The sequence below is a fragment of the Bacillus sp. 275 genome, from assembly GCF_001999205.1.
GTDB lineage: Bacteria > Bacillota > Bacilli > Bacillales > Bacillaceae > Bacillus > Bacillus velezensis.
This window is the reverse complement of sequence record NZ_CP019626.1, coordinates 3,506,374-3,560,891: the sequence shown is the minus strand read 5'-3', so window position 1 is coordinate 3,560,891 and position 54,518 is coordinate 3,506,374. Positions and strand designations below refer to the sequence as shown.

Genomic DNA, 54,518 nt, shown 5'->3' with positions numbered 1-54,518 from the left:
CCTGAATAGCGCCCGTGCGCAGGTTACGCAATTTAGAACGGACAAATGCCGCTCCTTTTCCCGGCTTTACGTGCTGGAAGTCAACGACGCGCCAAATGCCGCCGTCTACTTCAATCGTTAGTCCTGTACGAAAATCGTTAACTGAAATCATGTTTGATGTCCTCCTATATTCCGATCACAAAATAATTAATTCTTTAGGGGAATGCGTAATTGTCCGGTTGCCGTCCTCAGTGATGATGATATCATCTTCGATTCTTGCGCCCCCAACTTCCGGTATGTATATGCCCGGCTCAACCGTTACCGCCATGCCCGGCTCAAGAACGGCCGATGACCTGAAAGACAGCCCCGGTGATTCATGGACTTCCATTCCGAACCCGTGTCCTGTCGAATGGCCGAAATACTGTCCGTAGCCTTTTGCGGTGATGTGATCCCTCGTCAGGGCGTCCGCTTCTTTTCCCGTCATGCCGGGTTTAATATGCAGGACACCAAGCGCTTGGGCATCGTATACTACCTGATAAATCTCTTTCAGTTTATCACTTGGCTCTCCGACCGCGACGGTGCGTGTGATATCAGAACAATAGCCTTTATAATAAGCGCCGAAATCGAGCGTGACCAAGTCTCCCTTTTCAATCAATTTGCCGCTAGCCACTCCGTGGGGAAGGCTGGATCTGACTCCCGAGGCGACGATCATATCAAAGGAAGAGCCGTCTGCTCCTTGACGTCTCATATAAAATTCAAGCTCGTTTGCAACTGAAATCTCTGAGATGCCCGGTTTGATAAACGTCAGAATATGTTCAAACGCATCATCCGCAATCTTCGCAGCTTCCTCTAATATCTTAATCTCTTCACTTGACTTAATCAAGCGCAACTTTTCAACGGAATCCGCGACGGGAACCATCTCCGCTTCCTGCAGCACCGCTTGGTAGGATGCATATGTTCCGTACGTCATGCTGTTTTGCTCGAAGCCGAGTTTTTTAATGCCGTACTCAAGAATTGTATCCGCAGCCGTTTGGATTAAGCTTCCGCCGTGCTCGATAATGTCAAAACCCTTCACTTGCGTCTTCGCCTGCTCGGTGTAACGGAAATCCGTGATAAATGCCGCACGTTCTTTCGATATGACCGCAAGGCCTGACGAACCCGTAAATCCCGTCATATACTGCAGATTGGCGGAGCTTGTCACCAACATTCCGTCTATATCCAGCTGACCGAAAAGATTTCGCAATTTCTCAAGTTTCATTCCCTTTCTCCTCCTCGCCGATTCTTGACTGCCGCCTGACAACGCGGGAGCATCCCCGCCCGGTTTTCAGCATAAAAAATGTTCACTTCTCGTGAACATTTTACCATACCGGACAGGGATTATACACTTATTCACTTGTTGCCGAGCGCCCTTGCAAGCTTGTCTGACGTAAGTTCATTGTAGTTGAAGGAAATTGAGTAGCCGACAAACAAACCGTACAGAATGTAAAGGCAAAGCGTCGTCACGATTGTATCTGATTTCAATTCAGTGACGGATTTCACATCTTCGAAAATCGGATTGAATAAGAAAAAAACCGCACACCATAAAATGACGCCGTACACCATCCCCGGCCACATGGTTTTAAAACGCTTCAGGCAGACGAAATAAATAAACGCCCCGGCAATTGAAATGAATCCGATGACAACGATGCTGACCATCGTGCCGAGCCATTGTTTTTTCCATTCTCCGATCATAAACGGCTGAAGAATCATGTTGGGGCTGATCTCTGAAAAATGAAAGACATACCCGAGATAGCCGATCAAACTCCAAAATACACCGCCGGCAAATCCGATACCGCAAATTCTGCCGGTAAATGAAACAGGCTGCTGATCATCATCCTGCTTCTTTTTTTCTTCCTGTTCTGAATGTTTTTCGCTTGTCATCATGGCACCTCCAGTCATAGACTGCCCCAAAATTGAAAAGTCATAAAAAACTGCGCCATATTTTCATTCAATGAGTAAAATCTAAAGAAACGGGGTATACTGCATGTAGAAAAAGCATTGATTTTCCGGCTGTCTAACTAGAGGTTTACCGCGGTTTCCTGTACAATAGAGTGAAAGGAAATGGTTAGTAAATCCTAAAAAAACAGGCAGGTTGATAAACAATGTCCAAACAAAAAACGCCCCCTGCTTACGGCGGGCAGGCCGTCGTTGAAGGGGTCATGTTCGGCGGCAGAAAAAATTATGTTACCGCCATCCGCAGGAATGACGGAAGCATTGATTTTTTCAAGCTTCCGAGAGTGCCGAACGCCAAGCTTTCGGCTTTAAAAAAGATTCCTTTTTTGCGGGGAATCGTCGCCATCATTGAGGCGAGCGCCAACGGCACAAAGCATTTAAACTTTTCCAGCGAACGTTACGGGCTTGATCCTCAAGATGACGCCAAGCTGGAGCAGGAAGATAAGAAAGGTTCGGGCTTATCGATGTTTTTCAGCCTGGCGGTGATCGGCGTTCTGTCGTTTTTGTTCAGCAAATTCGTTTTTACGCTCGTCCCGGTCTTCTTAGCGGAGCTTGTAAGGCCCGTATTTTCCTCAGACGCCGCGCAGATCGGAATCGAAAGTCTGTTTAAGCTTATTCTGCTTCTCGGCTACATTTATTTTTTATCAATGACGCCGTTAATTAAAAGAGTGTTTCAATATCATGGAGCCGAACATAAGGTCATAAACTGTTATGAACAGAATTTGCCAATTACAACAGAAAATGTTCAGAAGCAGTCACGGCTTCATTACCGTTGCGGTTCAAGCTTTATTTTATTTACGATCATTGTCGGCATGTTCATCTATTTACTCGTTCCGACAGATCCGCTTTGGGTGCGGATTTTAGACAGGATTGCGCTTATACCGGTCGTTCTCGGCATCTCCTTTGAAGTGCTCCAGCTGACGAACAGAGTGCGGAATATCCCCGTTTTGAAAGTGCTCGGTTATCCCGGCCTGTGGCTTCAGCTTTTAACGACAAAGGAACCGGCGGATGACCAGGTCGAGGTTGCCATAGAAAGCTTTAACGAGCTTCTCAGACTGGAAGACATTTCAGAACAGAGCGAAAAACCGTCTCACAACGTAATCTGAACCGTTACCGTTATTATTTTGGAGGTGGGCAGTTATGAATCATCGTGTACAACCTTTTTTTGCTGTATTGATAGCGCTTGGCGCATTCGGTTTCATTTATGCAGCGGTAACCAACCCCGGGCAGATGATTTCAAGAGCGATCACCGTTATTATCGCAGGCATCATTATTTATTTTATCGTGAGGACGGTCCTGAACCGCCGCACCGGCCGTGACGGAACCGCTTTCAGAAAAGCGGCCAGACAATCGCGGCTCCGAATGAAGGAGCAAAAAGCGAAGCACCGCGCCGGACACAGAGGCCGGGTCAGCCATTTGCGGAGCGTGCCGAGCAGCAGCAGACCGAAGCCGATGATTCTTAAGAAAAAAAGCCAGACCCAGCTTACCGTCATAGAAGGCAAAAAGAATAAAAAGAAAAACAGAGCGCTTTTTTAATAGCTCCATTGCTTCAAAAATTGCTCTGTTCTGCTTTTTCCTAGCTCAATGAGAGCTAGTTTTTTTTGCGGTGTGAGATGAAACTCCGTCGCCATCACATGTTCCACCGGAATAAAAATAATATTTTGTTCGTACTTTGTCGCGATATGCCTGGCATCATGAGCGTCTTTCATCGTTTCAAACAAAGCCCCGAACAGCTCAAAAGCGTTGCGGATTGATTTTTTCGGGCGCTCTTTTTCGTTTGGCGAGAGCGAAATTCCGATGACCGGCCGTTTGCGTTCTTTTGAATACAGCCAAATCGGGAAATTGCTTAACACGCCGCCGTCAACGACCGTTGAGGTGCCTTTTTCTGTCTTCAGTTTTATCGGTTCAAAAAAATAAGGAATGCTGCAGCTCATTCTGACGGCTCTGGCAACCGGGAACATCTCCGGATTTAATCCGTAGCGGGGAAGATCGTCAGGAAGCACGATCATCGTTCCGTTCGTCAGATCTGAAGCGATGAGACGGAGCGAGCCTTTTTTCAAATCGCCGAACGCGATGATGCCCTTCGCTTTTAATTTATCCGCAATCCATTTTTCCAGCATATCGCCTCTGTATAGTCCGAGGCGCCAATATATCGACACCCACCGCAGGATTTTCAGCGGGAGGAATGAGTATCTCTGATCAAGCAATTGCCTTCCGTCCACCTCATCTATGATGGAATGAACCTCTCTGCTCGTATAGCCCGCAGCGATAAATGCGGCAATAATTGCGCCGGCGCTTGTTCCGGCGAGCCTTTCAAAGCGAAAGCCCTTTTCTTCCAGCGCTTCATAAGCGCCGGCAAGCGCCACCCCTTTTATCCCCCCGCCCGAAAATACGCCGTCAATCTGCATAGCGCGCCCTCTCCCTTCCATCTCAAGGTGTATTATTATTTTAAGAAACGGCTGGGCGAAATAGACCAAAGAATGAAGACATTAAAAAAAGGGCGCCCCATTTCGGGCTGCCCTTTATTCACCGGGATTTTCGGTTTTTTTCTGTACGGATTTCAATTCTTTTTTCCGGCTTTCGTCATCTTCAAAATACTGAACGAGGTCGCCGATGCGGTCAATGCTGTTCCAGCTCAGATGATGTTCGATTCCTTCAACATCATTGTAAATCTTCTCTTCATCAACACCAATGATTCTTAAAAACTGCTCAAGCAATTCGTGTCTGTATACGAGCCGTTTGCCGATCTTTTTGCCTTTTGACGTCAATACGAGCCCGCGATATTTTTCATAAATCAAATACTCGTCTTTATCTAGTTTTTGAACCATTTTCGTTACAGAGGAGGGGTGGACTGCCAAAGCTTCCGCGATATCAGAAACCCGTGCATATCCTTTTTCTTCTATCAGCATATAAATCTGTTCAATATAATCTTCCATACTTGGTGTTGTCATAAGTAACCCTCCCAAAAAGCACCTTAACTTTATAAACCATTACAAGTTTACACTAACGGTCATGAAAAAACAAGGATGCTTCCGGTCTGTCAAGCCTTATCAGCGCTTATAATTCCATTCATCGGACGCGTATTTCGTCTCAGCCAGCTCATTGACAAATGCAAGCTCTTCAGACGTGAGTGTGTAGGGCTCAAGATGTATGTTCAGCCCTTCCTCAAAACCGGCTTTAAAAGCGATTCTGGCCTCATCCATCGTTACCCGTTTCGGCGCTAAGGCGTTGATGGCTACCGCTTTGTTTTTGAAATTCCGCTGCATGCGCTCACGGACTCTGTCGCTCGGATATAAAAACAGATCAAACAGTTTATCCTCATCAATGTCAAGCAGGATGGAACCGTGCTGAAGAATGACGCCTTTTTGGCGTGTCTGTGCGCTTCCGGCAACTTTCCGCCCTTCGACGACCAGTTCATACCACGAAGGCGCATCAAAGCAGACGGACGAGCGCGGATTTTTCAAGCTTTCTTTTTCTTTCTCCGTTCGCGGAATCGCAAAGCAGGCATCAAGTCCAAGGTTTCTGAATCCCTGCAGAATACCTTCTGAAATCACCCGGTACGCCTCTGTCACCGTGGCCGGCATTTCCGGGTGATCCTCTGAAACGATTACGCTGTATGTCAATTCTTTATCATGCAGAACACCCCGTCCGCCTGTCGGTCTTCTGACAAACCCGAGGCCGTGTTTATGTACTGCGTCAAAGTTAATTTCCTTCTTAATATTTTGAAAATACCCGACAGACAAAGTTGCCGGATTCCAGCCGTAAAAACGGATCACCGGTGGAATTTTTTTTTGGCTGTGCCAATATAAAAGCGCTTCATCCAGCGCCATGTTAAATGCCGGGCTTTCGTTCCCTGAGTCAATAAACCGCCATGTTTCTTTTTCCATACACTGAACCCTTCTTTATCGTTTTAATAAAATCAGTTTAACAAACTGCCTTGAAAATGAAAAATATTTCGTTTCATTAAGGATGACAATCGCTTCATGCTTTACTATAATAGTATTTGTCCCAAAACGTCCGGTAAGCCTTGTTTTCAGGAAGCAGGGTTTTGATTTTATAAGTTAAAGGAGTAGAATCGCATTGTCTAATATGATTGCTTTAATTATTGTTGCGGCGTTTATCGTTTATATGATCGTGTCGTATTTTTACCAGCAGCGTTTAATGAAAACACTTACGGAAGAGGAATTCCGCGCGGGCTACAGAAAAGCGCAGCTGATTGACGTCCGTGAACCGAATGAATTTGAAGGCGGCCATATTCTCGGCGCGCGCAACATTCCGCTGTCACAGCTGAAACAGCGCAAAAGTGAAATCCGTCCTGATAAACCCGTTTATCTGTACTGCCAAAACAATGTCCGCAGCGGACGCGCGGCACAGACGCTCCGCAAACACGGCTGTAAAGATATTTACAACCTGAAAGGCGGATTTAAAAAATGGGGCGGAAAAATTAAAGCAAAAAACTAATCATAAAAAAGAGCTTCCGTATAAAACGGACAGCTCTTTTTTTTACACCGTGTCAGCGGATGCCGTCAAGTGTACGTTCGTATTTTAAAACGGGCTTTCTTGCCGCCTTGGTTTCATCCATTCTTTTGACAACTGTTGTATGCGGCGCCTCCTGAACGATTTCAGGCGATTCCTCCGCTTCCCGCGCAATTTGAATCATGGCATCTATAAACGCATCAAGCGTTTCCTTCGATTCCGTTTCCGTCGGTTCGATCATGATGCTTTCTTCAACATTGAGAGGAAAATACACAGTCGGCGGATGATAGCCGAAATCCAAAAGCCGTTTGGCAATATCAAGCGTTCGTACGCCGAGCTTTTTCTGCCTTCTTCCCGATAACACAAATTCATGCTTGCAATGACGGTCATACGGGAGATCATAATAAGGCGCGAGTCTTCTCATCATATAATTTGCATTTAAAACCGCGTTTTCGGTCACAGCTTTTAAGCCGTCAGGCCCCATGGACCGGATATACGTGTAGGCTCTGACATTAATGCCGAAGTTGCCGTAATAAGGTTTTACGCGCCCGATCGACTGCGGCCGGTCATAGTCAAAAGTCAAACGGCCCTCTTTTTTCGTGAGAACGGGTTTCGGCAGATACGGAATGAATTCTTTTTTCACTCCGACCGGACCTGAGCCCGGTCCTCCCCCGCCGTGCGGCCCGGTAAATGTTTTATGCAGATTAAGGTGAACGACGTCAAATCCCATATCTCCCGGTCTTGCTTTACTTAAAACGGCATTTAAATTCGCTCCGTCATAATAAAGCTTTCCGCCGGCCTGATGGACGATTTCAGCCATTTCCGTAATGTTTTCCTCAAATAATCCAAGGGTGTTCGGATTCGTCAGCATCAGCGCCGCTGTTTCTTCGTTTACCGCTCTTTTCAAATCTTCAATGTCAACCAGCCCATGCTCATTTGACTTGACGGTAATCGTTTCAAAACCGGCGACCGTGGCGGATGCCGGATTCGTACCGTGGGCTGAATCAGGGACAATCACCTTCGTCCGTCCGAAGTCTCCCCGTGCTTCGTGATAGGCGCGGATCATCATCAGGCCGGTCCATTCGCCGTGAGCGCCCGCCGCAGGCTGCAGCGTCACCTCATCCATGCCCGTAATCTCCTCCAAGTGTCCGCTTAAATCGTATAAAAGCTCAAGCGCCCCCTGAACCGTGTCCTCGTCCTGAAGCGGATGAATAGCGGAAAAACCTGCGATCCGGGCAATTTTTTCATTTAATTTCGGATTGTATTTCATCGTACAGGAGCCGAGCGGATAAAAGCCTGAATCAACTCCGTGGTTCCTCTTAGAAAGAGCGGTATAATGCCGCATAATATCGAGCTCTGATACTTCCGGCAGCTTTGCGTCTTCATCGCGGATATAGTCACCGGGAAGAAGGCTTTCAAGCTCTGTTTCCGGCACATCAAGCTCCGGAAGGCTGTAACCGATACGCCCTTCGCGGGACATTTCAAAAATAAGCGCCTGATCTTGATTATTCATGTTGATCCCCCAATCCCGCAATAAGCGAATCGATCTCTTCTTTTGTTCTCAGCTCTGTGACGGCAATGAGCATATGCTGATTCAGTTCCGGATACGCAAGGCCTAAGTCATATCCGCCGATGATGCCGTCTTGCAGGAGCCGCCGGTTTGCTTCCTTGACGGGAAGATTCAGCCTGACGGCAAATTCATTAAATATCGGGCCGTCAAATGCTACGTGCAAGCCGGCTTTTTCCGCTTGGCGTCTCGCGTAATCAGCTTTCAATATATTTTGGCGGGCCATGTCTTTGACGCCGTTTTTTCCGAGCGCCGTCATCGCGACTGAAGCTGCTAAAGCATTCAGCGCCTGATTTGAACAAATGTTAGACGTGGCTTTGTCTCTTCTGATATGCTGCTCACGCGCCTGAAGGGTGAGAACAAAACCTCTTCGCCCGTTTTCATCTTCCGTTTGGCCGACAAGCCGGCCCGGCACCTTTCTCATCAGTTTTTTCGTTACTGCAAAATAGCCGCAGTGCGGGCCGCCGAACGCCGCAGGTATGCCGAAAGGCTGCGCGTCCCCGACAACGATATCAGCTCCGTATGCCCCGGGCGGTGTCAAAATACCGAGCGCGAGCGGGTTTGAAGAAACAATCAGCTGGCTGTTTCCTTTATGTGCGAGCGGCTCAATGTCCTTTAACGGCTCGATTTGTCCGAAGAAGTTCGGATACTGGACGATGACGGCTGCCGTTTCATCACAAACGGCATGTTCCAATGCTTCAAGATCTGTGACGCCGTTTTTCGCGGGCACCTCTACAACCTCAATATATTGGCCCTTTGCGTATGTTTTCAAAACATCCCGCGATTCCGGATGTACGGCTGCGGAAATGACGATTTTTTTCTTTTTCGTATGTCCCGATGCAAGCATCGCCGCTTCCGCCAGCGCCGTTCCCCCGTCGTACATAGAGGAGTTTGCGATATCCATTCCCGTTAATTCACAGATCATCGTTTGAAATTCAAAAATCGCCTGCAGCTCTCCTTGTGAGATTTCAGGCTGATAAGGCGTATATGCCGTGTAAAACTCTGATCGGGATATCACATGATCGACGATAACCGGCTGGTAGTGATCGTACACTCCTGCACCCAGAAAAGATGCATATGTAACAGCGTCTTTATTTTTCGCCGCAAGCTTTGTCAGCTCTCTCGTCAGCTCAGTTTCTGACTTTGCTTTTTTAATTTGGTAGTCTTTTTGAAACCTCACATCTTCCGGAATATCGGCAAACAGTTCATCAATTGTTTCTGCGCCGATGGCTTTCAGCATTTCTTTTTTATCCTGTTCTGTCGCGGGCAAATATCGATGCTTCATATGACTCTCCTTTTTTCAGCTCTGTTTTGGACGTTTATAAAACGGTGTGCGGACAATCTTCGCTTTTACCGTTTTTTTACGGATTTCCACTTCTACTTCCGTTCCGACTTCACTGAATTCCGTTTTGATTAAGGCAAGGCCGATATTTTTCTTTAAAGTCGGAGATTGCGTGCCTGTCGTGACTTCACCGATCGGAACACCGTCTTTTTTCACGGCGTACCCGTGTCTCGGAATCCCTTTTTCAATCATCTCAAGTCCGACCAGCTTTCGCGGGGCTCCTTTTTCTTTCTGTTCGCGCAATACAGACTTCCCGAAAAAATCGGAATCTTTCTTGTGTTTCACGGCAAATCCGATTCCGGCTTCAATCGGTGTAATATCTTTCGTCAATTCCTGACCGTATAAAGCAAGCTTCGCTTCAAATCTCAGCGTATCACGGGCGCCGAGGCCGCACGGAACGAGGCCTTCATGCTCTCCCGCTGCAAGTATCTCCTTAAATAGATGAACCGCATCTTCATTGCGGCAATATAACTCAAATCCGTCTTCACCGGTATAGCCTGTTCTTGAAAGCAGGACTTGTCGTCCGGCAACGTCCGTCTCGTCAATAAATGTAAACGGCTTTAAGGAGGACAAATCACATTCAGTCAGCTTCGTAAGAACCGACTGAGCATTCGGCCCCTGAACGGCAAGCAGTGAAATCCCGTCAGACTGATTCGTCAGCGTGACATCGCCTTCCGCATGTTCCGTCAGCCAAGCGATGTCTTTTTCAATATTAGACGCGTTAATCACGAGCAGATAGCAGCTCTCGCTTTTCTGATAGATCAGCAAGTCATCGACCGTACCGCCGTCAGGATAACACATGGCGGTATAAAGCGCGTTTCCCGGCTTTAAATCGGCAACGTCATTTGTCATCATTTTTTGCAGAAAAGACAGGGCGTCTTTACCGGATACTTCGACTTCCCCCATATGAGACACATCAAACAGGCCCGCTTTTGTGCGGACGGCTTCATGCTCCTCTTTAATAGAAGAAAATTGAACCGGCAGCTCCCATCCTCCAAAATCAATCGTTTTTCCGCCGTATTCTTTATACACGTCATAAAGCGGTGTTCGTTTCAGCATCATCTTCCCCCTTCAGTCATTGGCGCATTGTAAAAACATATAAAAAAGGACAGAGAAACACCTCATGAAAATGAAGGTTTCTCTGTCCCGGCACCTGAAAGTTTACTTTATGAACATATCATAAAGACGTCCCCTTTGGTGGCCTGCTTCTTCTAAGTGCAGACACTCTCCAGAGTTGCGTCGAGCAAGAGTTCTTTTGCCTGAGAGATTCACTCCGCAGTTTGCTCCTTCGGCGCCCGGACGCCCATCTTTCGTCCGAGTCTCTCCCCTTGCTGTCATTCGCTCATATTTACCAATTTTATGGACATACTAAAGCAATATCTTTTAGTGAAATCATTACTTATATCCTACCACCCTCATTTACGTCCGGCAACAAAAATTATGATAAATCAGTTTTTTAAAAGAAAGGCGGTTTTGTTACATATGACAGCAGAGATCATATTTGATGCAAACTGGCCGGGAGAGTTTTCTGAGCGGCTGAAAACGGACGGTCCCTGGTCAAATTGGGAGATGTACAAACTGTCGGCTGAAGTCCAGCAGACCCTTGCCATTCCTGAATTTGAAGGGTTGAGGGCTCCTTTATACCTGCCCGATTTCACTCCGCTTCCACATCAGCTTGAGGTCGCGCAGAAAGTCGTTGAAAAAATGAACGGCAAGGCGATTTTGGCTGATGAAGTGGGGCTCGGAAAAACGGTGGAAGCGGGCCTGATTTTAAAAGAATATATGATTCGCGGGCTGGCCAAAAAAATCCTGATTCTTGTGCCGGCATCACTCGTTTCCCAGTGGGTGAAAGAGCTTCAGGAGAAGTTTTTAATACCCGCTGTTGAACAGAAGAAAAGCTATGTGTGGGAACAGTGCGATATCGTCGTTTCTTCTATTGATACGGCCAAACGCTCGCCACACAAAGACATTGTGCTTTCTATTCCGTATGATCTCGTCATTATTGACGAGGCGCACAAGCTCAAAAACAGCAAAACGAAAAATTATGAATTTGCGAGAAGTCTTGTGAAGAAATACTGCCTGCTTCTGACGGCGACGCCGATTCAAAACCGGATCGAAGAAATCTTCAATTTAGTGTCACTGTTAAAGCCCGGCCATTTAGGAAACGAAAGCGGATTTCAAGAAACCTTCAATCAGAAGGACGGGATTGACGCTCATGAGCATTTGAAAGAGCTCGTCAATAAAGTGATGATCCGCAACACGCGGAGCGACACCGGCCTTACATGGACGAAGCGCCACGTGGAAACAGTGCCGATCACCTTTTCACCGACGGAACAGGCGCTTTACGATGACATCGCCGCACTGAAAAACGGCACGGAAAAGCCCGCCAGCGCATTTTCCATTATGACGCTGCAAAGAGAATGCTGTTCAAGCAGGGAAGCCGTGTATATGACGCTCAAAAAAATGCTTGACCAAAAAGACAAACAAGCGCCCGCATTCGATGATCAGACGATAACTAATTTAATGGACCGCATCAATCAAGTCACGCAAAACTCAAAAGCGATTCAAGTTGTTGACTTGATCCAAAAAATTAATGATAAAGTCATTATTTTTACTGAATACAGGGCGACACAGATTTACCTGCAATGGTTCCTTCAGCAGAACGGCATAAGCTCCGTTCCGTTCAGAGGCGGATTTAAACGCGGAAAAAAAGACTGGATGAAGGATCTCTTCCGCGGCAAAGTGCAGGTGCTGATCGCTACAGAAGCCGGAGGCGAAGGGATCAACCTGCAATTCTGCAACCATATTATCAATTATGACCTCCCGTGGAACCCGATGCGGCTTGAACAAAGAATCGGAAGGATTCACAGACTCGGTCAGGAAAGAGATGTCCATATCTACAATATGGCGACAAAACATACGGTGGAAGAGCATATCTTAAAACTTCTGTATGACAAAATTCATTTATTTGAAAATGTCGTCGGAGAATTAGATGACATCTTAACAAAAATCAAAGTGAGCAATTTTGAAGACCATTTGCATGATATTTTATGCCATTCGCTGACAGAGGAAGAAATGAGAATCAAAATGGACAATCTCACCTCTTTTCTGTCGTACGGTACGGAAAAGCCCGCCAGAAAAAAAGGATCTTAATCTAAAAGGAGGAAGCGCGACATGAGACAGCAGGAGGTTCACGAATTTTTACTGCGCTTTTTTGAAGCGAACCACTGTCCGATTACAGAACACGGGCCGGGTTTTATGACGGTTCAGTTGACGGTCGAGATGGACAAACAAATTATGAACCGCCCGTTTTATTGGCATTGGCGTGAAAAAACGGGCGGCGAACCGAACCCGATGAAGATCACGTTCATCACTGATAAAGAAACGGCTCCGGAGGATATGGACGGCGAATTTATTTACTTTGGAGCCCCGCGCCTCTTTCAAATCTTTCAAGCAGTTAAACAAAATGGGAGATTTACAAGAATATATGAGAAAATTGTATCAGCCGGAGCCAGAGTGCCGCTTCAGCCCTGGCTTGGATTAAATGTAGTGATTTCATACCAATCCGACATGAAAAAAGACAGACTTTTGTCTTTAGGCCTGCATCTTGTTTCTGGAACAATTATAGAGGGGTTTCAGCAGAAACTTGCACCGCTTCCGCTGACCTCGCAAATATCAGACTATTGCTTTACCATATCGCCGATGATTAAGCCGGAAAGCGGAATTAAAAGAATGGAGCATTACTTAAAAGACGCTGCCGCCAAAGAGCCGTCAGACTGGGCTGACAGCGCGATCGCCAGATGGAAAAAGGATCTCAGGCTGCTCGATCAGTTTTATGAGCAGACAGAGGAAAAACCTGAGGAATACCATTTGGAAAAACAAGCGCTGAAAGCCTTATATCAGCCGAACATTCACATTCAGATTGAAAACGGCGGTTTATTTTTCCTGCAAAGTAATTTTTCTGGATAAGGGTTATCCATTCGACACCTTTCCCGTTTTTTCTGGAAATTCTATATTATAATAAAAGTATATAGAAAAAATTTCTGGCGTTTCGCATGCGATGAATCACTTCCAGACATGTAAAGATAAGGTCATGGGCGGATTGGCTGAAATACATAAACAAGTATTTTAGGAGGAGAAAATGCATGAAAAATGCAAAAATGGAATTTTCGCAATTAGATAAGGAATGGGTTGAGCTGATATTAGAAGCCCAAAAAGCAAATATCAGCCTAGAAGAAATACGCAAATACCTGCTTTCGCATAAAAAGTCTTCTCAACATATCCAGGCAGCCAGAAGTCATACCGTAAATCCTTTCTGAATGTGCTATAATATCACAAGGAAGGTGATGACATTGATTGGCCAGCGTATTAAACAATACCGAAAAGAAAAAGGCTACTCACTATCAGAACTAGCTGAAAAAGCTGGGGTAGCGAAGTCTTATTTAAGCTCAATAGAACGAAATTTACAGACGAACCCCTCCATTCAATTTCTCGAAAAAGTCTCCGCTGTTCTGGACGTCTCGGTTCATACTTTACTTGATGAAAAACATGAAACCGAATACGATGGTCAATTAGATAGTGAATGGGAGAAATTAGTTCGCGATGCGATGACATCCGGGGTATCAAAAAAACAATTTCGTGAATTTTTAGATTATCAAAAATGGAGAAAAGCGCAAAAAGAGGAGTAGTGCCGCCATATGTGCACAACTCCTCTTTTAACTGTCCGACTTTCGGATTAGTTTTTATCCTCACTGTGAGCCTTTTCATTTTCCTTGACGTAACCGTCTTTATCCGTATGATCTTTCGTAATGGTCAAGCCGTTCCATTGCGTTGCTTCAAAAGAGAATTGAAGAGAAATCGCATTGCCTTGGAACTTGTTTTGCACACTTAATCCGTCCGCAGTTTTTGCGGTGTCATTTTTAAATTGGATTTCCATTCTCACTTGGTCATAATCAGCAGGCGTTTTCGGAACTCCGTCGTACTCAGGAGCTGTTTTGCCGTTAATGGTTGCTACATTGACTTTTCCGCTCTCACTAAGGAATTTCGGATCAATGTGCTTGCTGATCGCTTCGGCAGCTGCTTTATCCTGTTTTGTTGACATTAAGTATAAGTCTTTCAGGCTGGCCGCCTTCAAAATGATATTTTTAGGATAGCCGTTGCCCCCTTCTTTACCGACTGTCAGAACCGTAATTTCAAACTGACTGAGGAAATCCTCCGCAGATTCATTTCCTTTCTTTGCTCCTTTAAAGTCAGTAAAATTCAAAGCCATCAGCACTTCTTTAATAGCAAGTGAACCATTGTTTCTGAATTCAAAATCTTTCGTCAATTTATCGCCTGGTTTTAAGTTTGACAAATTGACATTGGCTGATTGTTCTTTAGCCGATAAATCAAGTGTTCCTGACGCAAATGTAGCGTCTGTCGACTTCACATCATTAAATGCGGCCCATGTGCCTCCTCCTACTAATGCTAAACCGAGTGCGGCTGAGGCAACGCCCAAGCTTAATTTCTTTTTCATACCCATGTTTGTACTCTCCCCTTACTTTTTATTTTTGTTATCAAATCCTGTCGCCAGGTTGCAACCGTATTCATGTGGAGATGGTTCCCTTTTTCGCATGTTCTTCCAGCGCTTTCGTTTTCCGCTCAATATCGCGGAGGGCGCTGACAATGACTGTTATTGAGTAAATCAAAAGCATGACGCCGGGAACGATTAACAGAATCGCCGTTCCGATCGGCTGGCTGGCCAAATGTATGACATATCCGGCATACGGAAGCTGATATCCTGTATACTGGGCCGCCACTTTTTCAGCTTGAACGGGTGCGGCATCCGGGGCGGCATTATGGTCCCCTTTTGTCTCAAACAGCAGGTTCCCGTCCTTTTTTGTGATCCCGATTATTCTGTGTGTGACGGCTGTTCCGTCATCTTGGGTAAAGGTGATCACATCCCCTTTTTCTAAGTCATTCACGTCAGAAATTTTCTTTACCGCTATGAGCGAACCCGTCTTAAATTCCGGGTCCATTGAACCCGACAGCACGGATTTCAGCGTATAGCCGAAGATGGCCGGCTCACCCCCGGAAGCCCGGGTCGAAATCACCGTTAACGTCAGCACAATAATCAAGCTGAAGATGACGGCATACAAAATATTACTGATCAGTTTCAGCGTTTTTTTCATGTTCTTCCCCGCTTTCTTTTACCGGCTCAGCCGGCTCTTTCTCTGTTTTCTTTAGATCGGAAACTGTCGCCTGTTCCCGGCATTTGACGAGTTTCATCGGTTTTGACCACTCAAATTTTTCTTCGTCCGCCGGATACCCTTCAGGCTTGTAAACCTTGAATGCGTATATGCCCGGCTTCAAAGACCGCTTTGACTCAATTTTATAAATCGTTTTGCTTTTTTTATCAGTAATAAGCCCTTTATCCACAACATTGCCGTTTCGTAAAGGCTGCTGCTGAGAAGCGATTTTATGGAGCTCCCATTTCCAGTCAGAAACAGTCCGCTCTTTTCCCTTATTCTCCAGCTCGGCATAGAGCTGAAGCGGCGCACACACGGTGCCTGACGTATCAGTTTGATTTGTTATATGTAAATCACTTTGATCCCAGCGTTCGTCATAACGGCAATCGTCATCCGTATATTGAAAATCTCCGCACGTTTGAACCTGGAGACTGAAGCTTTTCACATCATTGAAGGAGGAACTTGTATCACCTGTGAACTGAGCACATATCGTCACGGACAGGCAAAAAATGAACGAAAGCCGTAACAATAGCATCATCCGCCATCTCACCTTGCCCTTTTTTTCCATTCGCAACAATCGGAACATGCCTTACCCCCTGTAAAACTGTTAATAAATATGACAACCGTTCTCTTTAAAGAACTTTATGAACAAAGTATAATCAAGGATTATCGTCTTGAAAAATGTCAAAATCGGTCAAATTGTTCGTTTTTGAGAATGGTATCTTTTAAAAACAGCGTTTTGCTTCAAATTACACACCTTTTTGGAATTTTTTCTAATAAAACGTGAGAAAATAACGAGGTGCCTAGAACAAAATGGAAAGTATATACAGCGAAAGGACGAAGAATGATGATCAAACAAAGTCTGATTTGCCTTTCTCTTCTTGTTTTCGGGGTTTCAGGAACAGCTCAGGCGGAAACGGTGCCTTATTATGCTGTTCACCATAAATCAAAATGGGAAAAGTTAGCAGAAAAGGAAGCTAAAAAAAGATATCCACTCGCCCAAACGTTATTTATTCAAAAGGTGTGGGATCGGAAAAGAACGGACGAAGCAGTCAAGCAATACCACTTGACATTGCGGGATGGCGCAAAAGAATTTGGCGTGTTTGTTACGATTTCTTTTAATCCCTACAGCCAAAAGGTAAATAAAATTGCCGTCATTGAAGAATACCAATAAGGCCCTCCTGTATCAGGAGGACCTTTCGTGTGATTCACTTTATTTTTTCCGCTGCATCCACAGCTTAAAACTATACGGCAATATTCCGAACCAGTGCTGAGAAGCCGGCACTTTCTTTTCTTTCCGCACTTCTTTTCGCTCTCTCCGTTCCTGTTTCGGCGTATCGAAATATTTAACGAATTGCTCAGTCATATATTTTACATAATCATTTGTTTTCACGGCTCTCACCTCATAGTGCTGTCTTTACTATGAAGTGTTGTCCCGCCGCCTCTTTTTTATACTTCCGTCCATTGAATCAGCTGTTTCTTCTTCTGATCGAACAAAAGGTGAGCCTCCCGTCTCGTACCTGTCGTGGTTTCCGCCTGAATTGTAACCTGAACCGTTTCCCGGCGATCACTCCCCGTGATGTGAAAAGAAACGGTGCCATACGGAAAACGCTGTGTACCAGTTTGGACCTTTTGTCCCTGTGTCATATGGCGGCTTGACAGCAGCGCGCCGTTTTGGAGCAGGTTCTCTCCGATCCAGTACTCCCCTGCCTCTTTTGCAAATGTTTTTCGGGTGATGAAATCAGATGAAGTATAGCTGATGACAAGTAAAACTGCGGCAGAAACAAACAGAACCGCGGGATATATAAAACCGTCAGATTTGTACATTTAATCACCTTTAAAAGAGCTGTAAACCGGAATGACCGCCTGATTCTTTTTACCTGCAACGCTTGAGATCTCTAATAAGAGCAGGCCGTTTTTCACATCAGCCGTTAATGATGCCGCGTTTTGCAGGATCGGCACGTGGCCTTTTCCGTTTACTCTTTTCCTTATCATCTTATGATAAATTTCAAAACGCACTTCTTCGCCTCCGGTTTTCCGGCATGCTAACGCCCGTCCGCCGTCCGCCGGCTTCACAGCCTCAGCCTGTTTACATTCGTTCATGATCTGCTGAACGGCAATTTGATGCTCCCGGCTGTCTAATCCGCCGTTATCGGTCCGGTTTGATAAAAACAGATGTAAAATCGGGCCCAAGGTGCCTGATAGGAAAAGACAGACTGCCAAGGAGAACAAAACATTAAGAAGCGTAAAGCCAGTCTGTTTTGAGAATGCTGAGGCACATTTCTTTTTCGCTGCGGTCAGCCGTACACACTTTGTAATACTCACCATCCTCCTTCCACTTCACACCGGGAGACGGCGGCTTTTTTCCGGTCATCATATAAGTGCTGATATGTTTCTGAAGAAGCCGGTACGCTTCCTGGCGATCTTCTATTTTCAGACCATCTGTCAGCATGCCCGTCCAGACCGGAATGATAGACGTCATAAGGAACAGCCAAATGGCCATTGCTGATAGTGTTTCAATAGTAGAGAACCCCTTATTTCCGTTTAGCATGGACATTTCCGCTCCCTAAGTAAACTGTGATCTCATAGGTGAACCCGGCGCTCTTCAATTGGATCTTTCCTCCCGAATTCGGATGGCCTTTTTCGTTAAATTCAAGGCTCTCCGGTAAAGTCACAAGTGTAATGTGAAGCGAATCAAAGGAACGCTCGACAATCCTTCCGCCTGACTGCAGTTTGTATTTATGCTCTTTTGGAAGAAAAGTGATTTTTGTTCTTTTATGTTCTGCGATAGCCGTTTCCTGAGCAAGCTGAATATCTTTTTGGAGCTGTTCTGTTTTTTGCCGCACGGCAAGGTGGGTGCAGGCCGGCGGAACCGTCGTGAACAAAACCGTCAGCAGGACGGACGCCAGACTTAACACAATCAGGCTTTCAAGAAGGGTAAACCCATTTTCTGTCCGCCTGTTATTGTTCAACTGTAACTTCTCCGCCACTAATTAAGATCTGTTTACCATTCGGGCAGACTGTATTCTTTTTGATATACCCCTCTGATTGTAAATCGTTCATATCCGGCATTTTACCTTCATGGTCGATTTCGTACGCCGTCACTTGGGCTTTCACCATATTCTGCAGTCCTTCACAGCCTTTATGCTGAATGCTTTGATTATGTTTTGTAACGTTAGGAATGGTGATTAAAAGCAGAATGGAAACGATAAATAAAACAATCAGCATTTCAATTAAAGTAAATCCATCTTGATTTTTCAGACGAAGCACTCCCTTACATTTGGTTCATCATCTGGTACATCGGCATCAGCATTGACATGTAGACAATTAAAATCATACCGGCCACAACACCGTAAATGACAGGCTGGAGAATGCCGGTATACTTCGCCGCGTTTTGTTCAAGACGCTCCATCATAAACTGGCTGTACGTATAAAGTTCGCGGTGAAGCAGGCCGTTTGCCTGTCCGTGGCTGACTGCAGCCGCAAGGTCTTTTTCATAACACGGATGCCCAGAAAGAGCGGATTCTATGGTTTCTCCGGCTTTCAGACGTGTAATGAGCATCTCTGCTTCTTCTCGATAAAAAGGCAGAAAAGATTGTTCTTTAAAAGCTGTTAAGCTGTCATAGATAGAAAGGCCGGATTTCAGAAGACTGCTGAGCTGTAAAGAGAAAAAGTAGCTGTTAAAAAGAACGGCCGCTTTTCCTAAGAGGGGTATTTTCACAACAATCAGCATTTTATCTTGCGGGGACTTTTTCTTACATAAGAACCAAACGTACAAAAACAAGCAGAAAGCGGCGGAAAGCGCCAGTGCGCAGGCTTCATGAAAATGCCGAAAAAACGCAAAGATGAAAGCAGTCGTACCGGACGTATTCATATTCATTGATTGATAAATCCCAGAAAACTGCGGAATAATTAAACTTTGCAGGATATAAAACATGACACAGACGGAAAAAATTAAAAACATCGGATACCGGAGCATTTTTTTGATTTGATTCGTCTGCATGAGCTTTCTCTGTAATAATTCGCCGCTTTGTTTCATCGCCCCCGGCAATTCCCCGTGTTTCTCCGCGAAATAGCAGATAGAGACGGCTTCTTTATGAAAAGACAGTGCCTCAAGCACTTGGTAAAACGCATCACCTTCTCTCAGCCGGCGGATTCCTTCCTTCAGCTCTGCAAGCTGACGTTTATGCAGCTGGAGTTGCAGCAGTCTGAGCCCTTCAATCAGGCTGTATCCTTTTTCCGTCATTTCACCGAGCCTTTTCAAAAAAGCCGCTTGATCCTTCAACGGCCATGTTCGTTTAATCCGCTTCATGATACACCCACCGATCGTAATTGTCGGTCGTGACATAGCCGAGCGCGATTCCTTTTCTGATCAGCCTGCGGAGCGTCTGATATTGAAAATTGGCGTGCTCTCCCTTTGCTTCCTGAAAGCATTGGGTGAGGTTTTTCCCGTAGAGCAGTTCATAAATGCCCGCACGGCGTGTCTGCCTGTACATCCGGCAGTACACGGAACAGTTTTCCTCTTTGCAGAACGGACATGTTAAATCAACCAGACGCTGAGCGGCAATAGCAATGACGGTTTGTTCAATTTCTGTCATGTTCACGCCGAACTCCAGCAGCCTGTATATGGCGCCCTTAGCATCTCTTGTATGCAGGCTTGAAAGAACGAGGTGTCCCGTCATGGCCGCGCGGACTGCGATTTCAGCCGTCTCGGCATCTCTGATTTCCCCTAAAATGATCATATCGGGATCATGTCTTAAAATCGCTTTTAAACCGGCGGAATATGTGACTCCGGCTTTTTCATTCACCTGAACTTGCAGCACATCCTCATCTCTTGTTTCTACGGGGTCTTCAAGCGTGACAATCCGCCGGTTGAAATGCCTTTTTGCATAGTTGACAAGCGAGTAAAGAGTGGTCGTTTTTCCAGATCCGGTGGGGCCGGTAAACAGAAGCAGGCCGTGCGAATGCTTCAGAAAGGACAATAGTGCGGCGCCCGCCCCCCGAAATAAGGACAGTTTATCCAGAGGGGGAATCTGCCGCTTAGGCAAAAGCCTGATGACAAGACTTTCATCATTCATTGTCGGCAAGGTTGACATTCTCAAATGAACGGTTTCCGTCGGAAGCGGCAGAGACAATGACCCGTTTTGCGGCTTACGTCTTTCTCCTATATCCATGGCCGATAAAAACTTAAAATGAGAAATAAGCCTTACGCATTCCTCTTTTTTTAAGACTCTTTTTTTCACAAGAGCATGGCCGATGCGAAAATGAATGAAAGCATCCTTTTCTCTCGGCACAATGTGTATATCTGAAGCCCTTGCCGTATAGGCCTCGTTTATGATGTTCCTGCTATATGTTTCAATATTTTTCACAAGACTTCCCTCCTTCCGCACGTATTGTAAATCAGATACACAAAAGCCGGCAAAGGAGAGATTATGCGTTTTACAGTGTGTAAAACGTAAAAAAATAAAAAATAAGCCACCTGACATTGATTTACCGAATGAAATCCGGAACCATTCGGCCATTTTCAGCCATCAAAAAAAGCAGGCGTATGCCTGCTCTTCTTAGCGTTTCTTTTCTTTCCGCAAATATTTTTTTTGATGCTCCCTCAAAATGTCCCCTGTCCAGCCTTTCTGCCGCAGATAAATATAAATCAGCAGGGTTGATACAATAATGAGCACGATGGAACAAATATACGCATATTTCCAATGAAGCTCCGGCATGTTATCAAAGTTCATCCCCCAGAGAGCTCCAAGCGCCGTCATCGGTGTAAAGAGAGTTGTAAAGATCGTCAAGGCTTTCACAATTTCATTTCCTCTTTGGGAGGTAATGACTTCCTCGGCGTGCAGCAGATTGCTCAGTTCCTGATCAAACTCATTGATATATGTAATTCCTCTTTCCATCTTTTGGTGAGCTCTGAGGTAATCTTTCTGCCTGTCATTTTTCGGGAGAAAAGCTTCTTTTAAAGCCATTTCCACTTTTTGAGCCCCCAGTGTAAGGCCTTTCCAAATGAACAGCTCATGGCGCAGTTTATGCACATTTTCCAAGATTCCTTTGCTGTTGTCATCATGAATCTGCCATTTCAGCGTCCGCTGCTTGACTTCAAATTCATCCAGTCCGATCAGATAGGAATTCATCAGCTCTCCCAGCAGAACAAAAAAGCCTTCAATCGGATTTTCACAGGTTTGAATCTGCTGTGTGGCATGCTTTTCTTTTACACCGCGCAGCAGCGAAAAATCAAAATTAATTGTAAAAAAGAAGTCTCTCGTAATATAAAAGTGAAATACGGTATGGTTTTTTTCATCATCTAATCCTTGATGATAGATTAAAGAACCGAAAACCGCTTCATTATTCTGATCATTTGTATCTGAGCGCAGAAAGTTTATATGATTTTCATGTTCAAACCACTTTTCGCATTGCGGCCAGTGATTGTGATGGATCATTTTTTTCGCTTCTGTTTTTTCATGCGGACCGAGCTGGTACCACAGCCAGTCCGCTCCCGAATGTACCTTCATCTCTTGTCATCCTCCAGTATCGCTTTCTTGTTTTATTACCGTAAATGAAGCAGGCTAAACCAGGTTCGATGTTTGAGCAGCTTTCTACAGTGGTATTATTCCGAAAAAAGGGAGGTGCAAGCCTTCCTTCGCGGAAGGCGTTACATTGTATATCATCAAACTATCTGCCATCGTACTATTTATTTTATTAACGGCGTGTTTTGTCGCCATAGAGTTTTCAATCGTTAAAGCAAGGCGCTCCCGCATTAATCAGCTCATTGAGGAAGATGTAAAAGGAGCAAAAGCAGCCAAGCATGTCATTACACACCTCGATGAATATTTATCGGCATGCCAATTGGGCATCACCGTCACCGCTTTGGGAATCGGCTGGCTGGGTGAACCGACAGTCAAAGCGATGCTTCAGCCGTTATTTTTAAAGACCGGAGTTCACGAAGCGGTTGCCCAAGTCCTGTCATTGATCATCGCTTTTCTGCTGGTTACATATGTGAATGTCGTTATCGGCGAACTCGCCCCGAAAAGTTTTGCTATCCAAAAAGCCGAGCGGATTACACTTTTGTCTGCCAGACCGATGATTTTGTTTTATAAGTTAATGTTTCCGTTCATCTGGCTGCTCAATCATTCCGCCCGCCTGATTACAGCCATGTTCGGCTTGAAGCCTGCTTCCGAACATGAAATGGCTTATACGGAAGAGGAATTGCGGGTGCTCCTTGCCGAAAGCTATCGAAGCGGCATGATTAAAAAAAGCGAGCTGCATTACGTAAATAACATTTTTACATTTGATAAGCGCACTGCCAAAGAAATTATGGTGCCCCGGAATGAAATGGTGAGTCTGCCGTTAGACAGCGGATCGGGACATATGCTCCGGGACATTATCAAAACAAATAAATATACCCGGTATCCCGTAGTAAAAGGAGATAAAGATCATGTAGTCGGCATCATCAATATAAAAGAAGTTTTATTCAGATTCCTGTCAGAAGGAGCGGCGTTTACAAAACACGAACTCAGCCCTTACATCCAGCCGGCGATCCATGTGATTGAGACGATTCCGATTTATCAATTATTCGTTAAAATGCAGCGGGAACACGCCCATATGGCCATTCTCATTGATGAGTACGGCGGAACCGCGGGATTAGTAACGGCGGAAGACATCATTGAAGAGATCGTCGGCGAAATCCGCGACGAATTTGATACGGATGAAACACCTTCCGTTCAAAAGCTTGGGAAGAACCGCTATCTCCTGAACGCCAAATTGCTGATCAGCGACGTCAATGATGTACTCGGAACAGAGATTACGGCTGATCAAGTCGATACACTCGGGGGCTGGTTTCTTACTCAGCATATTGACGCGAAGCCCGGGAGCACCATTGATTTTGAAGGCTACACATTTACGGTAAAAGAAATCGACAGCCATCATATCATTACGATTGAAGCTGAAAAAGCTGAATAGCTGAGGGAGACATCCCTCCCGGCCATTCAGCTTTTTATCATCTTAATGATTCTTTTACGATAAATCCGTTTTTTGCCAGCGCTTTCGCCAGACTCTGCTCCGTTTTCACCTGAGAAAAATCGATGCCGAGCTTCACGACGGTCTGCGCGATTTCCGGCCTGATGCCTGAGATTGTCGTTTCTATGCCAAGAAGTTTTGTGCTGTCAATCACTTTAAAAATCTGATAAGCGACCATCGTATCCACAATCGGCACACCTGATATATCTAAAAATAAATAAGAAAGACGGAGTGAAGAACATTGGTCAAGCACCGATTCCAAAATCATTTTTGCCCGGTAGGTGTCAATTTCGCCGACGAGCGGCAAAATTCCAATACCGTCGGCAATCGGCATAATCGGCGCGCTTAGTTCGTTAATCATTTCTTTTTGGGCGTTTAATTGTGTAACCGTCACTTTATAATATTCCTCTGTAAATACTTCAATCATATGGTCAATTGCTTTGTTCAGCTTCTCTCCCCAATGGAATACCGCATTCGCCCCAGGCTTCTCAGACATTGTTTCACAGCACGTCTGTATGCGGTTCCAGACCAATCTCCGGAATTCTTTAAAGCTCGTGACGCTTTCATAGACCGGTACTTCATGGACGGCCCGGTCCCTTGCGAACTGAAGCGCCCATTTCGTCAGCTCCTCTTCCCCGCCGTCTTTTTCCGATAAAATGCCGGCAACGATTTCAATTAACAGACGGTGCTGCATTTCCGCTTTCTGATCATCTGTAGGCCGCCCCGATTTTGGTATGAGCAGCCACTGGCGTGTGATTTCACCTGATTCTTCAATTAAGGTTCGAGATAATGCTTCACTCAAATGTTTCACGGGTCTCCTCCATTCAAATTCCTTTGTATGTATAAATCGGCGCCGGACGCACATACTGTAATTACATCCGATGGGCTATAGCCAAGCGGTAAGGCAATGGACTTTGACTCCGTGATCGTTGGTTCGAATCCAGCTAGCCCAGTCCCGCAACCGCAAAAAACGAAGATTAGCTGATAAATTTTGATCAGCGGATCTTCGTTTTTCTCTTATGATACAGATTGATGTACCGTTTTTTTCTTCGTCAGCTTCATCAGTTCTCCCGGATTGTATCCGATAACGAGCTTATTGCGATCGATCAGAATCGGACGCCGCAGCAGTTTCGGCTTCTCAGTCAAAAGCTTCAGCACTTCATTTACAGTCATTTCTTCAATGTTCAGGTTGAGATTTTTAAATGTTTGACTTCTCGTCGCCAATATTTCATCAATTCCTTCAGTCGTTAATGATAAGATCTGCTTCAATTCATCAATTGTCGGTGTCTCCCTGAATAGATGGCGCTCTTGAAAGTCAACATTGTGGGCTTTTAACCAATGTTTCGTTTTTCGGCATGATGTGCAGCTCGGGTATGAATAAAAAATAAGTTCTTTCATTTTTAAAAATTCCTCCCTCGGATAATCCGTCTCTTTGTTAACATAAGTACCCTGAACTTTTTTTCATTAAACATATTTCAAAAAGATTTTTCGGATCTTTTTCAGAGAGCGGCATAAGATATAAAACACAGGGAAAGACATAAATTCCACAATAAATATAATCATGAAAATGTTTACATTTTGAGTGCCGATCTATTATAATAAACTTCAGATAGACTCTCGGGAGGGGATAAGGAATGAATCGCATGTTCCGGGTGTTAGGATTTTGGACGGGGATATTTGCAGTCATGTTTTTTTTAGGGGGCATGAAAGACGCTTCACTTTTGTTTTTTGGACAGACGATCTTTTTCGTATTTCTTTCTTATTTGAATCTGACTGAGCGGATGTATATTTATATTTTCGGAGCTTACTTAACCGTATTTTTCGCCGGATTTACATATTACTCTATTTTTATTATGACACCGGGCGGCGGAACCCACTGACAGAAAAAGACAGACCGATTATGGTCTGTCTTTTTTCATTTACAGTGAAAAACCATTGATAAACGGGTTTCGCTCCTGCTCTGTCTGAATATCCGTTTCCGGCCCGTGCCCGCTTAACACAAGTGTATGTCCGGGAAGCGTGAGCAGTTTTTGATGAATGGAATCAAGCAATACGTCCTGACTTCCGCCGTGTAAATCAGTTCGGCCGATGCCTCCCTGAAAGAGCACATCACCTGAAATCACCAGATCCGCGTCCTTCACATAATAAGAAACGCTTCCCGGTGAATGTCCCGGCGTAAACAATGTCTCCAAATGGAAAGGCCCGATGTCCAATATGCCGTCGCCTTCAATCAGCCGTTCGGCGGGCCGTGCCGTTACGGCGATGCCCCGCAATATGCCTGATCCGTTTAAGGAAGAGTCCTCCAGCCACTTTTCTTCATTTTTGTGAAGATATACGGGAACATCCCATCTGTCTCTTACTTCGTCAAGCGCGCCGATATGGTCAAAATGGGCGTGCGTCAGTAAGATGGCCAGCGGCTTCAGATTGTTTTCTTTTATGTAATTGTTGATTTTGTCCGCTTCTCCGCCCGGATCAAAAATAAGACAGGACTGATCCTCACTGACAAGAAAATACGCGTTTGCCTGAATCGGACCGGCCGGCATTCGTCTCCATTTCACTTTCATCACCTCTTTATGTATATGCCCTTATTATGAAGGTTTTCTGCGGAAGATTCAATGAATGCGGCCGGGAAAACGCTATCGACAAACAAAATGAAAACGGTTAAAATGAAATGGAAAGATTTTCAGGTTCCAATGACAAAGGAGGAGCATGATGTTACTTGTTGTAATCTTCGGCCTTGTCGCATTATTAGCTGTATTAGGAGTCCTGCGGGCTGTCAGACAGAGAAATATCCTGGGATTTTTGTTAGCCGCCGCCACGCTGGGCGTGTTTGGCTGGTTTACCGTAATGACCGTTGTAACCAGCGGCTATCCGACTGCACATTAAAAGCCTGTATCCAATGGATACAGGCTTATTTTTTATTGCTGCAAATGTTTGCTGACACTTTTGATTTTGCTCTCCAGTGTCGTTTCTTTATCACGTCTGTCATCAATGCGGATATTTGTCGCCACTCTGTGCAGCCCTTTTTGGAACGGGGCTTCGTGAATGTCCTGAATGACTGCGAATAAGTCGCTCAGCTCACCTTCAATCAAAGTGTTCATCGGCGTGAGCTGAAATTTGATTTTGCCGGCAGCTTTGTAACCCTCCAAAATGTTTTGCACATCCGCTACGTACTCACTGACGCTCGGTGTTTTTGTTCCGATCGGAATGATTGTCACATCTGCAATTGCCATTTGGTTCAAACTCCTTTTTCATTTGTTATGATTGGTTCTGTCATGCCTGTTTTCAGTGAAATCAGACGGTCATACGTAAAGCCGTATAAAGCGTATTCCCCGTTCGGAGAGATCTGAATCGGCTCCATTTCCGTGTTTTTGAGCACCGTCCGCTCCCGTTCGTCTCCTAAGTCAAAGCTGATCAGATTGTAAGAGCGGCCTTCAGGCTTGAATATGTAAAACCGCTTGTGTGTCTGATCGTAATCATACTCCATCGGCGCAAAGCTCTCATACTTTTCTTGGAGAGGAAAGCGGTGCGTCACGGATGCCGGCTTTTGGAAAAGGAACTCGCCGTCTCCGTCCGATTGATCCGTTTGTCTGACGGCAATCGTCATGCCTGGGCGGGAATCGGCCCAGATGACGTGATGAAGCACTCTTTTTTCTTTTTTCGTCTGCAAGTCATAAGAATATAAAGGACCCTCTTCCTCCGTTTTTCCTTGCTTGATATATTGGAATTCATCAGTGGAGGTCCAATGGACAAAAGGGGCCTGAACGGGACTCTTTTTTAAAATGCCGTTGTTCATATCGGCCGTATAGGCTGTGAAGTCCCATGTTTCAGTAAAAACGGTAATCATCATTTGATACGGGTCATACGGATTCCAAGCCGTCTCCAGCTCATAAGAGTTAAAGGCTTTGTGATAAAGTCTTTTCCCCTGCTTGTTCATAAGCACAAGCTCAGTCTGACCGCTGCTTGTCACCTGTACGAGAATCAGCTGTTTTTTCCGGCTGATCTTTACATTGACAATATTGCCCTTTGTTTCATATAGCCGTTCGGATTTTCCGCTGAAAAGATCATATTTCATCAGCTGATGATGTGCTGTATACAGAATCGTTCTGTTATCCAGCCATCCTTCCGTTTTCTCCGCTTCCTTTTTACTGAGCGGAACGATTTTCTGTTCTGCCGATTTTGCCGAAACGCCTGTGTCTTGCTGCTGATGAGATGGTTCACAGGCCGCTAAACACAGAACGAATGCGGACAGCAGAACACAAACCAAGTATCTCACCAGCCTTCCCTCCATTCTTTTCTATTGTCCCATATTTGTTTATGTAAACAAATGAGAAATTTCACAGATGTCTCAAAAAACAAGCGACCTCCACAAAATACCTTCCGTCGCTTGATAAATATCAGCAAACTGATGAAAAGGCAAAGGGTTTTTTCCCTTTCCGAGCTCAATGGTATAGCCCTCTTTTCCATACTGCTGTATAAACCAATCCCTAAAACCGGCATGGCTGTCAATGGTTTTAACGCCTTGATAGCGGTTTCCGCTTATCGCTTCAAACTCCCGAATCATCCGGGATGATTGCTCCGGTTCACATCCTTCGTATCCCCAATAAATCTCTTCTCCCTGCGTATGAAGCGCGATCAGCCTGTCAGGCGGCTGCTCCGTTATCAGCCGGTGCATCGCCTGCGCCTCCGGTTCAGTGAGCGGCGCCGTCCCCGGAAAATCACGATATGAAGGGGCCTTCGGTTTGCGCCTCTGTTCAATATCCCAATTGGATGGGAAATGTTTATTTAAATCCACACCGTTTATATTCGCCTTCCATTCGCGGAAATCCGGGCGGTGCTCATTTAATTGATTAAGAAATTCATTTTTTTCTGATAAATCTTCACATCCGTAAAGTACGAGATCAACACCGTCGGGATTTACGAGCGGAACGAATGACAATGATGTCAGGCTGAATATATCAAGCGCAGAGTGCCCGAAAACGGTTTTATTTTCGCATAATGCCGCGCAATATTCTTTACACCATTTAAGCGCGACCGAGGTGGTGATCCATTCATTGGCATGAAATGAGGCGTTTACATGGACTTTTCTTTCAGCCGTATCCGCACCTATTTTCAGCTCATAAAGCGGCTTTCCCAATACGGAACTGCCGATTTTACGGCACGTGACAAACGGAAAGACATCCGTTATTTTCTCAATTTCTTCATAAACCGATTGGGACCCGTACACCTTTTCTTCCTTCACCCATTGATCAGCGGAAAGAATCCTTTCACAGTGCCGGATGTATCGCGAAAGCCCGCTCAGCGTCTCAAGCGGCGGACCCTCTGACTGCCCGCTCACGGCAAAGCCGGGACACAATAAATCATCATTTTCCGCCGTTTTATCAGCGGCTTTCAACAGTTTTTCATCAATTGAAAGCACCTTTGCAATATCTTTCATATGCTGTTTCAATTCAGGTTTGACACGAATTCCCGCCATGTTCATCCCCCTTTTTTAAAAACTATATGACAGGGGAGATAAAAAAAGAAAGCCGCCCGCGATATGGGCAGGCAGACTTTCTTCAGCAGTTTTGATGTTTGAGCCATTCATTTTTGGCAATCCACGCCCCGCCGATGACTCCGGCGTCATTTCCAAGTGCCGCAATCGAAATATCCGCCGCTTCCGCAGAACGCGGGAATGCGGTGATTTTGAAAGTCTCTTCCACTTTTGACCGCAGGATTTCACCCGCTTTAGACACGCCTCCGCCGAGCACGATTTTCGTCGGATTCATGGCGCTTGCCAGATTTCCGAGCACGAGGCCTAAATGTTTTGCGACATAATCGACGACTTCAAGCGCTGTCTTATCCTGCTGTTTAGCCGCTTCGAACACGTCACGTGCCGTCAGATCATCCACTTGTAAGAGCGAAGAGTCGGAAACCGCCGCAAGCTTTTCTTTCGCGATGCGGACGATGCCGGTTGCGGACGCAATCGTTTCGATGCAGCCGGATTTTCCGCAGTTGCACGGAGCTCCTCCTTCCGGAATACTGCAAATATGACCGATTTCTCCGCCGGCCCCGTTTTTACCGTGAACGATTTCTCCGTTGACGATGATGCCTCCGCCGACTCCGGTTCCGAGCGTCACTAAAATGACATCTTTGGCCCCGTCACCTGCACCCTTCCACATTTCTCCGAGCGCCGCGATATTGGCATCGTTTTCAATGACGGCCGAAATACCCGTTTCCGCCTCGAGATGGTCTTTCAGCGGATAGTTTTTCCACCCCATATTTGTCGTCTCATAGACCACTCCCGTCGCCATTTCCACGGGTCCGGGCGCTCCCATTCCGATCCATTTTACGATCCGTTTCGGCTTGTTCAGTTCTTCCAGCTTCTGATCAAGCGCTTTGGCGATCGTGACCGTAATTGTGTTTCCTGATTTATCGGTCGGAACTTCCCATTTATGCTGAATTTCACCGTACATGTTGATGAAGGCCAGCTTGATGGTTGTCCCGCCAAGATCAATCCCCGCAAACCATGTATCTTCCATAATAATCTCCTTTTCTTATTAAAATCCTGCTTTGTTATCTGCCTTTGATCCGCTCCGATTCTCTCTGAAGAACTCCGGCGGCTTTTTGCCATACTTCTCTTTCAATCACGTTTGACAAGTACATTTCCTTTAATTCATCTTTCATAAAGTCAATTTCGGCTTGTCTGTCACCGAAATAAACGATATGTCCGAATGACTTAAACAGCTGCTGCACGTCATAAAATGAATTCATCTGCTTCACCATTTCTATTCTTCTTAGTATAAGCGTATTTCATCACTGATCCGGGCGTCAAGCAAAAAACGATTGGAGAAAATATCCTTGTATTATTTTCATAAATTGTATATTCACAATTGTAAAAAAACACTCATTTAAGCGTTTTTCTGTTACAATACTTTCGTGCCCAAAAGCACAAAAGGATTAAAGTTTGATGGGGTGTTGTTTTGAAACAAGAAAAAAGGCTGACGTTCATCTCAGCCATCAGTTTATTTGTCTTGATGTTAGCAGTCATTATGTCCTGCCTGTTTTTCTTTCATACAGAGCCGCATATGCCGCTGTTCTTTTGCGTCATTATTCTGTCTCTGGCAGGTTTGTGGCTCGGTTTCTCGTGGGAGAGTCTTGAAAAAGGAATTGTCAGCGGATTGAAAAACGGTGTGCAGCCGATTATCGTACTGGCTTTGATCGGTATGCTGATCGGCGCCTGGATGTACAGCGGCGCCATTCCCACCGTCACCGTTTACGCTTTGTCAATTATACAGCCGAGTCAGCTGCTTTTGACCGCATTATTTTCCTGCATGATTATCAGCACGCTTGTCGGCTCAAGTCTGACAACTGTCAGTACAATCGGCGTCGCGCTGTTAGGGGTAGCAAGCGCGGCGGGAGTTCCGCTCGAATGGACGGCGGGAGCAGTCATTTGCGGGGCTTGTTTCGGTGATAAAATGTCACCGATGTCCGACACGACGAATTTTGCCGCCGGAATCGGCGAAATTCCGATTTTTAAGCATATTCGCCATATGATGGGCACTACCGTTCCGGCACTGCTGATCACGATTGTTCTTTTTTATATTCTCGGTTCATCGGTTTCAATAAATGCCGCTTCAACGCAAAATATTGAGGCGGTCATTTCCGGAATGAAAGAGGCCGTGCACATTACGCCTTGGTCGCTTCTTTCACCTCTGTTGGTGATCATTTTAGCTGTGAGACGGATTTCCGTGATTCCGGTGCTTACCGCCGGTATTATTTCCGCAGGGCTTCTGACTGCTGTTTTTATTCCTGACAGCAGCATTCAAGGATTTATATCCGCCCTGCAAAGCGGGACGGCGTTTAAAACCGGCGACCAGGCTGTGGCCAGCATTATCAACAGAGGCGGGCTCCAATCGATGATGGGATCAGTCTCTCTGATCATGATCGCCTTTGCGCTCGGCGGCCTGATGGAAAAAACGGGCCTGATCGCGGCGCTGCTTCAAGGATTGATAAAAGGCGTGCATACGAAAGGACGTCTTGTCATGGCGACCGTCTTCTCAAGTATAGGCGTAAACCTTGCGACAGGTGAGCAGTATTTGTCGATCTTAATTCCGGGTCAATCTTATAAACCTTTATATGACAAGCTCAGCATTAAGCGGATTCACCTTGCGCGGTCGCTTGAGGACGGCGGAACATTGATCAACCCGCTGATTCCCTGGGGAGTAAGCGGCGCTTTTATGGCAAGCGCATTAGGGGTTTCCGTCATCGACTACCTGCCGTTTACCTTTTTCCTGTACATTTCTCCTATGATCTCAATTCTGCTCGGTTTCCTGAAAAAAAGCTGACAATACGAGAAAACCTGCCGTTTTTTACCGGCAGGTTTTCTTATGCAAAAAATCCCGCTGAAAAACGGGATTTGTTTAAAATGCCTGCTGAATGAATTTGTTTCTGATAAACGGTATTTTTAAAAAGAAATGAATGAATGACCGTCTGATCCCCGGCTGGCTGAGCACGCTGTTCATCAGACGGTAGCGGTTTTGGTAAACGGCTAAAACAGATACGGCGCATAATGAGTAGATCAACAATTTTTTCATCTTATCCCTCCTGCCCCTATCGTTTGTCAAACAGCGAGAATTATTCCGGTGTAAGAAGTTTTTTATGCGATTAAGCGATGGTTTCAGATTCAGTCACGATCATATCGACCGGAATATCGTGGGGCATGCGGGGAATGCGGTCTGTCAGCTGGCAGTCAAAGAGAAGCGACACGGTACGGCCTTTATAACCGGAGAGGTACCGATCATAATATCCTCCGCCGTATCCGATTCTGAAGCCTTCCCGGTCAAAAGCCACACCGGGCACAATCACAAGGTCAATGTCTTTTTGGGCGGCTTTTTCCGTCAGGCTCTCGATCGGTTCACTGAGGCCCGCATATACGGTTTCCAGCTGATCATACGCAGAAAATGTACGGAACTCCATCGCTCCCGTCTGCGGAAAGCATTTTGGGATACAGACTTGTTTTTTCTCTTTCCAGGCCTGTTCAATAATCGGCCGTGTCGGAATTTCCAGGCGTGTCGAGATGGTAACGGCGATCACGCGGGCCTGTTTCCATTCTTTTAAAGAAAACAGCGTTTCACGCATGCTGCGGCATTTTTTCTCCCATTCACTTTCTGTCATATCAGAAAGCTTTGCTTTGATATCGGTTCTAATTTGTGCTTTCACGTTTCTCAAACCTCCCTGAAAGACAAAAAAGCCAGAACTTTATTGAAAGCTCCAGCTTTTTCCGCTGTTTTAAACAGCTTATTTTGTTTCACGGTGTAACGTAGATTTTTTATCACGTGGGCAATATTTTTTAAATTCAACGCGGTCCGGATTGTTGCGTTTGTTCTTTTTAGAAATATAGTTACGCTCACCACATTCAGTGCAAGCCAAAGTAATATTAACGCGCATTATTTTCCCTCCAAACTAAATATCATTTACTTATTCAGACTTATATATAATACCACTATAATGGACGGAATGCTAGAGTGATTTACATGAAATGTTGTTTAAGTGCAGAAAACATCAGTTTATGCTTCTGATCCTCTGAATGAGCTTGCGCCTGGTGAAGGGAAAATATGACGAAACAGGACAAAAAAGGACTTTCTGATGCGAAATCTATAGAGAAATAACCGTTTGCTCCCCGAATAAAAAAGATTTCCCGACAAAATTCCGTTTTTTTCTCTATTTCCTTTAGAATGGCGGCGTTTTATGGTATAAAAAAGAAGGGCAAATTAATAATAGAAGGTGATGAAACGTGGAAATTGCTATTATTGCGTTGTTTATCGTCAGTATAGCGCTTATTGCATTCTCATATTCTCAAAGAGATCCGATGAAAGACGTGGAACAGGAGCTTGAAACGCTTCAGCTTTCCGCCATGCAGGAAATTTACAAGCTGAAAAAGAAAATGACGGTGCTTGAAGAAGAATTGCTGGAAACCAACCTCGTGATCCGCAAAGCCAAAAGCAGCGGCATTAACCAAAAAATCGCCAAACAAATCATTTCAAAATATAACAACGGAATGTCTGCGGAAGCCATCGCAAAAGCGGAGCACGTGTCTGTCGAGGACGTCAATACCATTATTAAAGATAATGAGAAGGTGCTCGTATGACAAAACGGGGCATTCAGGCTTTTGCAGCAGGCATGATTTTAGCGACGGCCGTTCTCGCCGCTGTCTTCTATTTGACTGACCATGACCAGGCAGCCGCCGTTAAAACCGAAAAAACAGCATTGACAGAAAAAGAAGTAAACAGCTACCTCGACGATCAGCAAAAAGTCTCCGTCAACCGGGATGACTATCAAAAACTGCTTGATTCTAAAGAAAAATCGTTAAACAACGACCAAAACACAGACGCCAAAAAGAAAAAAGTAACATACAAACTGACGATTAAAGACGGAATGAGCACTGCTGATGTGTCATCCATTCTTGAAAAAGAAGGGATTATTCCTTCAGCGAAGGACTTTAATGATTACGTCATTGACGCAGGCTACCATAAAGAAATCCGCGCCGGCCATTTCAAAGTCGACTCAGATATGAGCTTTAAAAAAATCGTCAAAACATTAACCCGCTAAAAAAGCTTGCAGGCATCGTCCATTCAGATGGATACGGCCGGCAGGCTTTTTTAATAAGGAGTATAAAACGGACCCGGTCAATGGCCGGGCCCGTTTTTTTATCCGAATTTTCCGGTGATATAATCATGTGTTTTTTGATGATCCGGCTGAGAAAATATTTTGCCCGTATCCCCCCATTCTACCAGTTCGCCCATATAGAAAAACGCGGTTTGATCAGAGACCCTCGCAGCCTGCTGCATGTTGTGCGTCACAATGACGATTGTATACTTTTCTTTCAATGTCAAAATCAGCTCTTCTATTTTCCGCGTGGACACGGGATCAAGAGCGGACGTCGGTTCATCCATCAGAAGGACGTCCGGTTTTGTGGCGAGCGCCCTTGCGATGCACAGCCGCTGCTGCTGACCGCCTGACAGTGAAAGCGCCTGCTGGTGAAGGCGATCTTTCACTTCATCCCAGAGCGCAGCTGCCTTTAAAGATTCCTCGGCGATTTCAAGCAGTTTCTTTTTATTTTTTTCGCCGTGAATTCTCGGACCGTACACGACATTCTCAAATATCGACTGCGGAAACGGATTGCCTTTTTGAAACACCATACCGATCTGTTTTCTTAATTCTGCCGCATCCGTCTTTTCTTTCAGCAGATTGCGTCCGTTATAGATCATGTCGCCTGTCACTTTGACATTCGGGGCCATTTGCAGCATTAAGTTTAATGTTTTAATAAAAGTGGATTTCCCGCAGCCGGACGGACCGATGATCGCAGTTACCTTCCGCTCCTCAAAACCGATCGTAATGTCCTTTAAAGCCTGATGGGCTCCGTACCATACGTTCATGCCGTGAATATCAAATAAATTCTGTGTGTGCACCGCTTCCTTCACAAGGCTCACAGTCCTTCCCCCTATCCGAACTTTCCGTTAATGTAGTCATCTGTCTTTTGCACTTTAGGACTCGTGAAAATTTGTTCTGTCTGCCCGTATTCCACCACTTCCCCGTTTAAAAAGAAAGCCGTTCGGTCAGACACCCTAAGTGCCTGCTGCATGTTATGCGTAACGATAATAATCGAATAATCTTTTTTCAGTTCTGTCAAAAGCGTCTCGATTCTGGCGTTTGAAATAGGGTCCAGAGCTGAGGCCGGTTCATCTAAAAGTAGCACGGCAGGTTTCATCGCAAGCGTACGGGCGATACAAAGACGCTGCTGCTGGCCGCCTGATAACGAAAGAGCCGATGAATGAAGCCGGTCTTTGACTTCATCCCAAAGCGCCGCCTTCGTTAAGCTTTCCTCGACCGCATCATCCAAAACGGCTTTCCTGCGTTCCCCCGCATACTTCAGCGCATGTGTGATGTTATTGTAAATGGATTTCGGGAACGGATTCGGTTTTTGAAACACCATACCGATCTCCCGTCTGAGAGACACGACATTAATCGCTTCCCCCAAAATATTCAGCCCTTCATAAAGGATCTCTCCCTCGCTTCTTGCAAAAGGAATGGCATCGTTCATTCTGTTAATCTGTCTCAAAAATGTTGATTTCCCGCAGCCGGAGGGACCGATCAGAGCCGTCACCGCATGTTTTTCAATATCCATGTTTACATCTTTAACCGCTTGTTTGTCACCGTAATAAATTGATAAATGCTTCACTTCCAAAATTGAAGACTCCGGCGAACGCTTTGTCTGTTCCGCTTGTTCCCTGATGATGTGATCAATCATGTTTTCGCCTCTTTCCGATTAATTTGCCGTAAGCTTTTTATAAATGACAGATCCGAGCCATCTTGCACAAAGGTTAAACAAGAGCACCGAAATCACCAGCACCGCCGAGCCGCCGTTTGCAATCGCTTCGGCGTCAGGGATGATTCCCTGCGTATTGACACTCCATATATGAACCGCCAGCGTCTCAGCCGGCCTGAAAATGTTGAAAGGAGATGATTCAGAAAACGGGTTCAAATCCGTAAAGTTCAGCCGCGGCGTTGTCAGTCCCGCTGTAAATAACAATGCGGCCGCTTCTCCGAATACTCTTCCTGATGCGAGAATGGCTCCGGTTAAAATCGAAGGAATCGCACTCGGAATCAGCACCGTTTTGACGGTATGCCATCTCGATACGCCTAAAGCGAGAGAAGCTTCTTTCAGCTCCTTAGGAACTGCAGTGAGCGCGCCTTCCGTCACCCGGACCAAAACGGGAAGGTTAAAGACCGTTAATGCGAGCGCGCCCCCGATAATCGTGTAACCCCATCCGGTCAGGTTTACAAACATCAGCATGCCGAACATCCCGATGACAATGGACGGAAGCGAAGACAGCACCTCAATACACGTTCTGATAAAATCAGTGATTTTATTTTGGGGCGCATATTCAGCCATAAAGACGCCGCCCCCCACTCCAAGCGGTATCGTGATCAGCATGGTGATAAACAGAATGTAAAAGGAGTTAAAAAGCTGATCCCGTATTCCGCCGCCTGACGCAATGGCGCTCGATTTTGACGTAAGAAAATGCAAGGAGATTTCAGAGACGCCGTGAATAAGAATGTACAAAAACAATCCTGCCAAAATCGCCGCAATTACAGCGGCGCATAACCCGAATACACCGGTGGCCAATTTATCCGTTATTTTCCGGTTCATTACACTTTCCTCCTAGACGACAAGTAGCGTATGAGCAATATAAACAGAAACGACATGATGAGTAGAACAAGCCCCATAGACCATAACGTATTATTTTCAATACTGCCGTATGTGGTATGGCCCATGTTTAACGTAATAATCGTCGTTAATGTTCCCGCCGTATCAAGCAGGCTTTCCGGCAGAAGCTTTGTATTTCCGATAACCATCTGTACGGCGAGTGCTTCTCCGAACGCTCTTGCCATCCCGAGCACGACAGCGGTCAGCAATGTCGGAAACGCCGCCGGGATAAGCACCTTTCTGATTGTCTGCCACCTCGTCGCACCAAGCGCATATGAACCGTCGCGAAGGTGTTTCGGAAGTGACGCAAGCGCATCAGCGGAAATCGATGTAACAGTCGGCAGAATCATTACCGAGAGTACGATCGTCCCCGCCAGAAGGCTGTGACCCGTTCCGCTTGATTTAAAAGAGCCGATAAACGGAACCAATACTGTAAGACCTATGAATCCATAAACGACGGACGGAATGCCGACAAGCAGCTCAATTACCGGCTGCAGCACCTTTTTTCCCCAAGTCGGCGCAATTTCCGTCATAAACACGGCACCCGCAATACCGAGGGGCGCTGCGATCAGAGCGGACAGAACCGTGACCGCAAATGATCCGAAAATAAAAGGCAGCACGCCGAACTCAGGTTTTGCCTGGGTTGGATTCCAATTCAGACTTGTTAAGAACTCAATCGGGCTTACACCATTTACAAAAAAAGATTGCAGCCCCTTTATGCCGAGAAAAATTGTGATCGCCGCTGATGCCGCAATGATAATCGCGGCACACACAGACACAATCACCCTTCCGCGGACTTCATCCATTTGCCTGTTTTGTTTTGAGCTTATTAAGCGTTCGCTTACAGACTCTTTTTCTCTGTGATTTATCATTTGTTTACACTCCTATAAAGAAGAAGAGGCGGGGAGCCCGCCCTCCCCTCAGCTTTGCTTGCCGTTTGCGTCACGTGTGACTTTCATATCAGAGATCGGAATGTAGCCTTGATCTTTTACGATACTTTTCTGTACTTCATCGCTGTTCATATAGTCAAGAAACATTTTTGTAAGGCCTGACGCTTCATCTTTCGTATAAGAGTGCTCGTAAGCCCAAATCGGATACTCGCCTGTGACGACGTTTTTCTCTTCCGGTTTGATGCCTCCGATCGATAAAGGCGTTACTTTGTCATCGTTTATATAAGAGAATGCCAGATAACCGATAGCTCCCGGCGTTTCCGCAATGATTTTTTTGACTGTATTGGAGGAATCCTCTGTGATGCCCTCAGCAGGATCTGCTCCGTCAAGCGCGTATTTGACGAACGTAGCGCGTGTTCCTGATGAATCAGGACGGTTCACGAGTGTAATTTTTTGATCTTTACCGCCAAGCTCTTTCCAGTTTTTAATTTTTCCTGTAAAGACGTCTGTCAGCTGTTTTTTGGTTATATCCTTTACGCCCGCACCGGGGTTGACCGCAGCCGCCATCGCCACTACCGCTACTCGGTGGTCTTTTAGGGCTTTCGCATCAATGCCTTCTTTTTCTTCAGCAAAGACATCTGAGTTGCCGATTTGCACTGCCCCTTCAGACACTTGCGAAAGACCTGTTCCTGAACCCCCCGCTTGCACCTGCACATCAGCATCCGGATGTTTTTCCATAAACTTTTCCGCCGCTGCCAGTACTAACGGCTGCATGGCTGATGAACCAGAAATGGTTAAAGAACCTGATGCTTTTTTATCCTCACTTGCAGATTGACTGTCTGTCTTGCCGCTTTCCTTTGCATTTCCGCATGCTGCAGCAACAATCATAACAGCAGCCATCAGAAGCATAAGCATCCATTTGTTTTTTTTCATTTCCTGAATTCCCCCTGCATTTAATGTGTAATTTGTCCTACAGGTCTAGAGTAAAGGGTTCTTGTAAAATACGTATAAATCAAGTGTTAAGGTTTTGTAAATCCGGATGTTTTTTTGTATAAAAAAAACGCTCACAGATTGTGAGCGTTTTTCTATTAGTTGTTTGTATTGCCGTTTTCAGCGTCTTCCTGAATTTTATCTTCGTTTTTCTGCTTCGTATTATTATCTTCTTGTTTCTTTTTCAGCTCAAAGTATTTGTCCAGAGCTGCTTCCCCGATGTCATTAGTTATTGAATACCTGTCATTGTAATTTTCATAAGCCCATGGAACCACTACCGAAATAGCAACTTCAGGATGATCTGCAGGAGCATAAGCCACCAAAGTTGTGTTATAAGTAGAAGCACCAGTTCTTGATTTTATAGGCCCATCATAGAAAGCTTGTGCTGTTCCGGTTTTACCGGCAGGGTGATAACTTTTATTAGCAAAATTTGCTCTCGCAGTCCCTTGAGCTCCATTCATAACAAGTTTAAAACCTTGCTGAACACGTTTAATTTCACTTTCCGTCATATCAAGACGGTTCATCACTTCCGGATTAACAGATTCAACGACGGCCCCGATACCTTTTTTTGAAGGTTTTCTTACTTCTTTCACGACTTGGGGCTTCATACGATAGCCGCCATTAGCAATGGTCGATACATACTGAGCCATTTGAAGCGGAGTGTATGTGTCATATTGGCCGATCGCAAAATCAAGCAAGAAACCTGACTGTCTTTTAGTTCCCACATATCCTGTAGCTTCGTTAGGCAGATCAATTCCTGTTTTTACCCCTAAACCGAATTCACTGAAGTAATAACGAAATTTATCAAATGCGCTGTAGTCAAGCGGAAGTGAATGTCCTGATATATATTTACCCTTACCAATTGCAATCGCAGTTTTGAACATATAAACGTTAGATGAACGCTCAAGTGCAGTTAAATCATTTATCGGCCCCATTACACTTACCGATTTTTTAGGAGGGGAGCCTTTAATATTTAAAACTTCATCCGTAAATATATTTCCGATTTTAATAGCACCTGTTTGATAACCTGTTAACAATGTTGCCCCTTTTACAGCTGAGCCCATGTTATAAGAGGAAGTCATTGTTCCTAGTGCATAATCATCAATTTTATATTTGCCGCCTGCTTGTTTAATCTGTTTACCCGCCATTGTAAGCACTTCTCCATTACGGGGATCCATCATTACGACAAATGCTCTGTCAAGCAACTGTGTACTCGGTCTTGCCTTTGCAGCCCTTAAATTTTTCTCAATAATTTTTTCAACGTCTTTTTGCAATTCGGTATCTATAGTGAGCACTAAATCATCCCCGGCTTTACCTTTTGAAACCGTTTCTGTATCTGTTACGTTTCCAGAGGAATCTGTCACATTTCTCACTTTCTCTTTTTGGCCCTGCAGCAGATTTTCATATTGATACTCTAAATAACTTTTTCCTACTCTGTCATTCCTGCTGTAGCCGAGTGACAAATAATGCTCAAGAAGATTTGAAGGGAGTCCCTCATTGGAGCTCGAGACACTGCCGAGAACTGATTTTAACAACCCTTTATTTGGATAAGACCGTTCCCAGTCAGACGTCACGTCAACTCCCGGCAGTTCATCCAAATGTTCGCTGACGACGGCCATTTCTTTTGCCGACACCCCTTCATTTTTGATGTATTGAGGCGTCAGTGAGTAGCCTGAATCCATCTGCCTTTTGATCGCAAGGATCTGCATATCTTTTGAAGTGAGCTCATTCAGCTGTTTGTCTGTGATGCGTTTCAGCTGAAGCTGATATAAATCATCTTCAGACAGTTTTTTGTCTTCAGCTTTTTGCTTTTCTTCGGCCGTAATCAGTTTTTTCGCTTCATCAGGCCTGGTTAACATCCAATAGTCTTTTTTATCCCGCTCAGTCACCTTTTTGGTGCTTACCTTAATCATACCCGACAGTTTTTTTGCGATTTTTAAACGCTGCGCCTGGGTGGTTGAGGCTGAACGTGTATATGTAATCGCATTTAATGCTTTATTCGTTACGATGGGATTTAGGTTCCGGTCGTATATTTTCCCTCTCGGAACCGCCGTGCTGACATCAGACTCCTCCTGCTTATTAGCGGCGTTTTTATAATCATCACCCTGAACGATCTGCTTGATGCCAAGCTCGACGATAATCCAAGTGAAAATAAGAAACGCGGCCAAAAACAAAAAATTAAGCCGGATCGGCAGTGATTTTTTCTTTTCTTTATTTACAGCTATTTTCTTTTTATTTCTCCTCATGACATCACCTTTTCTTATTTACAGAAAGAAATGACACCTTCTGTTCAGGTGCCATTTTTCATTCTAAAGGTTTTTTCGATATTTTTCTACAGATAACCCTTTTATCTTTCTCCTTTTATAAAATTCGGTTCCGCCGCCTGTTTTTGTCGGTCTTCTTCTACTGTTTCATCAGAAGTTTCCGTATCCAGTTTGATGTCTTTTATAAAGTAATAAATCAGCGGATGCCCGGCTCCGAGCAGCACGAGCGCCGCCGGTATCCCAACTTTTTCCTTGAACAATGTAACGATTACAAGGAAACAAAGGATGGAAACGATCCGGCCCGCATTTAAAAATAACTCCCTGAGCACAATGTATTCAATTCTGGCTTTTCTGGCAAGCCGCGCCCGGCCTATCACATCATATGTAAGCGAGACATACGGCACGAGCAGAACTGGATAGCCGATCGCAATAAACACTCCGTACAAAAGGAGCGTCGTGAAGCTCATTTTAAAAATGATGAGAAACAGGGCGCCGTACAAGATCAATCCGCCGATAAGAATCGCCTTTTTCCGCGCTCTTTTTTTGATGAGCCTTGATGCAAAATAATAGGCAAAAAAAGAAACCGCGGAATTGACGAGACCGAATGTTCCGAGCGCCAGCTCACTGTTTGTCGCAATGAATACAAATACGCTGATTAAAAAAACAAAAATCCCTTCTCTCAAGCCTTGAAAAAAGTGCGCGTTGGTAATCCGGCGCCAATTCAGATTCGTGTGGCGCTCATCAAAAACTTTTTTCAGCATAAACCGGCCTTTCGACTCCCTCCGCTTCAGAAAAAAGCTCATGACCACAGCAAGGGCAAATAAGCCGAGCGACAGGCTGAAAATGATTGTATAACCCGTATTGTTTTCAAGTCTTGAAATGACATATCCGGCCACAATCGGACCGATCATGCCCGCCGATGAAGACAAAATGCCTAAAAACCCGTTAAAAAAATCTCTCGTTTCCGGTTCCGTGATTTCGAAAGTCAGCACATTAAAAGCCAGCCAGTAAAAGCCGTATCCAACTCCGAGCACGGCCCCTATCAAAACGAGACGGGAAGCCGCAGTTTCTCCGGCAAGCAGCACACTTAAATAAAAAGCGGCCAAAAAGATAACGCCGAACCTTAGAATAAACACCCTGTCAATTTTTTTAGCCAGCCGGCCCGCCAGCAGAAAGGTAACCGGCTGCATCGTCACGACCGACAAATTGTATATGGCCAAATCAATAAATTTTCCCGACTGCTTCCACAAATACACGTTGACAAATGTATTTGACAGCGCGATGCCCAATGAGTAAAGGCCGCCAATCGTCAATAACAGCAGCAGCCCTTTATTTATTTCGATGTCGCCGATAATTTTTTTTATTTTGCTCATCATTGACTCCCCTTTACTACACATTAGTTTGTCTCACTCAAACTGAGATATGTAAAAGGAATCAAAGTCAATAAAAAACAAGGCCTCCCGCGGGAGACCTTGTGATCATTCAACTCAATTATTTTGCTTCGCTGTAAAGACGGGCAACTTCATCCCAGTTCACAACATTCCAGAAAGCTGAAATGTAATCAGGACGGCGGTTTTGGTAGTTCAGGTAGTACGCGTGCTCCCAAACATCAAGACCGAGAACAGGTGTTTCACCTTCTGAAAGCGGTGAATCTTGGTTTGGCGTGCTTGTAATTTCAAGTTTGCCGTTGTTTACAACGAGCCAAGCCCAGCCTGAACCGAAACGGCCTGCAGCTGCTGCGGCGAATTTTTCTTTAAATTGATCGAAGCTTCCGAACGTGCTTTTGATCTCTTCAGCAAGCTCACCAGTCGGTTCGCCTCCGCCGTTCGGAGATAAAAGAGTCCAGAATAAAGAGTGGTTTGCATGTCCGCCGCCATTGTTGCGGACTGCCGTGCGGATGTCCTCCGGCACTGCGTTCAAATCAGCAACAAGCTCATCTACAGATTTCTCTGCAAGCGCAGATCCTTCGATCGCTTTGTTGAGGTTTGTCACGTATGTGTTATGGTGCTTCGTATGGTGAATCGTCATCGTTTCCTTATCGATATGAGGTTCTAAAGCATCATAAGCGTAAGGCAATTCTGGAAGTTTGTAAGCCATAATTTTTTCCTCCTTTAAATATATGTACTGAAATGCCGCTTAACGCGAACTTTTCTAATCTCAATGTAACAAAAGAAAGCGTGGTAATCAATGAAAAAGCTCACAATCCGGCGATTCCAGCAGACATATTACACTTTATCCGTTCACGGCCGAAATTAAACCTTTCTAAAGCACCGTCCATAAGAAATACCCGATCATAAAGAGCTGAATGACGCCTTTTGCCGCCACGCTTGTTAAAAAGCCGATTAACGAGCCGAGCCCCACTTTTGCCGCGGACTTGATATCCTTTTGATGAACAAACACCTCAGCGCAGAGAGCACCGATAAACGGGCCTAATATAATGCCTGCCACGGGAATAACGAAGGGCCCGATCAATAATCCGATCGTGCTTCCCCAGATTGCCGCCCTGCTTCCTCCGTATCTTTTAACGCCAAGTAAATTTGACACATAGTCAGCTGCGAATAAAACGGCCGCAAATACCGCCTCAATGAGCCAAAACAGGTAAGAATAAGGACTGAAGGAAAACAAAAATCCGTAGAGAAGAAAACCGGCCACAATAAAAATAACGCTTGGAATCACCGGATATACAAGCCCGATAAAAGCAATGACGAAGACCGCAATGATCATCAGCCAATACAAAACACTCATGACAAAAACACCCTCCTTTGTTTTGCGGGCGATCACCGCTTCCCGCTTTATCTTATTATGTATGATTCCTTATCACCGCTTTAAATACTCTCACTTGTGTTCATCCCCTGTGAACGATACAATAAGCAACATATACCAGTTTAGGCTAGGAAGTGAAGATGTTGAACATATTTACGGCTTTATTGAAAAGTACATACTCTCCGGCAGATATTGCAAAAACACGGTTTCAGGGGATAGGAAAAGCGATCCTTTATGTATTTTTGCTGTCTGTCCTTTTTACGCTGCCAAGCGCTTATTACCTTTGCTCCGGCACCGTAAACTCAATGAACGGTTTCAAAACCGTGTTAAAGAAAGATTTCCCTGATTTCAGCATTTCAAACGGAGAATTGCAGACGAAAGCGTCCGCCTCTAAGGAAACGGAAGCGAACGGGTTCGTCATCGTGTTTGATCCGACAGATGCTTACGGCGCGAAACAAATAGCGGCGAAACAAAATGCGATCGGCATTTTGAAAAATAAAATGGTGCTTGCTGTAGACGGACAGGCGACAGAAATGAATTATTCGCTGATGCCTGCTGATATCACAAAAAAAGAAATCATATCAGCATTAAACCAAAATAAAACAATGATCGTCACCGTCCTGTCCGTTCTGCTGTTCATCATGACAGCGGCCGGAAAATTCATTGAAGTATCATTTCTCGCCGTCATCGGCCTCATATTGAAAAATGCGCAAAGAAAGACATTGAATTACCAGCAGCTCTGGAAGCTTTCGGCTTATTCCATTACACTTTCGACCATATTCTTTACGATCATGCGCGCGCTTGTTATTACGGTGCCGAGTGAATTTTTAGTGAATTGGTTTGTAAACTTTATCATCCTTTTCCTCGTCTTAAAAGAGATACCGCCAAGAAAAACAGCTGTGTAACAAAGACTGCCCCCGGCGGTCTTCTTTTTTGTCATGAACAAAATGGGACAAGCATACAATGAAGTAAAAATGTATGCGGGAGGCGGTTGGAATGAAGCGGCTTACTTTTGTATTCGGCAGTTTATTTGTGATATTCATTATCTTTTACGATCTTAAAATCGGCACGATCCCTTCTCAAGACCTTCCAGCATACGCAGCGGCGGCACAGCCAGCCCGACAGGAATCTTCATACAGAACGGTTACGGTCAAAAAAGGCGATACGGTGATGTCGATAGTCGGCGCACATAAAGCGCCAGATGATATTGCACAAGATTTTGAAGCGCTGAATCCGAATGTAAAAGCAAACGCCATTCAGGCAGGCACCGCTTATAAATTCCCCGTCTACCGCAATTAAACGTTAATTTCTTGTCAGTTCGGCAAATACACTGTTACAATATAACATGTAAATAGAAGTTGCCTGACATGTAAAAGGCTCAGCCTGCAAAAGCGGTAACTACAATTAAGGAGCGATTGACAAGTGAGTGAAATCACACATCGTACAAAAACGCGTCCCGTCAAAGTGGGACCTTTAACAATAGGCGGAAATAACGAAGTCGTCATTCAGAGTATGACGACGACCAAAACACACGACGTAGAAGCAACAGTTGCGGAAATCAACCGTTTAGCCGAAGCCGGCTGTCAAATTGTCCGGGTGGCATGTCCGGACGAACGCGCCGCTAACGCAATTGCCGACATCAAAAAACAAATTTCCATCCCTCTCGTTGTCGATATTCATTTTGACTACAAGCTTGCATTAAAAGCAATTGAGGGCGGGGCCGACAAAATCAGAATCAACCCGGGAAACATCGGCCGCCGCGAAAAAGTGGAAGCCGTCGTAAAAGCAGCGAAAGAAAAAGGAATTCCGATCCGGATCGGCGTAAACGCGGGTTCTTTGGAAAAACGCATTTTAGAAAAATACGGCTATCCGACTGCTGACGGAATGGTTGAGAGTGCGCTTCATCATATCAAAATCCTGGAAGACCTTGACTTTCACGACATCATCGTCAGCATGAAAGCGTCTGACGTCAATCTAGCCATAGAAGCATACGAAAAAGCTTCAAAAGCATTTGATTATCCGCTCCACCTCGGAATTACAGAATCGGGCACGCTGTTTGCCGGAACGGTAAAAAGCGCGGCCGGACTCGGAGCGATTTTAAGCAAAGGAATCGGAAACACGCTCCGGATCTCTCTGAGCGCCGACCCGGTTGAAGAAGTAAAAGTAGCCAGAGAACTCCTGAAATCATTCGGTCTTGCTTCAAACGCGGCTACGCTTATTTCATGCCCGACATGCGGACGGATCGAAATTGATCTCATCAGCATCGCAAATGAAGTGGAAGAATACATTTCTAAAGTCAAAGCGCCGATTAAAGTAGCCGTTCTCGGATGTGCCGTTAACGGACCGGGCGAAGCAAGAGAAGCTGATATCGGGATTGCCGGCGCGCGCGGCGAAGGACTTCTTTTCCGCAAAGGCCAAATCGTCCGCAAAGTCCCTGAAGAAACCATGGTCGAAGAGCTGAAAAAAGAAATCGATAAGCTGGCGGAAGAACACTACGCAAAGCTTGAAGCGGAAAAAGCAAAAGCAGAACAAGAAGCACAAAAAGCTTGACGGATATTCCGCCAAGCTTTTTTTGCGTTGTGTTAAAAAAACGGTGTAATGAAGATGCCGAGCACAAGGGAAACAATACCGATTCCCATCGCCCATCCGCCTAAAGCGCCTGCTCCTCTTCTTCTGGCGATATAGCCGACGATAATGCCGCATGCCCCTAATAAAACAGGGAGCACAAACAGGGAAATGATAGAAATAGCCAATGCTGCATACCCTATCCCCCGGCCTTCACTTACTCCGTCCCGGTTATCATCACGGTCTGCTGCCCGGTCAGAAGCACGATATGGCTCTGAAATTTCAGCCGCTGTTTCTTCTGAATAAACATCACGCGTGATATCGGTTCCTTCCGATCCATGATCCACATAGTAGTCGTTGCCTTTTCGATTTTCGTAATCGTATGCCACCTTCAATTCCCCCTTTTTCTTTTATGAAAGGAGCTTTTTTAGTTTCCGCGTTTTTTACGGATTCATGTTTGCTAAACTTTTCTGGTATTGTTAATTGTTTATGTTACACTTGAAGGGATGAATTTATAGGAGTGTGGACATGTTACGGTTAGGTATAGATATTGACGGCACAGTTACGGCACAGGATACATTTGTCCCTTATTTAAACCGCTCATTTCATCTTTCCATTACCTTGGATGATATGACTGATTATGATCTGACGAAGCTTTTGAACATTACAGACGAGGAATTTTGGGAATGGATGAACGTTCATGAAGCAGCCATATATAAAGAAGCGAAGCTCGCGGAATTTGCCAAGCAGGCACTGGACGGACTGAAAGAAGAGCACCGTCTGATCTACATTACGGCAAGACGCGGCCACTTAGAAGATGTTACGCTGGACTGGTTTGCAAACCGGGACATTCATTACGATCACATTGAGCTTGTCGGAGGCCATCACAAAGTGGAAGCCGTCAAAAAACACGGCATTGATTTATTTTTCGAAGATCACCACGGCAATGCGACAATGATCGCAAAAGAAGCAGGCATTCCGGTTATCCTTTTTAACTCCCCATATAATCAGCTCCCCATCGATTCCAATATTATCAGGGTGCAGAATTGGCTTGAAGCCGTCGCCTGGATTAATAAAAACAAACATAGCTTTCAGCATGTCAAAAGCTGAAAAAACCTCCTGTATAAGCAGGAGGTTTTTTATCGGCACGCCGGACAGGTGCCGTAAATTTCAAACTTATGGCCGCTGATTTCATACCCTTCCAAATCATCGTGCAGCTTATCCATCGGGCAGGACTCAATTTCCTTCGTTTTCCCGCAGGTTAAACAGATAAAATGGTGATGATGATGGGTATAAGAGCATGTAAAACGGAACAGTTTTTCTCCGGAAAGCTCCGTCGTTTCCAAAATGCCGAGTTCTTCATATAACGAAAGATTTCTGTATATGGTATCAAAGCTCAGACCCGGATAGTCGTCATTTAATGCGGCAAGCACGTTTTTGGCGGTCAGATATTTATCAGAATCAGCAAAAAGCTGCAGCATGTCTTCTCGCTTACTCGTATATTTATACCCTTTTTCTTTCAGCAGGTTCAACGCTTCTTGTACGTTCATGAGGACCTCCCCTTTACAACACGGTATCGCTCCAAAAAGAAAATGGCAGCTGTCTGAACAGCAGGCCATTTTCTTATGATGTATCAAATTATACCTATAAAATGATGAAAAGTAAATGAAAGCCTAGTGAATCGCGGTTTTGAACTTACCGCCCCTCGTTTCATGGGTATTCATGATCGTAATAAAGGCGTTTTTATCAATTTCAAACACAATGGATTTCAATTTAGTCACTTCAAGCCTTGTCACGACCGCGTAAATGACTTCTTTGGTTTCATCCGTATATCCGCCTTTCCCCTGAAGCTTGGTGGTTCCCCGTCCAAGCCGGTGCAATATAGCATCTGAGATCTCAGCATATTGCTCTGCAACAATAATGACCGCTTTTGTTTCATCAAGCCCCTGGATGACGGCGTCAATCGTTTTCATGGCAATATAATAAGTCATGAAAGAATACATTGCCTGCTCCGGACCGAACACAAAACCGGCCCAAATGAAAATAAACACATTAATGAGCATAACGAATTCCCCGACTGAAAAGGGCAGCTTTTTCGTGAGAAGGATACCGAGGATTTCAGTACCGTCCATCGAGCCTCCGTTTCGGATGACAAGGCCTACCCCGAAACCGAGCAAAAGCCCGCCGAATACCGTCGCCAAAATAGGCTGGGTCGTAATGGCCTCCACATGGTGCAATGAGGATTCAATCAGCGCTAAACCGACGATTCCGATAACAGTAGAGATGAGAAATGTTTTTCCGATATATTTATATCCGAAAATCATAAATGGAATGTTGAGTAACACAACGAATAAGGCAAAATTGAGGAGGGGATTGGACATAAAGAGGTGGTCTAAAATTAATGAAACACCGATAATGCCTCCGTCGATAAAATTATTAGGGACCAGAAACAATTCAATACTTACGGCGGCTGAACCCGCCCCGATCAGAATCATAATGACCCTGAAGATAAAGTGTAAAAATGATTCTCTTTTATGCTGTTTATTTGGGGTCATAAAATCTCCTTTCCTATAATAACTATTTTAAACAGTAAGCAACTTAATTTTACCATTAAAAGCTGTAACATTTTAATGATCTGCTCAATACATTATGTCTAAAGAGGTGAAAGTATCGATGATTTTAATACAAAGAATTATTTTGCAGCGGCTCAATCAAGTCACTGCGGACGATCTGCTGAAATATTCCAAGCAATACGGGATCAGCATTACAAGAAGTCAAGCGGCTGAGGTAGCGGCTCTGATGCACGGAAAAAACATCAATATTTTTGATGAACAGGAGCGGCTGCGCCTCCTGAAAAAAGTGGAAACGATAACCTCAAAAGAAACGGCGAGGAAAGTTGACGAACTTTTCAATCAATTCTCTGGGTAAAAAAGGAGGGACACCCGCCCCTCCTTTCTTTCTTATTGAGCTGATATTTTTTCAAGAAGCTCCTTATCAAACTGCTTTTCTTTCAGCATTTCGATTTCAAAACGGTACGGCGGCTTCTTATTTTTCTTGTCTTCGCCTACATACGGCGTTTCGAGGATTTTCGGAATATCGGCAAGCTGCTCGTGATGAACGATGTACTGCAGAGCGTCAAAACCGATCTCTCCGAACCCGATATTTTCATGGCGGTCTTTCCGGGCGCCTTTGATATTTTTACTGTCATTCACATGAAGGACTTTTATCCGATCGATGCCGACGATTTTATCAAACTCGTTAAGAACACCGTCAAAATCATTAGCGACATCATACCCGGCGTCATGGGTGTGGCAAGTGTCAAAGCAGACGGATAGATGTTCATTATGCGTGACTCCCGCAATGATCTCGGCCAACTCTTCAAAGCTTCTCCCGCATTCTGATCCTTTGCCCGCCATTGTTTCCAGCGCAATCTGCACGTTTTGCCCGGGAACAATCACTTCGTTTAAACCTTCAATAATTTTTTTGATGCCCGTCTCAGCCCCGGCTCCGACATGCGCCCCCGGATGAAGCACGATCTGTTTCGCGCCGATCGCTGCCGTTCTTTCAATTTCAGAACGCAGAAAATCAACGCCCAGCTCAAACGTTGCCGGATTTGTCGTATTTCCGATGTTAATGATGTACGGCGCATGCACGACAATCTCGTCGATGCCGTTTTCCTTCATATGGGCGCGGCCCGCTTCGATATTCAAGTCTTCAATTTTTTTGCGGCGCGTGTTTTGGGGAGCGCCCGTATAGATCATAAATGTATTCGCCCCGTACGAAACGGCTTCCTTGCTTGCGGCAAGGAGCATATGTTTTCCGCTCATTGAGACGTGTGAACCTATTTTCAGCAACCCGATTCCCCTACTTTCCTTTGTTAGATTTGTTTCTTCTCTGCTTTCTTTTTATCTTTTCCATTTCGTAGCCCATTTTCTTTTTATAGCCCGGCTTCACTTTTTTCGGTTTTTTCACGAGGCGCTTCGCCATTTGGTCGGCCTCATTCTCGGATTTTTTGCGTTTTTTGCGGCGGTGGCGGTCATCGCCTTTCTTCCATTCGCCGTTTACAAGCTCCGCATAGTCAAACACAATGCCCATCTTTTCGAGTCTTACGAGCGCATCTTCGTCAGAAAGCTCATAAATGGTCAGTGCCTGGCCTGATGAACCCGCGCGTGCAGTTCTTCCGACACGGTGAACATAAAAATCCAGATCGTCCGGAAGCTCATAGTTGATGACGTGGCTTACGCCTTTAATGTCAATTCCTCTTGCCGCAAGGTCTGTCGCAATGACATAAGTGAATTCCAGATCATTAATCTGCTTCATTACCTTCTTACGCTCACGCGGCGTTAATCCCCCGTGGAGAAGACCGACTCTCATTCCTTTTTCAGTCAGGTATTTCGCAATATGGTCAGCCGTGTTTTTCGTATTTGCAAACACAATGCCCAGATAAGGGTTCAGATGAGACATCATATCAAAAAGCAGTTTGTCTTTATCACGCTGTTTAGAAGGAATCAACACATGTTCAATCTTTTCGGCTGTGATTCTTTTCGGCTCAACATGCGCGTACTTCGGATTTTCCATATACTTTTTCAAAAACGGCTTCAGCTTTTCCGGAATCGTAGCTGAGAACACAAGCATCTGCAGTTCTTCCGGCATACGCGATCCGATGTAATCAACGTCTTCTAAAAAGCCCATGTCAAGCATCAGATCAGCTTCGTCAATGACGAGAGACTGCGCTTTATAGACGTTCAATGCCCGCGCCTTAATCAGATCCGCGATCCGGCCCGGCGTTCCGACGACGAGATGAGGCTGTGTTTTCAGCTTATCAATTGATTTTTGCTTGTCCGTCCCGCCGATGAAGCATTTTGTCCGGATCGGCTCATCTTCCGCACCCTGTGTGATTTTGAGCGCTTCCTGATGAATCTGATTGGCAAGCTCTCTCGTCGGCGCCGTGATAACAGCCTGTACCGTATCAGAACCCGGATCAATCCGATTCAAAATTGGCAATAAATAGGCGTGGGTTTTCCCCGTCCCCGTCTGGGACTGCCCGATCACGCTTTCGTTTTTCAGTACGGCAGGTATCAGACGCTTTTGAATATCTGTCGGTTCATAAAAACCAAGGCGGTGAACTGCATCTATAATAAACGGTTTTAAGTTGTATCCATCAAATTTAGTTTCTTTCATTTTTCCCAGCTCCTTAAAGCGGCACATTCTGTGTCCATCATCACATTATAACCGATTTTACTTAAAAACACCATGTCTTGGGGGAATCCTGTTTTCGAGACAGAAAAGCAAATGCCCCCTCCGATGCATATTGTAATAGCAGAGAGACAGAAAGGAGGTACAAGTATGTTTCCACAGCAGCCGATGAGAAATATGGCGCAGCAGGGACGGCCGTTTATGAATCCGCGTATGATGATGGGAGGAAGACCGTCATTGCCGGGACGGCAGCTAATGCAGCAGGGACGGCAGCTTTTCCCTCAGCAGCAGATTGCCGGAGCGGGCCTGAGAAACGCAGGCACGGGCGGCGGAGGGGGCTTAAAAGGGATGCTTTCCCGTTTTTTACCCGGTTCAGGAGGAGGAAGCGCTGCCGCGTCGGCACCGGCGGCGGCCAGCGGAGGAGCAGGTGCAGGACTGCAGGGAATACAGAACCTGGCAAGTCCGGCATCCCTGTCGAGCATGCTCGGCAACGTTCAGAAGGTGCTCGGCGTGGCGCAGCAGGTTACGCCGATGATCCAGCAGTACGGTCCTTTAGTACGGAGTCTGCCCGCAATGATGAAGCTTTACAGCCAATTAAGCAGCAGTGATGACGAGAATGAATCTGACGAGACGAAAGAAACAGACGAACAGGACAAAAAGGATGAAGCTGAAAAAACAGATGAAACAGAAGATGAAAACAAATCAGACGCCTCATCCAAAACATCAAAGAAGACGTCCGAAAAAGCATCCGCTTCAAAAGAAAAAGACGCCGCACAGGCAGACTCAGCGGAACAGCCGCGTCCAAAAAGAACATCGGGCAGATCAAAGCCGAAATTATATATTTAACATTCTTTGATATCTCACGAAAGATTAGCTATAATGAGATCAGAAGAATGCAAGATTTGAGCCGTTTAACTACGGCTTTTTATATTGCCTCTACACTCACTTTTGATAGGAGGACATCTACATTGGACGTTATCAAAATATCGCCGCGCGGCTACTGTTACGGCGTTGTTGATGCCATGGTCATAGCCAAAAACGCGTCACTCGATAAAACACTGCCAAGACCTATATATATACTGGGAATGATTGTTCATAATAAGCATGTCACAGATGCGTTTGAGGAAGACGGCATTTACACGCTTGACGGCACAAACCGTCTGGAGATTTTAAAGCAGGTGGAAAAAGGAACCGTTATTTTCACGGCTCACGGGGTATCTCCGGAAGTAAGAAAAGCCGCTGAGGAAAAAGGGCTTGTTACGATTGACGCCACATGCCCGGACGTCACGAAAACACATGACTTAATCCGAAAAGTAAAAGCTGAAGGTTATCACGTCATATACATCGGTAAAAAAGGCCACCCCGAGCCTGAAGGAGCCGTCGGCGTCGCTCCTGAAATCGTTCATCTCGTTGAAACAGAGGAAGACGTGAGAAATCTCGATATTCAGGCTGAGAAATTAATCGTTACAAACCAAACGACAATGTCCCAGTGGGACGTCCACGATATTATGGAATCAGTCAAAGAAAAGTACCCGTACGTGGAATACCATCAGGAAATCTGCCTGGCCACACAGGTTCGTCAAGAAGCTGTATCAGAGCAGGCAAAAAAAGCGGACTTAACCATTGTTGTCGGTGATCCGAAAAGCAATAACTCCAACAGACTGGCGCAAGTGTCAGAAGAAATCGCCGGAACAAAAGCCTACCGAATCGGAGACATCAGTGAACTGAAGCTCGAATGGCTGAAAGACGTCAATACCGTCGCCGTTACCGCAGGCGCATCAACACCGACACCGATTACAAAGGAAGTCATCCGCTTTTTAGAGCAGTTTGACCACAACGATGAATCGACATGGCAGCTTGAACACAGTGTGCCGCTTAAAAAAATCCTTCCGAAAGTAAAAATAAAAAACTGAGGCCCGGGGCCTCAGTTTTTTTATAAGAAGGTAAATGGGTTTGTATCTGTTTCGGAAGCGAAAATGCGCACATCATAGTTTTTCTCCCCGGCCATTGCCGTAAGCTTCTCAGCCGTGCCTTTTCTCATGATCTTTTCAGCATAATGCCCCGGGTCCACGACGTTTAATCCGATCATCATTGCATCATGCGCTACATGGAAATAAAGATCGCCCGTCACGTAAACATCTGCACCCTTCCGCTTTGCCTGATAAATATATTTATTTCCGTCACCGCCAAGAACCGCGACTTTTTTCACCTTGCTGTTTCGCTCTCCGACCATCCGGACTCCGTTAACGTCAAACTTTTCTTTCACAAACAGCGCAAACTCTTCAAGCGTCATGTCTTGCTGAAGTTTTCCGATGCGGCCGAGCCCTTTTTCAAGCGGAGACTGCTCCACCGGATAAATATCATATGCCACCTCTTCATACGGATGGCTTTTTTTCAGCGCTTTTACGACGGTTTTCTCCATACTTGCCGGAAAAACGGTCTCAAGTCTCACTTCATGGACGAGTTCCAGCTCTCCCGTCTGTCCGATAAACGGTTCTGCCCCGTCCAGCGGCTTAAAGCTGCCGATTCCCTCAGAGGAGAACGCGCAATGGCTGTAATTGCCGATATGTCCCGCTCCGGCGTTGCCAAGTGCGGTTCTTACAGCTTCTTCATAGTCTTTCGGAACATAGATGGCAAGCTTTTTCATCGGGTCCGAATATGTCGGGACGAGCACTTCTGTGTCTGTCAGGCCGAGAGCTTCGGCAAGCAGATCGTTCACACCGCCGTCCGCCACATCAAGATTCGTATGAGCCGCATATACGGCAATATCATGCTTTATACATTTCTCAATCAGTCTTCCGCCAGGCTGATCAGTGGTGATCTGTTTAAGCGGCCGAAAAATCGGCGGATGGTGGGCGATAATTAAGTCAACTTTTTTCTCAATGGCTTCATCTACCGTTTGTTCCAGAACATCCAGTGTCACCATGACATTTTTCACCGGCTTATTCAATGTACCGATCTGCAGGCCGATTTTATCTCCTTCCACCGCAAAAGCCTTCGGT

68 protein-coding genes, 1 tRNA gene and 1 riboswitch (2 of these 70 only partly in view) are annotated in these 54,518 nt (G+C 45.3%); of the genes, 22 read left to right on the top strand and 47 right to left on the bottom strand.

The window, feature by feature from the left end; all coding sequences use genetic code 11:
- The 3 genes from efp to BZ167_RS17620 all read right to left on the bottom strand — a co-directional run.
- Positions 1 to 151: the beginning of an elongation factor P gene (efp, locus tag BZ167_RS17630; protein WP_003153123.1), read on the bottom strand. The gene continues 407 nt to the left of window position 1, outside the view; only the first 151 of its 558 coding nucleotides appear in the window; its start codon is at positions 149 to 151; its stop codon lies off the left edge, out of view.
- A 24-nt stretch (positions 152 to 175) separates the two neighbouring features.
- Positions 176 to 1,237: a M24 family metallopeptidase gene (locus BZ167_RS17625; protein WP_003153122.1), complete on the bottom strand. Its 1,062-nt coding sequence runs from the start codon at positions 1,235 to 1,237 to the stop codon at positions 176 to 178.
- A 131-nt stretch (positions 1,238 to 1,368) separates the two neighbouring features.
- Positions 1,369 to 1,899, bottom strand: a complete 531-nt coding sequence (locus tag BZ167_RS17620; protein ID WP_003153121.1) for a YqhR family membrane protein — start codon at positions 1,897 to 1,899, stop codon at positions 1,369 to 1,371.
- 221 nt (positions 1,900 to 2,120) lie between these two features.
- Here BZ167_RS17620 and BZ167_RS17615 point away from each other — a divergent pair, with 221 nt between their 5' ends.
- Together BZ167_RS17615 and BZ167_RS17610 are read left to right on the top strand one after the other, a co-directional pair.
- Entirely contained in the window at positions 2,121 to 3,077 is a 957-nt protein-coding gene (locus BZ167_RS17615; RefSeq protein ID WP_033574144.1) for a DUF1385 domain-containing protein, read from the top strand.
- Between the two features lie 34 nt (positions 3,078 to 3,111).
- On the top strand, positions 3,112 to 3,507 hold the full coding sequence (locus BZ167_RS17610; RefSeq protein ID WP_007408340.1) for an SA1362 family protein: 396 nt from the start codon (positions 3,112 to 3,114) through the stop codon (positions 3,505 to 3,507).
- Here the strand turns inward: BZ167_RS17610 and BZ167_RS17605 are convergent.
- From BZ167_RS17605 to BZ167_RS17595, 3 genes are all read right to left on the bottom strand, one after another.
- On the bottom strand, positions 3,504 to 4,379 hold the full coding sequence (locus tag BZ167_RS17605; protein WP_012117971.1) for a patatin-like phospholipase family protein: 876 nt from the start codon (positions 4,377 to 4,379) through the stop codon (positions 3,504 to 3,506). The two genes, BZ167_RS17610 and BZ167_RS17605, sit on opposite strands and share 4 nt — an antisense overlap.
- A 114-nt stretch (positions 4,380 to 4,493) precedes the next feature.
- Positions 4,494 to 4,922 carry a transcriptional regulator MntR gene (gene mntR / locus BZ167_RS17600; RefSeq protein WP_007408338.1) on the bottom strand — a complete coding sequence of 143 codons (429 nt, stop codon included), beginning with the start codon at positions 4,920 to 4,922 and terminating at the stop codon, positions 4,494 to 4,496.
- A gap of 99 nt (positions 4,923 to 5,021) precedes the next feature.
- Entirely contained in the window at positions 5,022 to 5,858 is an 837-nt protein-coding gene (locus tag BZ167_RS17595; RefSeq protein WP_003153114.1) for a lipoate--protein ligase family protein, read from the bottom strand.
- 193 nt (positions 5,859 to 6,051) lie between these two features.
- On the opposite strand from BZ167_RS17595, the gene BZ167_RS17590 reads away from it, so the two are divergent.
- Positions 6,052 to 6,432 (top strand): rhodanese-like domain-containing protein, encoded by a 381-nt coding sequence (locus BZ167_RS17590; RefSeq protein WP_007408335.1) that lies wholly within the window; start codon positions 6,052 to 6,054, stop codon positions 6,430 to 6,432.
- A gap of 52 nt (positions 6,433 to 6,484) precedes the next feature.
- On the opposite strand, the gene gcvPB is transcribed toward BZ167_RS17590, so the two are convergent.
- The 3 genes from gcvPB to gcvT are packed head-to-tail and all read right to left on the bottom strand — an operon-like array spanning position 6,485 to position 10,415.
- Positions 6,485 to 7,960 (bottom strand): aminomethyl-transferring glycine dehydrogenase subunit GcvPB, encoded by a 1,476-nt coding sequence (gene gcvPB / locus BZ167_RS17585; RefSeq protein WP_015417807.1) that lies wholly within the window; start codon positions 7,958 to 7,960, stop codon positions 6,485 to 6,487.
- On the bottom strand, positions 7,953 to 9,299 hold the full coding sequence (gene gcvPA, locus BZ167_RS17580; protein WP_015417808.1) for an aminomethyl-transferring glycine dehydrogenase subunit GcvPA: 1,347 nt from the start codon (positions 9,297 to 9,299) through the stop codon (positions 7,953 to 7,955). The genes gcvPB and gcvPA overlap by 8 nt, the downstream gene beginning before the upstream one ends.
- Positions 9,300 to 9,314: 15 nt before the next feature.
- Entirely contained in the window at positions 9,315 to 10,415 is a 1,101-nt protein-coding gene (gene gcvT / locus BZ167_RS17575; RefSeq protein WP_031378949.1) for a glycine cleavage system aminomethyltransferase GcvT, read from the bottom strand.
- Positions 10,416 to 10,593: 178 nt separating this feature from the next.
- A riboswitch (glycine riboswitch) is annotated at positions 10,594 to 10,694 on the bottom strand.
- A 144-nt stretch (positions 10,695 to 10,838) separates the two neighbouring features.
- Here gcvT and BZ167_RS17570 point away from each other — a divergent pair.
- The 4 genes from BZ167_RS17570 (at position 10,839) to sinR (ending at position 14,044) form a co-directional block, all read left to right on the top strand.
- Positions 10,839 to 12,509: a DEAD/DEAH box helicase gene (locus BZ167_RS17570; RefSeq protein ID WP_015417810.1), complete on the top strand. Its 1,671-nt coding sequence runs from the start codon at positions 10,839 to 10,841 to the stop codon at positions 12,507 to 12,509.
- A 21-nt stretch (positions 12,510 to 12,530) separates the two neighbouring features.
- Positions 12,531 to 13,325: a YqhG family protein gene (locus BZ167_RS17565; protein ID WP_007408330.1), complete on the top strand. Its 795-nt coding sequence runs from the start codon at positions 12,531 to 12,533 to the stop codon at positions 13,323 to 13,325.
- A 176-nt stretch (positions 13,326 to 13,501) separates the two neighbouring features.
- Positions 13,502 to 13,675 (top strand): anti-repressor SinI, encoded by a 174-nt coding sequence (sinI, locus tag BZ167_RS17560; protein ID WP_003153105.1) that lies wholly within the window; start codon positions 13,502 to 13,504, stop codon positions 13,673 to 13,675.
- A gap of 33 nt (positions 13,676 to 13,708) precedes the next feature.
- On the top strand, positions 13,709 to 14,044 hold the full coding sequence (sinR, locus tag BZ167_RS17555) for a transcriptional regulator SinR (protein ID WP_003153104.1): 336 nt from the start codon (positions 13,709 to 13,711) through the stop codon (positions 14,042 to 14,044).
- Positions 14,045 to 14,091: 47 nt separating this feature from the next.
- On the opposite strand, the gene tasA is transcribed toward sinR, so the two are convergent.
- The 3 genes from tasA to tapA form a co-directional block, all read right to left on the bottom strand.
- Entirely contained in the window at positions 14,092 to 14,877 is a 786-nt protein-coding gene (tasA, locus tag BZ167_RS17550; RefSeq protein WP_007408329.1) for a biofilm matrix protein TasA, read from the bottom strand.
- A gap of 64 nt (positions 14,878 to 14,941) precedes the next feature.
- Positions 14,942 to 15,526 (bottom strand): signal peptidase I SipW, encoded by a 585-nt coding sequence (sipW, locus tag BZ167_RS17545; protein ID WP_015240205.1) that lies wholly within the window; start codon positions 15,524 to 15,526, stop codon positions 14,942 to 14,944.
- Complete coding sequence (gene tapA / locus BZ167_RS17540; protein WP_015417813.1) at positions 15,498 to 16,169, bottom strand: amyloid fiber anchoring/assembly protein TapA; 672 nt, start codon at positions 16,167 to 16,169, stop codon at positions 15,498 to 15,500. Before tapA ends, sipW begins: the two co-directional genes overlap by 29 nt.
- A gap of 258 nt (positions 16,170 to 16,427) precedes the next feature.
- Here tapA and BZ167_RS17535 point away from each other — a divergent pair, with 258 nt between their 5' ends.
- The gene (locus tag BZ167_RS17535; RefSeq protein WP_012117979.1) at positions 16,428 to 16,757 is read left to right on the top strand and encodes a DUF3889 domain-containing protein; all 330 of its coding nucleotides are present in this window, start codon (positions 16,428 to 16,430) and stop codon (positions 16,755 to 16,757) included.
- A 39-nt stretch (positions 16,758 to 16,796) separates the two neighbouring features.
- Here the strand turns inward: BZ167_RS17535 and BZ167_RS17530 are convergent, their stop codons facing one another.
- The 9 genes from BZ167_RS17530 to BZ167_RS17490 all read right to left on the bottom strand — a co-directional run bounded on the left by BZ167_RS17530 (position 16,797) and on the right by BZ167_RS17490 (position 22,095).
- Positions 16,797 to 16,976: a YqzE family protein gene (locus tag BZ167_RS17530; RefSeq protein ID WP_003153093.1), complete on the bottom strand. Its 180-nt coding sequence runs from the start codon at positions 16,974 to 16,976 to the stop codon at positions 16,797 to 16,799.
- A gap of 56 nt (positions 16,977 to 17,032) precedes the next feature.
- On the bottom strand, positions 17,033 to 17,410 hold the full coding sequence (gene comGG, locus BZ167_RS17525; RefSeq protein WP_015417814.1) for a competence type IV pilus minor pilin ComGG: 378 nt from the start codon (positions 17,408 to 17,410) through the stop codon (positions 17,033 to 17,035).
- Complete coding sequence (comGF, locus tag BZ167_RS17520; protein ID WP_258548905.1) at positions 17,411 to 17,911, bottom strand: competence type IV pilus minor pilin ComGF; 501 nt, start codon at positions 17,909 to 17,911, stop codon at positions 17,411 to 17,413.
- A complete protein-coding gene (gene comGE, locus BZ167_RS17515) occupies positions 17,820 to 18,134 on the bottom strand; it encodes a competence type IV pilus minor pilin ComGE (RefSeq protein ID WP_031378943.1) in 315 nt (104 codons plus the stop codon). The genes comGF and comGE overlap by 92 nt, the downstream gene beginning before the upstream one ends.
- Positions 18,118 to 18,555: a competence type IV pilus minor pilin ComGD gene (comGD, locus tag BZ167_RS17510; RefSeq protein ID WP_015417817.1), complete on the bottom strand. Its 438-nt coding sequence runs from the start codon at positions 18,553 to 18,555 to the stop codon at positions 18,118 to 18,120. The genes comGE and comGD overlap by 17 nt, the downstream gene beginning before the upstream one ends.
- A complete protein-coding gene (comGC, locus tag BZ167_RS17505) occupies positions 18,545 to 18,811 on the bottom strand; it encodes a competence type IV pilus major pilin ComGC (protein ID WP_050515801.1) in 267 nt (88 codons plus the stop codon). The genes comGD and comGC overlap by 11 nt, the downstream gene beginning before the upstream one ends.
- Positions 18,812 to 18,857: 46 nt before the next feature.
- On the bottom strand, positions 18,858 to 19,895 hold the full coding sequence (gene comGB, locus BZ167_RS17500) for a competence type IV pilus assembly protein ComGB (RefSeq protein WP_015417819.1): 1,038 nt from the start codon (positions 19,893 to 19,895) through the stop codon (positions 18,858 to 18,860).
- Positions 19,882 to 20,952: a competence type IV pilus ATPase ComGA gene (gene comGA / locus BZ167_RS17495; protein ID WP_003153083.1), complete on the bottom strand. Its 1,071-nt coding sequence runs from the start codon at positions 20,950 to 20,952 to the stop codon at positions 19,882 to 19,884. The genes comGB and comGA overlap by 14 nt, the downstream gene beginning before the upstream one ends.
- A 192-nt stretch (positions 20,953 to 21,144) precedes the next feature.
- Positions 21,145 to 22,095, bottom strand: a complete 951-nt coding sequence (locus tag BZ167_RS17490; RefSeq protein WP_015417820.1) for a magnesium transporter CorA family protein — start codon at positions 22,093 to 22,095, stop codon at positions 21,145 to 21,147.
- 145 nt (positions 22,096 to 22,240) lie between these two features.
- Between BZ167_RS17490 and BZ167_RS17485 the strand changes: the two genes are divergently transcribed.
- Positions 22,241 to 23,542, top strand: a complete 1,302-nt coding sequence (locus tag BZ167_RS17485; RefSeq protein ID WP_012117986.1) for a hemolysin family protein — start codon at positions 22,241 to 22,243, stop codon at positions 23,540 to 23,542.
- Between the two features lie 37 nt (positions 23,543 to 23,579).
- On the opposite strand, the gene BZ167_RS17480 is transcribed toward BZ167_RS17485, so the two are convergent.
- Positions 23,580 to 24,410 carry an STAS domain-containing protein gene (locus BZ167_RS17480; protein ID WP_015417821.1) on the bottom strand — a complete coding sequence of 277 codons (831 nt, stop codon included), beginning with the start codon at positions 24,408 to 24,410 and terminating at the stop codon, positions 23,580 to 23,582.
- A 71-nt stretch (positions 24,411 to 24,481) separates the two neighbouring features.
- Here BZ167_RS17480 and BZ167_RS17475 point away from each other — a divergent pair.
- Positions 24,482 to 24,552 (top strand) — tRNA-Gln (locus BZ167_RS17475).
- 64 nt (positions 24,553 to 24,616) lie between these two features.
- Here the strand turns inward: BZ167_RS17475 and BZ167_RS17470 are convergent.
- Complete coding sequence (locus BZ167_RS17470) at positions 24,617 to 24,997, bottom strand: Spx/MgsR family RNA polymerase-binding regulatory protein (RefSeq protein WP_003153079.1); 381 nt, start codon at positions 24,995 to 24,997, stop codon at positions 24,617 to 24,619.
- A gap of 236 nt (positions 24,998 to 25,233) precedes the next feature.
- On the opposite strand from BZ167_RS17470, the gene BZ167_RS17465 reads away from it, so the two are divergent.
- Entirely contained in the window at positions 25,234 to 25,479 is a 246-nt protein-coding gene (locus BZ167_RS17465) for a DUF2626 domain-containing protein (protein WP_003153078.1), read from the top strand.
- A 39-nt stretch (positions 25,480 to 25,518) separates the two neighbouring features.
- Here BZ167_RS17465 and BZ167_RS17460 read toward each other — a convergent pair whose 3' ends face one another.
- The gene (locus tag BZ167_RS17460) at positions 25,519 to 26,157 is read right to left on the bottom strand and encodes an MBL fold metallo-hydrolase (protein ID WP_003153077.1); all 639 of its coding nucleotides are present in this window, start codon (positions 26,155 to 26,157) and stop codon (positions 25,519 to 25,521) included.
- 154 nt (positions 26,158 to 26,311) lie between these two features.
- Between BZ167_RS17460 and BZ167_RS17455 the strand changes: the two genes are divergently transcribed.
- Positions 26,312 to 26,485 (top strand): DUF2759 domain-containing protein, encoded by a 174-nt coding sequence (locus tag BZ167_RS17455; RefSeq protein WP_003153076.1) that lies wholly within the window; start codon positions 26,312 to 26,314, stop codon positions 26,483 to 26,485.
- 32 nt (positions 26,486 to 26,517) lie between these two features.
- On the opposite strand, the gene BZ167_RS17450 is transcribed toward BZ167_RS17455, so the two are convergent.
- From BZ167_RS17450 to BZ167_RS17430, 5 genes are all read right to left on the bottom strand, one after another.
- Positions 26,518 to 26,832, bottom strand: coding sequence for an MTH1187 family thiamine-binding protein (locus BZ167_RS17450; protein ID WP_003153073.1), 315 nt, complete (start codon positions 26,830 to 26,832; stop codon positions 26,518 to 26,520).
- 5 nt (positions 26,833 to 26,837) lie between these two features.
- Positions 26,838 to 27,875, bottom strand: coding sequence for a YqgU-like beta propeller domain-containing protein (locus BZ167_RS17445; protein ID WP_015417823.1), 1,038 nt, complete (start codon positions 27,873 to 27,875; stop codon positions 26,838 to 26,840).
- 72 nt (positions 27,876 to 27,947) lie between these two features.
- A complete protein-coding gene (locus tag BZ167_RS17440) occupies positions 27,948 to 29,075 on the bottom strand; it encodes a M14 family metallopeptidase (RefSeq protein WP_015417824.1) in 1,128 nt (375 codons plus the stop codon).
- A gap of 82 nt (positions 29,076 to 29,157) precedes the next feature.
- Positions 29,158 to 30,120, bottom strand: a complete 963-nt coding sequence (gene glcK, locus BZ167_RS17435) for a glucose kinase GlcK (RefSeq protein WP_077392160.1) — start codon at positions 30,118 to 30,120, stop codon at positions 29,158 to 29,160.
- A 34-nt stretch (positions 30,121 to 30,154) separates the two neighbouring features.
- Positions 30,155 to 30,364 (bottom strand): YqgQ family protein, encoded by a 210-nt coding sequence (locus tag BZ167_RS17430; RefSeq protein WP_015417826.1) that lies wholly within the window; start codon positions 30,362 to 30,364, stop codon positions 30,155 to 30,157.
- 251 nt (positions 30,365 to 30,615) lie between these two features.
- On the opposite strand from BZ167_RS17430, the gene nhaC reads away from it, so the two are divergent.
- Positions 30,616 to 31,926, top strand: a complete 1,311-nt coding sequence (gene nhaC / locus BZ167_RS17425) for a Na+/H+ antiporter NhaC (RefSeq protein ID WP_060674858.1) — start codon at positions 30,616 to 30,618, stop codon at positions 31,924 to 31,926.
- Positions 31,927 to 32,001: 75 nt separating this feature from the next.
- Here nhaC and BZ167_RS20195 read toward each other — a convergent pair whose 3' ends face one another.
- From BZ167_RS20195 to rpmG, 3 genes are all read right to left on the bottom strand, one after another.
- Positions 32,002 to 32,175, bottom strand: a complete 174-nt coding sequence (locus BZ167_RS20195; RefSeq protein WP_007408311.1) for a hypothetical protein — start codon at positions 32,173 to 32,175, stop codon at positions 32,002 to 32,004.
- A 70-nt stretch (positions 32,176 to 32,245) separates the two neighbouring features.
- Positions 32,246 to 32,800: a 5-formyltetrahydrofolate cyclo-ligase gene (locus BZ167_RS17420; protein ID WP_017418150.1), complete on the bottom strand. Its 555-nt coding sequence runs from the start codon at positions 32,798 to 32,800 to the stop codon at positions 32,246 to 32,248.
- Between the two features lie 78 nt (positions 32,801 to 32,878).
- A complete protein-coding gene (gene rpmG / locus BZ167_RS17415; RefSeq protein WP_003153056.1) occupies positions 32,879 to 33,028 on the bottom strand; it encodes a 50S ribosomal protein L33 in 150 nt (49 codons plus the stop codon).
- Between the two features lie 346 nt (positions 33,029 to 33,374).
- On the opposite strand from rpmG, the gene BZ167_RS17410 reads away from it, so the two are divergent.
- Positions 33,375 to 33,728 carry a hypothetical protein gene (locus BZ167_RS17410; RefSeq protein ID WP_003153047.1) on the top strand — a complete coding sequence of 118 codons (354 nt, stop codon included), beginning with the start codon at positions 33,375 to 33,377 and terminating at the stop codon, positions 33,726 to 33,728.
- The gene (locus BZ167_RS17405) at positions 33,725 to 34,189 is read left to right on the top strand and encodes an endolytic transglycosylase MltG (RefSeq protein WP_007408308.1); all 465 of its coding nucleotides are present in this window, start codon (positions 33,725 to 33,727) and stop codon (positions 34,187 to 34,189) included. The genes BZ167_RS17410 and BZ167_RS17405 overlap by 4 nt, the downstream gene beginning before the upstream one ends.
- Before the next feature lie 98 nt (positions 34,190 to 34,287).
- On the opposite strand, the gene pstB (BZ167_RS17400) is transcribed toward BZ167_RS17405, so the two are convergent.
- The 9 genes from pstB (BZ167_RS17400) to BZ167_RS17360 all read right to left on the bottom strand — a co-directional run bounded on the left by pstB (BZ167_RS17400) (position 34,288) and on the right by BZ167_RS17360 (position 43,737).
- The gene (gene pstB / locus BZ167_RS17400; protein WP_003153040.1) at positions 34,288 to 35,070 is read right to left on the bottom strand and encodes a phosphate ABC transporter ATP-binding protein PstB; all 783 of its coding nucleotides are present in this window, start codon (positions 35,068 to 35,070) and stop codon (positions 34,288 to 34,290) included.
- An 11-nt stretch (positions 35,071 to 35,081) separates the two neighbouring features.
- On the bottom strand, positions 35,082 to 35,888 hold the full coding sequence (pstB, locus tag BZ167_RS17395; protein ID WP_060674618.1) for a phosphate ABC transporter ATP-binding protein PstB: 807 nt from the start codon (positions 35,886 to 35,888) through the stop codon (positions 35,082 to 35,084).
- A gap of 18 nt (positions 35,889 to 35,906) precedes the next feature.
- Positions 35,907 to 36,791, bottom strand: coding sequence for a phosphate ABC transporter permease PstA (gene pstA, locus BZ167_RS17390; protein WP_060674621.1), 885 nt, complete (start codon positions 36,789 to 36,791; stop codon positions 35,907 to 35,909).
- Entirely contained in the window at positions 36,791 to 37,720 is a 930-nt protein-coding gene (gene pstC, locus BZ167_RS17385) for a phosphate ABC transporter permease subunit PstC (RefSeq protein ID WP_060674623.1), read from the bottom strand. The genes pstA and pstC overlap by 1 nt, the downstream gene beginning before the upstream one ends.
- 48 nt (positions 37,721 to 37,768) lie before the next feature.
- Positions 37,769 to 38,671 (bottom strand): phosphate ABC transporter substrate-binding protein, encoded by a 903-nt coding sequence (locus tag BZ167_RS17380; RefSeq protein WP_060674628.1) that lies wholly within the window; start codon positions 38,669 to 38,671, stop codon positions 37,769 to 37,771.
- A gap of 155 nt (positions 38,672 to 38,826) precedes the next feature.
- A complete protein-coding gene (locus BZ167_RS17375) occupies positions 38,827 to 40,974 on the bottom strand; it encodes a peptidoglycan D,D-transpeptidase FtsI family protein (protein WP_015417830.1) in 2,148 nt (715 codons plus the stop codon).
- A gap of 101 nt (positions 40,975 to 41,075) precedes the next feature.
- Complete coding sequence (locus tag BZ167_RS17370; RefSeq protein WP_012118002.1) at positions 41,076 to 42,365, bottom strand: MFS transporter; 1,290 nt, start codon at positions 42,363 to 42,365, stop codon at positions 41,076 to 41,078.
- Between the two features lie 118 nt (positions 42,366 to 42,483).
- Positions 42,484 to 43,089, bottom strand: a complete 606-nt coding sequence (gene sodA, locus BZ167_RS17365; protein ID WP_032870587.1) for a superoxide dismutase SodA — start codon at positions 43,087 to 43,089, stop codon at positions 42,484 to 42,486.
- 165 nt (positions 43,090 to 43,254) lie between these two features.
- Positions 43,255 to 43,737 carry a DUF456 domain-containing protein gene (locus tag BZ167_RS17360; protein ID WP_007408301.1) on the bottom strand — a complete coding sequence of 161 codons (483 nt, stop codon included), beginning with the start codon at positions 43,735 to 43,737 and terminating at the stop codon, positions 43,255 to 43,257.
- A 158-nt stretch (positions 43,738 to 43,895) separates the two neighbouring features.
- On the opposite strand from BZ167_RS17360, the gene BZ167_RS17355 reads away from it, so the two are divergent.
- The 3 genes from BZ167_RS17355 (at position 43,896) to ispG (ending at position 46,305) form a co-directional block, all read left to right on the top strand.
- A complete protein-coding gene (locus BZ167_RS17355; RefSeq protein WP_014418394.1) occupies positions 43,896 to 44,660 on the top strand; it encodes a DUF1189 domain-containing protein in 765 nt (254 codons plus the stop codon).
- 91 nt (positions 44,661 to 44,751) lie between these two features.
- Entirely contained in the window at positions 44,752 to 45,054 is a 303-nt protein-coding gene (locus BZ167_RS17350) for a LysM peptidoglycan-binding domain-containing protein (RefSeq protein ID WP_007408299.1), read from the top strand.
- Between the two features lie 132 nt (positions 45,055 to 45,186).
- The gene (gene ispG / locus BZ167_RS17345; RefSeq protein ID WP_170936331.1) at positions 45,187 to 46,305 is read left to right on the top strand and encodes a flavodoxin-dependent (E)-4-hydroxy-3-methylbut-2-enyl-diphosphate synthase; all 1,119 of its coding nucleotides are present in this window, start codon (positions 45,187 to 45,189) and stop codon (positions 46,303 to 46,305) included.
- Between the two features lie 32 nt (positions 46,306 to 46,337).
- Here the strand turns inward: ispG and BZ167_RS17340 are convergent, their stop codons facing one another.
- The gene (locus BZ167_RS17340) at positions 46,338 to 46,715 is read right to left on the bottom strand and encodes a DUF308 domain-containing protein (RefSeq protein WP_087920773.1); all 378 of its coding nucleotides are present in this window, start codon (positions 46,713 to 46,715) and stop codon (positions 46,338 to 46,340) included.
- Between the two features lie 133 nt (positions 46,716 to 46,848).
- Between BZ167_RS17340 and BZ167_RS17335 the strand changes: the two genes are divergently transcribed.
- The gene (locus tag BZ167_RS17335; protein WP_007408297.1) at positions 46,849 to 47,430 is read left to right on the top strand and encodes a nucleotidase; all 582 of its coding nucleotides are present in this window, start codon (positions 46,849 to 46,851) and stop codon (positions 47,428 to 47,430) included.
- 29 nt (positions 47,431 to 47,459) lie between these two features.
- Here the strand turns inward: BZ167_RS17335 and BZ167_RS17330 are convergent, their stop codons facing one another.
- Positions 47,460 to 47,870, bottom strand: coding sequence for a zinc uptake transcriptional repressor Zur (locus BZ167_RS17330; protein WP_003153018.1), 411 nt, complete (start codon positions 47,868 to 47,870; stop codon positions 47,460 to 47,462).
- A gap of 123 nt (positions 47,871 to 47,993) precedes the next feature.
- Positions 47,994 to 48,875, bottom strand: coding sequence for a YitT family protein (locus BZ167_RS17325; RefSeq protein ID WP_007408296.1), 882 nt, complete (start codon positions 48,873 to 48,875; stop codon positions 47,994 to 47,996).
- A gap of 118 nt (positions 48,876 to 48,993) precedes the next feature.
- On the opposite strand from BZ167_RS17325, the gene BZ167_RS17320 reads away from it, so the two are divergent.
- On the top strand, positions 48,994 to 49,248 hold the full coding sequence (locus BZ167_RS17320; protein WP_003153013.1) for a DUF2624 domain-containing protein: 255 nt from the start codon (positions 48,994 to 48,996) through the stop codon (positions 49,246 to 49,248).
- A 32-nt stretch (positions 49,249 to 49,280) separates the two neighbouring features.
- Here BZ167_RS17320 and BZ167_RS17315 read toward each other — a convergent pair whose 3' ends face one another.
- Both BZ167_RS17315 and BZ167_RS17310 read right to left on the bottom strand, forming a co-directional pair.
- The gene (locus BZ167_RS17315) at positions 49,281 to 50,174 is read right to left on the bottom strand and encodes a deoxyribonuclease IV (protein ID WP_014418398.1); all 894 of its coding nucleotides are present in this window, start codon (positions 50,172 to 50,174) and stop codon (positions 49,281 to 49,283) included.
- A gap of 10 nt (positions 50,175 to 50,184) precedes the next feature.
- Positions 50,185 to 51,501: a DEAD/DEAH box helicase gene (locus tag BZ167_RS17310; protein WP_077392159.1), complete on the bottom strand. Its 1,317-nt coding sequence runs from the start codon at positions 51,499 to 51,501 to the stop codon at positions 50,185 to 50,187.
- Between the two features lie 165 nt (positions 51,502 to 51,666).
- On the opposite strand from BZ167_RS17310, the gene vrrA reads away from it, so the two are divergent.
- Positions 51,667 to 52,362 (top strand): VrrA/YqfQ family protein, encoded by a 696-nt coding sequence (vrrA, locus tag BZ167_RS17305; RefSeq protein WP_012118006.1) that lies wholly within the window; start codon positions 51,667 to 51,669, stop codon positions 52,360 to 52,362.
- A 122-nt stretch (positions 52,363 to 52,484) separates the two neighbouring features.
- Complete coding sequence (locus BZ167_RS17300) at positions 52,485 to 53,429, top strand: 4-hydroxy-3-methylbut-2-enyl diphosphate reductase (protein WP_012118007.1); 945 nt, start codon at positions 52,485 to 52,487, stop codon at positions 53,427 to 53,429.
- Positions 53,430 to 53,449: 20 nt separating this feature from the next.
- Here BZ167_RS17300 and BZ167_RS17295 read toward each other — a convergent pair whose 3' ends face one another.
- Positions 53,450 to 54,518: the 3' portion of a Nif3-like dinuclear metal center hexameric protein gene (locus BZ167_RS17295; RefSeq protein WP_031378940.1), read on the bottom strand. Its footprint extends 53 nt past the window's final position; the window shows 1,069 of its 1,122 coding nt (coding positions 54–1,122); its start codon lies beyond the right edge, outside the window — the gene reads right to left on this strand; its stop codon occupies positions 53,450 to 53,452.

Coding starts and splice junctions, on each gene's coding strand:
- BZ167_RS17565 (WP_007408330.1), top strand. CDS start 12,531: ATGAGACAGCAGGAGGTTCACGAATTTTTACTGCGCTTTTTTGAAGCG.
- BZ167_RS17595 (WP_003153114.1), bottom strand. CDS start 5,858: ATGGAAAAAGAAACATGGCGGTTTATTGACTCAGGGAACGAAAGCCCG.
- sodA (WP_032870587.1), bottom strand. CDS start 43,089: ATGGCTTACAAACTTCCAGAATTGCCTTACGCTTATGATGCTTTAGAA.
- BZ167_RS17360 (WP_007408301.1), bottom strand. CDS start 43,737: ATGAGTGTTTTGTATTGGCTGATGATCATTGCGGTCTTCGTCATTGCT.
- BZ167_RS17440 (WP_015417824.1), bottom strand. CDS start 29,075: ATGGCGGGAATTCGTGTCAAACCTGAATTGAAACAGCATATGAAAGAT.
- gcvPA (WP_015417808.1), bottom strand. CDS start 9,299: ATGAAGCATCGATATTTGCCCGCGACAGAACAGGATAAAAAAGAAATG.
- mntR (WP_007408338.1), bottom strand. CDS start 4,922: ATGACAACACCAAGTATGGAAGATTATATTGAACAGATTTATATGCTG.
- comGB (WP_015417819.1), bottom strand. CDS start 19,895: ATGAAGCGGATTAAACGAACATGGCCGTTGAAGGATCAAGCGGCTTTT.
- BZ167_RS17350 (WP_007408299.1), top strand. CDS start 44,752: ATGAAGCGGCTTACTTTTGTATTCGGCAGTTTATTTGTGATATTCATT.
- BZ167_RS17405 (WP_007408308.1), top strand. CDS start 33,725: ATGACAAAACGGGGCATTCAGGCTTTTGCAGCAGGCATGATTTTAGCG.
- rpmG (WP_003153056.1), bottom strand. CDS start 33,028: ATGCGCGTTAATATTACTTTGGCTTGCACTGAATGTGGTGAGCGTAAC.
- tasA (WP_007408329.1), bottom strand. CDS start 14,877: ATGGGTATGAAAAAGAAATTAAGCTTGGGCGTTGCCTCAGCCGCACTC.
- sipW (WP_015240205.1), bottom strand. CDS start 15,526: ATGAAAAAAACGCTGAAACTGATCAGTAATATTTTGTATGCCGTCATC.
- BZ167_RS17310 (WP_077392159.1), bottom strand. CDS start 51,501: ATGAAAGAAACTAAATTTGATGGATACAACTTAAAACCGTTTATTATA.
- nhaC (WP_060674858.1), top strand. CDS start 30,616: ATGTTAGCAGTCATTATGTCCTGCCTGTTTTTCTTTCATACAGAGCCG.
- BZ167_RS17370 (WP_012118002.1), bottom strand. CDS start 42,365: ATGAGCAAAATAAAAAAAATTATCGGCGACATCGAAATAAATAAAGGG.
- BZ167_RS17620 (WP_003153121.1), bottom strand. CDS start 1,899: ATGACAAGCGAAAAACATTCAGAACAGGAAGAAAAAAAGAAGCAGGAT.
- pstC (WP_060674623.1), bottom strand. CDS start 37,720: ATGATAAATCACAGAGAAAAAGAGTCTGTAAGCGAACGCTTAATAAGC.
- BZ167_RS17570 (WP_015417810.1), top strand. CDS start 10,839: ATGACAGCAGAGATCATATTTGATGCAAACTGGCCGGGAGAGTTTTCT.
- BZ167_RS17625 (WP_003153122.1), bottom strand. CDS start 1,237: ATGAAACTTGAGAAATTGCGAAATCTTTTCGGTCAGCTGGATATAGAC.
- BZ167_RS17610 (WP_007408340.1), top strand. CDS start 3,112: ATGAATCATCGTGTACAACCTTTTTTTGCTGTATTGATAGCGCTTGGC.
- BZ167_RS17605 (WP_012117971.1), bottom strand. CDS start 4,379: ATGCAGATTGACGGCGTATTTTCGGGCGGGGGGATAAAAGGGGTGGCG.
- BZ167_RS17465 (WP_003153078.1), top strand. CDS start 25,234: ATGAATCGCATGTTCCGGGTGTTAGGATTTTGGACGGGGATATTTGCA.
- BZ167_RS17355 (WP_014418394.1), top strand. CDS start 43,896: ATGTTGAACATATTTACGGCTTTATTGAAAAGTACATACTCTCCGGCA.
- gcvT (WP_031378949.1), bottom strand. CDS start 10,415: ATGCTGAAACGAACACCGCTTTATGACGTGTATAAAGAATACGGCGGA.
- BZ167_RS17615 (WP_033574144.1), top strand. CDS start 2,121: ATGTCCAAACAAAAAACGCCCCCTGCTTACGGCGGGCAGGCCGTCGTT.
- BZ167_RS17430 (WP_015417826.1), bottom strand. CDS start 30,364: ATGGTGAAGCAGATGAATTCATTTTATGACGTGCAGCAGCTGTTTAAG.
- BZ167_RS17320 (WP_003153013.1), top strand. CDS start 48,994: ATGATTTTAATACAAAGAATTATTTTGCAGCGGCTCAATCAAGTCACT.
- BZ167_RS17375 (WP_015417830.1), bottom strand. CDS start 40,974: ATGAGGAGAAATAAAAAGAAAATAGCTGTAAATAAAGAAAAGAAAAAA.
- BZ167_RS17455 (WP_003153076.1), top strand. CDS start 26,312: ATGTTACTTGTTGTAATCTTCGGCCTTGTCGCATTATTAGCTGTATTA.
- gcvPB (WP_015417807.1), bottom strand. CDS start 7,960: ATGAATAATCAAGATCAGGCGCTTATTTTTGAAATGTCCCGCGAAGGG.
- BZ167_RS17470 (WP_003153079.1), bottom strand. CDS start 24,997: ATGAAAGAACTTATTTTTTATTCATACCCGAGCTGCACATCATGCCGA.
- BZ167_RS20195 (WP_007408311.1), bottom strand. CDS start 32,175: ATGAAAAAATTGTTGATCTACTCATTATGCGCCGTATCTGTTTTAGCC.
- comGE (WP_031378943.1), bottom strand. CDS start 18,134: ATGCTAAACGGAAATAAGGGGTTCTCTACTATTGAAACACTATCAGCA.
- pstA (WP_060674621.1), bottom strand. CDS start 36,791: ATGAACCGGAAAATAACGGATAAATTGGCCACCGGTGTATTCGGGTTA.
- comGC (WP_050515801.1), bottom strand. CDS start 18,811: ATGCTGATTGTTTTATTTATCGTTTCCATTCTGCTTTTAATCACCATT.
- comGG (WP_015417814.1), bottom strand. CDS start 17,410: ATGTACAAATCTGACGGTTTTATATATCCCGCGGTTCTGTTTGTTTCT.
- vrrA (WP_012118006.1), top strand. CDS start 51,667: ATGTTTCCACAGCAGCCGATGAGAAATATGGCGCAGCAGGGACGGCCG.
- BZ167_RS17325 (WP_007408296.1), bottom strand. CDS start 48,875: ATGACCCCAAATAAACAGCATAAAAGAGAATCATTTTTACACTTTATC.
- sinI (WP_003153105.1), top strand. CDS start 13,502: ATGAAAAATGCAAAAATGGAATTTTCGCAATTAGATAAGGAATGGGTT.
- BZ167_RS17535 (WP_012117979.1), top strand. CDS start 16,428: ATGATGATCAAACAAAGTCTGATTTGCCTTTCTCTTCTTGTTTTCGGG.
- BZ167_RS17450 (WP_003153073.1), bottom strand. CDS start 26,832: ATGGCAATTGCAGATGTGACAATCATTCCGATCGGAACAAAAACACCG.
- tapA (WP_015417813.1), bottom strand. CDS start 16,169: ATGTTCCGATTGTTGCGAATGGAAAAAAAGGGCAAGGTGAGATGGCGG.
- pstB (WP_060674618.1), bottom strand. CDS start 35,888: ATGATTGATCACATCATCAGGGAACAAGCGGAACAGACAAAGCGTTCG.
- glcK (WP_077392160.1), bottom strand. CDS start 30,120: ATGGAAGATACATGGTTTGCGGGGATTGATCTTGGCGGGACAACCATC.
- comGF (WP_258548905.1), bottom strand. CDS start 17,911: ATGGTGAGTATTACAAAGTGTGTACGGCTGACCGCAGCGAAAAAGAAA.
- BZ167_RS17490 (WP_015417820.1), bottom strand. CDS start 22,095: ATGAAGGTACATTCGGGAGCGGACTGGCTGTGGTACCAGCTCGGTCCG.
- BZ167_RS17330 (WP_003153018.1), bottom strand. CDS start 47,870: ATGAACGTACAAGAAGCGTTGAACCTGCTGAAAGAAAAAGGGTATAAA.
- BZ167_RS17335 (WP_007408297.1), top strand. CDS start 46,849: ATGTTACGGTTAGGTATAGATATTGACGGCACAGTTACGGCACAGGAT.
- BZ167_RS17380 (WP_060674628.1), bottom strand. CDS start 38,671: ATGAAAAAAAACAAATGGATGCTTATGCTTCTGATGGCTGCTGTTATG.